Below are 57,671 nucleotides of genomic sequence, written 5' to 3' on the forward strand. Positions count from 1 at the left end.
AAGCAAGGGTACTGATCGAGGCGTGGCGCCGTCACTACAACACCGTCCGGCCGCACAGCAGCCTGGGCTACCGGCCGCCCGCACCACAAGCGGCGACACCGCCATTGCCGGCCTCCGGTTCCGCTTCGCTCCACCTACGACCGGCAATGGCGGCGGAGACGACAATGCACTAACTAATAACCCGGACCACCCGATGGGGGCTGCTCACTTCGGCGGCCTCACCGCCGAATGGGCCGAGGAAACAACCTATACCGACTAGAGCGGTTTCCGATCAGGTTGAACCACCGTCATCACCCTGCGGGCGACCGCTTCGCGGCGGGGCGCTTTCGATCCGGGGCGGCGTTGCTTGTCGGTCACGATGCTTCGGCTTCGCTCCCTTCGCGCGCGTTGCCCCGAACCGAAATCACCGCCGTGCCGATGATCCAACCTGATCGGAAACCGCTCTAATCCAACGTGTTCGCCGAGCCTAGGAAGACCAGTTCAGGATCGTACGGCTTCGACAATCCTCCGCCCAGTTTCTCCGGTGTCGCTTCGACGGCGTATTTCGACCTTATTGACATGGCCCGACACAGGATAGTGCCGATCGAGCCAGGCCGATAGCAAGGGAGTACGATCCGCAATCGACTTGCCATCCATCGCATCGCTCCAGCTACCGTCATGACCTATGATCAGAAGCGGACGAGTGCGTTCCAAGTCGGCGATGATCCGTGCTTCTTCGTCGCCTCTGGCGACATAGATCGGGTACATCGACGAAGTGCATGGCGGCAGGCCCGCCGCTTCATAATAGACCCCGGTGTTGTTCATTACATAGGTACAATGCTGCCCGGTCGAACGCAGCATGGCGCCGATGAGGCGAGCCGTGTTCCCCTCCAGCGCCTCATCGTTCGGCATGGGCCGAGTTGCCAGGGCAAGGTTGCTGCCAGAGCCATGTGCGACAAGGCTATTGGGCCGGCGCACTGCGTGAATGGCCAAGACCAGCAATATCATGGCACCGACGGCAGCCAGTGCAGCCGAGTACCATCGCGTGGACAGTTGCAGCGGCCAAGCAAGGGTAGCGACGAATGCGACCACCAGCAGATAAGCGAATTCCACGGCCCACATCTGGTGGCTGAGGTCCGATCGGTTGATCGACTGGTAGTAAATGGCCGCCACCGGGATCATCAGAAGCAGCAAGGTCGCCGCCTCGCCACGGCGTGCGGCAAGATGAAGTTGGAATGATCGCAGCACCCCGACGGCAATCAAGCCGACATAGACGACGCCGAACATCATATCGTGTACAGGGAAGGGACGAGTCCAGATTTCGCGATGCTGCCCCCAATATCGAATATTGGCAATATGCTGACCGAACATTGCCGGATCGTGCAGGTACATTCCCGCCAGGGTTGCCAAAAATGCGATCGGCGCGACAAGGATCGTCTTCGGCGATCGACCTGCATACCAGGCAAGCACCAGCCCGCTCGCCAAAATGACGATCCCAACCAATCCGCGGCTATAGGCCCAGAACAAGCCAATGGCCGCCGCGATGCCGGCAACAGCGAACAACAATCCCAACAGATAAGGCCGTCTACATTTTAGCACGCCCAGCAGCGCGGCGAGTTCACAAAGCAACAGGAGGTCGCGCACCGATGGCGCGCCCTGATGCAGGCCGACGGAATCTATCCGTGTACCGTTAAACAGCAACAGCAGCATTCCGGCAGTCAATCCAGCGAGCCAGGCCGTCTGACGGGACCGCATCAATCCTGCGGCCGACAGCGCCCATATTGCCGAAGCAGTGGCGGCCAGCCACATATTGGCGGCCCGGGTACAGATCACGACATGATCCGATCCACAAAGGGCGACAGCCCATCGTGCGGGCGCATAGTTCAACATGCCGTGAATCAGCAACGGCAATCCGTTGGAACTACCGAGAAAGTACAGTTGCGGCGAAAGATATTCGCCTTCATGGAAGGGATCGACCAGCGGTGTCGCCAGCGGCACGGACAATGCGCTGAAGAGGGAAAAAGCGATCAGCAGCATCGCCAAGCCGGCACCGATCGGCCTGCGTCCGGCAGGTGTCACGTTCATCCGTCCTGTCCCGTCGATGGATTGAATGTCCCACGCGCCGCACGAAACGTCTGCTTGAGCATCTGCAGCTTGGCGCTGGTGCCGGTTACCTTGGTCGGGATCGGCTCACCGACCGGATAGCTGCGACGGACTGGAACTTCGCCGACCTTGAGCCCCAGCTGACTGGCTCGAACCGTCAAGTAGAACAGCAACTCGTAGCGGGCGAACACATCCCGGAAGGGCTGAACACGAGGGTCGAGCAGATAGCGTACCGAATAGGCGCGAAAGCCATTGGTCGTGTCGGTGAACCAGTGCCGCGCGGCGATGCTAAGCATTGGAGCATGGATCATGCGGTTACCGATCGTCCGCTCGAGCGGTGTGTTTTCAGCCGCGCCGCCCTTCAGATAGCGAGATCCCTGAACATAGTCGTAGCCCGCATTCAATTGGTCCACGAACAGCGAGACGGCTTCGACATTGTCCTTGCCATTGCCGTCAATGGTGACGATGCCGTCATAGCCCGCGTCTAGACACCAGGCATAGGCCATGCGCAACTGCGCACTCAATTTCCCCGGCCCTGTCTTCGTCAACAGAGCGCGCACCCCGGTGGCACGCAGGAAATCGGCGTCGAGCGATCCATCGGTCGATCCTCCATCGGCGACGATCACGTCGACCGGCAGATGGGCTGCCGCAATCCGCTCGAGTTGGGCGCGTATCCGTTGCCCTTCATTGATGACGGGAATCACCAGGGCATGGGCATGACGCTTGGCGTCGAAACAATCCTCGCGACCGGCCGGCACCTGCCATTGAGATCGCAACGCGTTATTCATGCTAGGAAACTTTCTGAAGATGAGCGTATTCGTGACAGAATGTTCAACGCTCGCCCCTGATGAAGACAAACCGCTTGCTCAGGCTATAATTTACGAGGAACGATACGGCTACGGCCAGTAGCAATGGCAGCGCGCGTTGTTGCGGGGCTGGGAAAACGGCAGCTTCCAGAATGGCGACCACGACGACCCGGATACCCAGCGTCACGATCAGGACCGCAAGATAAATGCCGCCACGGGCGGCCGAAAGGCGCGCCTCGGTTTGGAACGTCCAGCGTTCGTGAATGACATAGTTCACGATCGCGGCGACGACGAACCCGGCCGCAGCGGCACCCGGCAAGGGTAGCCCCCCGGATGCCAACAACCATGCCGTGCCGAGATCGACTGCAAGCCCCAGTAACGCGACGATCCCGAAACGCACGATCGGATGGGCGAACAGCTTCGTCACGCAGATCCCATGATGGTACGTGGATAGACCAAGCGATCAGTACCGCCTGCCCATTCCGGTTCGCTCAACCGCATGATTTCGAAAAGATCATAAATATTGTCGATCTTTCCTCCCATAACAGACACTATTCTCGAATCCTGCGGACGTCTTTGGAAAAGGATCGGGCGGCCATCATCATTTTCGTTCTTGATGAGCACCGTCTTGACATCATACAGGGATCGTTCCCAGCGTGCCTGGGCCAAAGCGGGCACGTAGCGTTGGCTGTCGAGCAACATGTGGCGATGACGCGATTCCGGAGTCATCGCATCGAATACGGCATAGGCCGATCGCCCGGCGGATTGATCGGTCCAACTGGCTTGTGGCGTGTAACGAACGTGCGTCAGCGAATGCAGTCCGGCTGCCGGATAAGGCATGCACGACAGGAAAGGTCCGTCCATGATGGTGATACCATAGCCGTTCAGTTCATCGGGAACCTGAACCAGAGCAATTTCCGCAAGTTCGTGTTTCACCGCCGCGTTGGGCAGCCCCGCCATGTCCAACACATTGTTGATCTGTGCATAGGTGACGTTGAAAACATAGCGCGCTTCGACTTCCTGCCCAGAGGATAGGGCGCACACGACGCCACCTGGCCGCTGGATCAGTCCCGTGACCGCCGTTTCAAGACGAACGTCGACATCCAATACCGCCAAGCGTTTAGCCATGAAACGCTGCAGGATGGAATAGTCAAAGGCGTATTCGGTACAAGAAAAGACCTGTTCAATGCGATCGGCGTCGAACAAGGCCGACTGTGATGCCGTTGCGGGCATGATCGGCGCGCGCATGTCTTCGAACATGCGGTGAAATCGCTTGGCCGAAACCTTGGAACCGCGACGCGCGATCGCGTACAGCATCTGGAAATTGTCGACTACCGCTTCGGGAAAATCCTCTGCGAAGCGACGGTGCAGTACCATCGACTTTACCGCGGTCAGCGCACTGCGCGGATAATGAAATCCGGTATGCACCCGAGCCTGATTGACGCGCGATGCGCGGCCCAGCAATTCCCCGCCAGCCTCGACCAGCATGACCCGGGGGGACAAGGACCGCAGGAAAAGGGCAAGGGCGCAGCCATAGAACCCTCCGCCGATCACCAGATAATCGACTTGCATCGTGCATCTGGTCACGGATGCGCTGGCCCCGGCCCGGCCAGATTCATGTTACGGCTGAACTCGACTTCGACATTCAGCTCTTCGATCACCTTGCCGAACAAATCGATCGAACTGGCCTCGCCCACCACATCGTCGTCGGTGGCGATCGACACCGCTTCCAACAGCTTCTGCAGCCCGATCGAGAGGCCCAGAAAGGCGATGCCCAGGAACAATGCCGTCATGCTCAGCGCAAGCGAGGTAGTGAGCCAGCCCGGTTCGACTTTGTCGAACGTCGCCCAGACGATGATGACGTAAATCGTGAAGATGCAGGCGACCCCCGCAGCCAGCAACCCACCCAGTGCCACGACCGTCAACACGGCGGGTGCCGAGCTGATTAGAAGACGATGCAATAGCTTAAGACGGTGCAGACGTCCTTCCCGCGGGCGTGGGATCAAGCTTTCCGGGGGGTGCTCACGGACGGGAATACTCGCATCGATCGGAGCGAAGCGCAGGGCCAGCCGGTGATCGGGATGGGCCAGAAGTCGGTTCAATAAAGTGCGGGGATAGGCAGCGGTTCGCATGTCGCGCGTACTGACCCGGAAGCCGGCCCCCCTGCCTAGCGCGGACAGGGCAGGATCGAGCATCCTCGCCTGCCCGCGACGACCGACGATGATCGACGACGACGCTATGGCATCGTCGATCATGTGGAGAATGTCGAACAGCGCGAGTTCCGTAGGCGTCGTCAGCACCACGATATCGCCGATCGCCTCCATCGCCACCGCAGCGCGACGGCGATAGAAGGAGATACCGGTGCGCAGCGTCAATATGCGCAAATTGGCCCCGAGGCCGCGCAGCATCGCCGCATCACCCTGTTCCGCATCGATCGCGACCAGCACTTCGAAGTAACGGAAACGTTGCCCCAGCCCGATCATCAACGCCTCAAGCCGGCCCAGCGCATCGACATCGGCCGGAGCTTCGGTCAGGCAGACCGATACCAGTATGTCTTCGCGTGGCCTAGGCGACGACATTGGTCGCCTCCTGTACGGCTTGTTCCAAAATGTCGAGCGAGCGGCGTAGCGCGTCCAGCGAGTCCGGCATGGCGGCCTTCATCTCGATACTATACCAACCCTGATAGCCGGCATCCCGCAAAATGCGCAACGCATGCGCCGCCTGGCTGACGTCGGCCGGTGCGGGAGCCAATTGCGGTTCGCTGATATGGACATGGCCGATGCGATCGATCGTATCCGCCGCAATCCGTTCGATCCGCGCGAAATCTCCCTCCATGTGCAGGGCCCCGATATCGAAGTTCAACACGATGGCAGGATGGTCGACACGGCGGACAAAGGCATCTGCTTCCTCCATCCGGTTCAGGAAGTTGGTGCCATAGGCCGCCGGGTTGGGTTCCATGGCGATCCGGGTGCCGCAGGAGGCCGCCCGATCGCCCAGCGTTCGGAACAGGTCGATCGCGATCGCGGCGGCCTGCTCCTCATCCAGTGTGGCGGGAATCCGTCGTTGACGCGGCGAGCCGAATACCAGTGTCGGAATGGCCAGACGCCCGGCAAGGTCGATCGCTCTGTGCATGGCGGCGACCAGCGTTTCGCGGGCATCCGCTCCCTCGAACAAGGCCGCATCGGCGACGCCGAACAGCAGGGACTGCATCGATACCAGTTCCAGACCTGCGTCCCTGACCGCATCGATCGCGGCACCAAGTTCATCCGACGACGGGCGGAACGGATCGGCGGCATGGGCGAGGAACAAGCCCGGTGCGATCTCCAATCCGGCAACCCCATGATCGCGGAGCATTGCATAGGCCTCTGTCAGGCGATCGACGGGCCATGCGATGTTGGACACGGCGAATTTCACGCGACAGCCCGCTGCGCGGCGATGAAATTGGCCAGTTCGTTCAACAACGTGTCGGGGGTCGCCATATAGGCGCCCTCCTGATCCCATAAGGCGGCATAAGCCGTTCGCATGTCCTCTGCATGCAGGCGGGCATTATGACGCGGCATCGGTGTGCCGTTCACCGCAGCATAGACCGATGCGGCCTTCAACGGAGGAGGAGCGATATGCAAGACTGAAAGATTCCCTGCCAGTCCTCGCTCGATATCACCCCATAGACGTGCCATGTTGTAGAATTGAAACACGCTGTCGGGATTGGTGAATCCGCTTGCCGCGAAGCCCGCCGCCTCGACCGCAGCATCAAGCGCCGAACGTCGCCCCGACGCCTGCAACCCCGCGCGGTCCAGCACCATCATGTCCAACGACGCGCTGTACTGATATAAATGCCCGACCAGCTCGGCATCCTCCGTTCCCAGTGTCGCGGTCAGGGCCGCCAGTCGCGTCGATGGCAGCATCGATGGCATGGGATTAAGAACATCGAACAAGAAATTCTTCTTCAGCCCGGGCCCGAAAAGGGCAGGTAGGCGAACAATCAGCGTTTCCGAAAAATGATCGGCCATCGCGACTTCGAGCGCGCGCCGATTTCGACCGTAGGCAAGCTCGGTTTCGTATCGTGCTTCCTGCTCACTGTTCGCGCTGAATTTTTCCAAAACGGCGATGGTCGAGATCAATACGAAACGCTTGGCGCTGATCCGGCTCAGTTGACCGGCTAGAGACCGGATATGCAGTTCGTCACGTTCGGGATCACGATTGGCCTCGAACATCGATCCCGGCGCGGCGGCACAGACCACGGTGTCGAATGACGCGCCTGCCAGCGCATCAATATTGCTACGGTTTACATATTGATCGAAACTACGTTGTTCGCGCAGGCAGCCGCCAACAAAACCAGTATAACCGATCAATGCGTCCACGATTGTCCCTCTTGCCAACGATCGCGGCCGCACAATCATCGCGACCGTTCTACCCTCAACGTCCCATGACGACGGGGCGGATAGCAGCCTATGCGGGCGATGTCATCCGACCTGACCTCCACACAGCATGGATTTGAAGGGTCGCCGGAACCCGACTCCGTTCCCCTGCAACTTCTACCGTCCCCGTGGCCGTCCTACCGCCTTAAAACGCGTTACGATGGGTCAGCACCCGGAAGGTCTGCAGGACAAGCATGATATCGCGCCAGATCGACCAATTCTCCAAATAGGCCAGATCCGCCTGCACACGGTTCAGCAGATCGTCGCTCGTCTCTGTATTGCCGCGAAAACCTTGCACCTGTGCAAGTCCGGTCAAACCGGGCTTGACCGCATGTCGGCTCCAATAGTGCGAGGTCACCTCCCAATAGAGAACCTTACCCGCCAGGGCGCCGGTCGCATGAGGTCGGGGACCCACGATACTCATGTCGCCCCGGAGCACGTTCAGCATCTGCGGCAGTTCGTCCAGGCTGGTTTTGCGAATGAACCGACCGACCTGAGTGACGCGGGCATCGTTGCGGGTGGTGAGCTTGCTGGCCGTATGATCAAGCAGATCGTTGCGCATGCTGCGGAATTTGAACATCCGGAACATGCGATTACCTTTGCCGATGCGATCCTGCACGAACAGCACCGGCCCCGGCGAATCCAGCTTGATGAGGATCGCCAGCCCCAGAAACAAAGGAGACAGCAGAATCAGCGTCGACAAGGCCACCGTCAGGTCAAACAACCGTTTGATCACCCGATCGACGGCATTGAGCGGGCCCGTGGCGATCAGTGTCGTCGCGATATCGTGATAACGAGTCGTACTGATCGCTCCGATCGCGTCCAGTTCGGGGGTCAGAACCTCGACATTGACGCCAACCCCCTTGAGCGCGGCGGCCCATACGCCGCGACGTCCGGGCCGGCAGGCAAGGATCACCCTATCGGTATCGTGGAGCAACCGGCCGATCCGGTCGAGCATGGCCGGATCGTTGATATTGGGCACGATATTCAACGTCTTGAGATCGATTTTGTAAGACGTGCAGCCGATCGGCGGATCGAAATCCTCGATCAGTACGACTTCGCTTTCCGGGCTGCCATCCAGCACGGCATAGGCGAGCCTCGCAAAATAATATCGTCCTATGATCAACAGCACGCAACTGCCAAGCGTACCACCCAGCGCGAGACCGCGAGACAGCGAGTCCGACGATTTCAGCACGAAGGTGATGCTGATGACGATCAGCATTGCGGTCAGCAGCGAGAGGCAGGCCCGCCGCATACTGGGGGACGGATGGATGACGATCGCAAGACGATAGGCCTGTTGCCGGATCGCGGTGAGATAATAGACCGGCAGGAGGAGCGGGAGCAACATCAGCAAGCGCTCGTGACCGATACTGCCCAGATACGACCAGGACGCCGCCATCATGCCGGTGCATAGCGTCACGAGATCGAGCAATACGAGATAGGTGAGCAGGCGAGCCCTCAGGCTTCGTTTGGAAGTCACGCCATCGTGATTGCCCGTTTCCGACAGGGGGAGCGTCTGCGGACCGGTTTCGATCGTGGGTGCCAAGGCACCGTTCGGCATCCTAATCACAGCAAGCAACTCGTGTTTTAACGTCGCCCGAAGGCTTCGCTCAATGCCAAATTATGGCCAAACCGCTAGGTATGGTCAGGCTGACGACCCCTGATACAGCACGCATTGGCGAGTTCAAGTGGTCATGGTCATAGGCAACGGCATCGCCAACAGCACGTTCCGCGACGGTCATGACCGCGCATCCGGCAGGCAGACTATGGGTCTGAGCTATATACTGCGGGATATGCGGGCGACGAGGGATCTAAAGCTTCACAGTATGACCGGTCACATGACGACGAGCGTCCCTGATACCACGCAATATCATACCAGCGGAACGCAAACGGTGTTTTTCAAACAGCATCGCCTTTACCGTTTCCGCAATCGTCGCGCGCAACAGGCTACGATACAGACCGGGAAACATCCTGCTCATTTTCAGAATATAGATAGAATTGCGGGCAATATAGTATCGCCTCTTTGGCGTATAGTGCGACACCGTACAAATCGTTCGGCCTAGGACGACGACCTTCTTCCGCTTCGCCGGAGCATGATACAAGGTTACATTACTGCATTGCAGCAATGCGTAACCAAGCTGTCGCGCCCGCGTGCTATAGTCGTAATCGGTACAATCGATGAAATACCCCTCATCGAACAAGCCGATCTCTTCAACCGCCGCCAAGCTCAACGTCATCCCCGACGTCATCACCGCCTCTACCGGCCCATCGCCAATCCGAAGCAACGGAATTTCCTCCTGCGTCGAACGATCGATGTAGCGTGGTACGATCAGCGCCCGTTCGGCCTCACCGGCGAAGGTCGTGATCGCGTCGATGAAACCCGGCGCGATCCGGCTGTCCTGATCGAACAGACATACCCACTGACTCCCGCGTTCACGCACTTCGCGCAAGCCGGCATTCAGCGCCGCACCGAGGCCGGCATTGCGCCCGAGCTTGATGAGCGTCAATTCACCGGCGTTTGCCAGTGCCTCGATCCCCGCAAGTTCGGCGGGAGACGATCCATTGTCGGCGACGACCACGTGGCCGCCCTCCGCTACGAGTGCGCGAAGATTACGGTCGACGTCGTCGTCGGGATGAAATGTCACGACGATCGCACTGGTAACTCCGGTCATTCGCTACGCTCCGTGGGCGTTATTCGTCGGCGGAATCGCCGGATACCCGCCAGCGCCATGGAATGACCCGCCTGGCGCTCCGACGCCGTCAGATTGAAATAGACGACAAAGGACAGCGCTGCGCCGAGCACGACGATACCGATGCCCGCCGTGGCAGTGATCGACAGCGGATCATTCCAAAACAGGGTCGTCACTGCGATCATCGGCAGGATTGCCAGAAACGGACGACCGAGCGCCGCGGCGGTATAGGCCAGAGGCCGTGAGATGATCGCTGTCGTTCGAGGCATGCTGATAAGGCACTGGCCCGCCACCCCGATCAGCGAGGCGAACAGGATCGCCATCGCTACGCCCGTGCCGCCCCACCAGCGCACCAGCACCAGGGACAGGATGATGCTGGTCACGCCCTCGATCAGGATGGCGGGGATCGTCTTCATGACCTGGCCAACCCCCAATACGGCAATTCGGTACGGATGCGTACTCAAGCCGACGAACTGAGCCAGCATTAGCAGCAATGCAGGTAGCCGAACCTGCTCGGCAAGTACCGGACCGATCCACAAACGCAAGAAAAACGGGGTTATAATCATCAGCCCCGCCGTGAACAGCGCAAGGGAAATACTTGAGAACCGTGCGAAGCGAAGGAGCATATCCCCCATCGCCACCGGATTATTGTCGACGCTGCGCCCCGATAACATTGGCAATGCCGCAGCCAGGATTGCGGCCTGCGGGATCACCAACATGTTCGCATAAGCAAACGCTAATGAAAAAGCCGGCACAGCGGCAAAATCATAGATGCCGACGATCGGCAATGCGAGGCCGGACATGAGGATGCTCGACATCGTAACGAGGCCTACCGCACCGGAATAGCCGGCGAATTCACGCACGACCGTCGCCCGCACGGCCACCAGTCTCAATTTGACCGCGCCATGGAACCGGGACCAGAAACGAAGGTAGATCAGCGGCGCCATCAGCGTCGTCAGAGCGAAACACACAGCAAGACTGATCAGCGCGCCGCCAAACATAACCGCTAGGATCATCGCCACGCCATTGGCCAGTTTTGACAGCACAATGGCGACCGTGACGACATGGTTACGTTGATAGCCCAAAAACGCGCCCACGATCGTAACGCACGGAAGCGAAACGGCTAGTGCGCCGACAATGATCACGGCACTGAGTTGCGCGGTCGGCAGCAAAGCATGCGGGATGGATGGAAATACCACCCCAAGCATCGCCGCTGCCACCAGACCCAGCAGAAGGATGCTGAACGCCAGAATGATCAGGAATGCGAGAATACTCGACAGCGTGATACTCAGATCATCGCGATCCTCCCGCGCGACCGATCGCGCGGTGAAACGCGCCACCGTCGTCTGCATGTTGGTATCGACCATGGAATAATATGTGGCGATCTGCAGAAGCAGCATCCAGGTCGCATAGGCGTCGTTCGCCATATGATGAATCAGGAATGGCGGAACGACGAGCAATACCATCCAGTTGATGACATAGCGCGCCAGATTCCATGCCGCATTGGATGCGACCAGGCCTGCGGTGGCATGCACTTTCGGAGTCACGACAGTGTTTGCGTCCGGTGATGAGAGACGACGTGGAATGTCGTCATTCGGCGAGCCCGATATTACCGACGAACCGGGTGCCCGATGTGTTGCCCAGCTTCAACACGCGGAGCGGCGCCCCGCGGACGATGTTGCCGCTGACGATGCCGCTGCCGCCATCGACCAGGCTCAGGCCGAAGCCGCGAACGTCCTTCAAATGGTTGCCATCGATCAGATATTCGGAATTGCCCGCGCTTTCGATTCCTCCTTCGCACGAGCCGATGCTGTTCTGCCCCATTCGGACCGACGCCCCCTGAACCGAAATGGCGAACCCCTTGGCACCGGAGATTCGACACATCGCCACTTCGGCATCCGGACAGTCCTGGATACGGACTCCGTGCTGCCAGGGACCATCGATCCTATTGCCGACTAGCTGGACGTCACGGGCATCGGTAACCAGCAGGCCGCAGGGGGCGGCTTTTCCTACCGAACGGGTGATCGTGCAGACATTGTCGGAAATCACGACGCCCGACACATGGCCGCCCGCGCTTCGCACCTGGATGCCGTTAAAGTCACCCGAGGCCATGTCGATCATGTTGCCCGACACTAGCACATCGCGCAACGTGACCCCACCTGTGGCATAAACCAGGATGGCGGCCCGGTCCGGTTGCCATTCGGCACCGGCACGACTGTGACCGATCAGATCTTGCCGGAACGTGTTGCCGGAGACGATCGAATGGTCGCTCGAACCCACCAGCCACAGTCCGTCCCACGTCCAGCCACGGCCATAGTTGCCGATGACCCGGCAATAGGGAATGCCTTCTACCGAATAACAGCGCCTGAATCGACCGGTGCCGTCCGGTGACGGTATCACCATATTGCCGATGATCTCCGATGCGGAATTGTTGTCCACGCCCGTGGCATCCAGTTCATAGCCCGGCAGTCGTTCGACATCGATGCCGATCCGGCAGTCGTTCGGCACGCCGTTACGACCACTGGCCGCTTCGATCATGTTGGCGATGATCCGGGTACGTGCGCCGAAATCGGCAATGCCGTCGCCGCGATCCTCGCCCTTTCCTTCGCCGTACCGGCCCGCGCCGAGAACACGACAATGATTGAAGGCGAAGACATTGTCGTAGAATTCACCGGTCGGCGAAACCCCGACACACATCTGGAAATCGAGTATGGTGCAATTCAGCACGCGATTTCGATGGCCGAAGAGTTCGATGCCGAAACTCTGCAACCCATCCGCCGCGGCGATACGATCGGGGTTTTCCAGGTAAATCCCGTCGAGGATGCAATCATCCGCCTCGACCGCCAGCAGCGTCTTGTTCACCAGCGCACCCGGGCGGGCGACAAGGCTTCCGCGCCCACTGATACGGGTGTTCGCCTGACGGACCGAGATGGTATCGGACACGGCAAATCGGCTGCCCGCTGGCAGGACCAACTCGCCTCCCTGTGCGAGCCAGCGCTGCAAGGCCTCGGTCGCGTCCCGCCGACCGGTGGGGTCTGCGCCGTGATCGACGGGTGACGCCCCTTTGGTCGCACCACCGGTACCGCTTGCCGCCGCAGGTTGAACCGATGCCCCCAACGCGCCGATCGTCGTCAGCATCGCGACCTTCTGCAGCATCGACCGCCGGGCCAAGGGATCGATCATGCGCCACACTCCGATTGAACCATCTCAGCCATGTAACACCTCGCTGTAGAGCCGGTCGAACGCATCAACCTGTCGATTGACCGAAAAGCGGGCCTCGAACGCTTGCCGCGCCCCCTGCCCCAGCGTGCGCAACCGCTCACGATCGAGCGTCGACAACAGCTTCGCGAACGCGTCTGGATCATTTGCATCGATGAGGATGCCGGTATCGGGCGTCACGATGTCGCGCATCAACTCGATATCGTTGGCAATGATCGGAAGGCCCGCGCGCATCGCCTCCAATGCGATCATCGGCATTCCTTCCCAGCGCGACGGCATCACCAGTGCATCGGCGGCCATCAGATAGGCGGTCAGGTCGCTGCGTGTCGCCCAGCCCAACAGCCGGACGTTCGGCGGAACGCCATTGGCGGTCGGATCATAGTCGTCATCCGCCTCTCCCACGACATGGATGACGACCGCGGGATCGTCGCATCGCCGCGCCGCCTCAAGCAGCAGGTCCAGCCCCTTCTGGCGTGCGAAGCGACCGACAAACAGAAGATGCAGCCCGTTTTCCTCACCCGGCGCGGCAAGTCCACGCGGAACGAACGCACCGGGTTCGGGGGCCATGCCGTTGGCGATTACACGCAGCTTTTCCGGTGACAGACCAAAGGCCAGTGCGAGATCGCGCTCCTCGTTCGTCTCGTTCACCACCACATCGGTCACGCTCAGCAACATACGCTCTACCAGCGCATAGGCTCGACGCTTCCATGGCGCGACGTCCATCGCGAACGACCATGCGTGGGGGCAGTAGATCGTCGGGGTCCGACTAAATCCGATCCGGAAGGGCGCACGGGTCGCCACTCCTCCGAAGGTACTGTGCGCATGGATAATGTCCGGCGAAAAATCGCGGACGGCATGCCTGACGGCGCCAGCCAGCCTCAGAGTCTTCCCTAGGCGTCCGACTTGTGCATCCTCGAAGGTTCGGCACACCGAGTTCGTCGTCGCGCTCAGATAGTTCATCTGGCTCGCAGGGGCGATGAGCCGGACATTGTCGCGGCCGTAGCGCGCGATTTGGGCCGGGATGACTTCGTCGAGATGCGAAGCCAGCCCGCCCTTGACGATTTCCGTCACATGAAGAATTTTCATGCAGCCCTCAAGATAGGTTGGTTGTGCCGCTTGGTCAGTTGGACGCCGCGGTCGCCGGGGCAGCATCGATAAGGCCGATCGCGACGGCATAATCTCGAATGCCTTGCGCCAGCGGTCGGGATCGATGCAATCCCATGCCGCGCAGTCGATCGACGGCCAGCACCAGTCGCGGTACGTCGACGGCGCGTGGGGGACGGAAAGACAGCGGTATCTCGCACCCGGTCACCTGCTCCACGATCCGGACCACGTCGAGGAGCGAATGCCCCTCCCCGCTACCGGCATTCACCGCTCCTTCGCAGCCACGCTCGATCAGAGCACGGGTAGTGGCGGTGAGATCATCGATATGAATATAATCACGGACACTGGAACCGTCGCCCCAGACCTCCAATCCACGCTGTTCGGCAACGCGTCCGAACAGCACCGACACCAGTCCCTGCGCGCCGTTCAGCGCCTGATGCGGTCCATAGGGGTTGGACGGCCGGATAATCAGGCTCCGCAACCCGCGTGTGCGTTGCAGAAAACGCAGATGTGTTTCCATCTCCAACTTGGACTGACCATAAAAGCTGATCGGTCCACACGGATCCGCCTCTGCGGCATTGTCGCCGGAGGGTATGCCGTAAACCGTGCCGCCAGAGGAGAAATACACCAGCCGGGTGCCTAGCCCCGCCAGCGCGTCCGCCAGACGCAATGCCGGGGTCAACACCGTTTCGCGCTCGACCAGATAGTCGGCGAGCGTACTGGACGGCTTCATGCCCGACACGAGGTGGACCACTGCATCGATCCGTTCCTTCGTGATCAGAGCAACAAGATCATCCACATCGCCCAGCCCGATCGCGATCGGCCGCGTACCGGCAGGCACCCGATCGGGGCCAATCCTGCGACCAGCGATCAGAACGTCATGCCCCGCCGCCGTTAGCGCGTGCGAAAGGTTGACTCCGATAAATCCCGTTCCGCCCAAAAGCAGCAGTCGTTGCGGCTCATTGTTCAGGGATGTGGCAGGCGTCTTTTCAATCAGTGTCATACGCCGCCAATGCTGCAACAGAAACGCAAGGGGCGCTACCGGCCCCGGTCTTACAATGTGGCATGCACCGTCGCAATCTTGCCTGCACGTGCGGAGTGTTCCGATCGTGATGGGGTCGGCGTGCCGCCACCGCCCGATCCAGACAGCAGCGACGCCTGCCACAACCTGTCCCACATCGCCAGGCTGGGCGCGAGGAACAACAGCGCCGTACTGAGGTGTCGTAGATAGCTGCCCAGATCCGGTTCGAAAATGTTCAACACCAACATATGGGCGCAGAACAACGCTGCTGGCCAGCTGACACGCGAGTTCCCACTGCGAAGACCACTGATCATGAGCAATGTATAGATGCACAGCATCACGAACAGATAAGCTTCCTTGAGTCCACCACCAACGAAGATAGGGAAATTAAGACGCCATGCTGCGTACAGATAGTTTATGGGAAACGTCCTAAGCCCGTCCGGCTGAACCAGGTTCATGAACGCGGTACGATTCCCTTGCCCACCAAGTCGCGAATAATTCACGATGTCACGCTGCATTTGTAATGTTTCATACAAATTGTCGGGCAGGAGCATCGCAAGCAGCGGCACGACAGCCAATATGATGATGCGCCAGTACCACTTGACTCTCAGCAGCACGAGAAGGCCAAGCCAAACCGCAAGGATTATGATGAAATACTGCCGGAATATGACAGCATATAACAGATATAATGCGCTGGTCAGCCCGATACGGAGGCTGAGATTTCGCTGAAAGCCGGTCAGAACCAGCGTGCTGCCGATGATCACCGGGGTGACGAACGTGTCCTTGGTAAATAGCGGCAGGTAGAGCAGCCATGCGGGCACCAGACAGGCCAGCGCCAGTGTCAGCGTTCGCGGCAGACGCAGCCACCACAACAACAAGCCGATCGTTGCGACACCCAGAACGATCAGCATCGCCATACGTATCGCTTCATTGGTATGGGCGTAGATAAGCGATACAGCGGCATAGCCATCGAACGTCTCGGCCGAGGCGGTCATCGATGACATTTTGGCGACGGTTTCGGCGTCGTTCCCCTGACTGGGCAGGATCGCCGCCAGCACCGTCTGCGCCAGGAACACGAACACGACGAACGCCACGCAGGTCACGATGATGGTAAGGTTGCGTAGCCCCGTAGAAGGACGCTTAAGCATCCGCCACCGCACGGCGGCGCGCTTGATCGCCGTCCTTCATCATTTCGCTGAAATGCACGATACGCATGCGACCTTCCAAACACCTTCACTGCAGACCGAATAGCCTCGGAGTCTCACGCGGCACGGGCAGATAGCCATTCCGTACGGATTTCGCAATCGACCGCCGGGTGGGACCAGGGCAGCTACTATCGTTGCCTAGCCCAAACTGCTAAGGCCAGCGTCGTTCGAATTCAGTCCATAGGTGAATGATGAAGGTACTCGTCCTGGCCCCTCTGGTCCGGATTGCGATGCGGCTGTATCTTCAAAGTCTGCTCGACGACGCCAAAGCGGCCGGGGCTGAGGTGACGGTGATCGCACCCAGCCATGTCGATGTGGAAACAGACTATCCCATCGTCCGGATCGGCGGCGGCGGCAAGCTTTCCACCGCCTGGGCGCAAGTGAACCCGCTGACCTTCCTGCGTATCACCTGGACGATGTTGCGCGGGCGGTTCGACATGTTGCATGTCATCAATGGCGAGAACCGCCCGTTGGCGGTCTGGGCGATGCTGTGGGCGCGATTGCTCGGGATGCGCGGTGTCGTGACCATTCACGATCCCCTGCCCCATCCCTGTGCCAAGTTGGAGGTCGCCACCTATAAGATCGGGTTGCTGTCACGTCGGCTCGCGAGCGAACTGAACATACACGACAAGGCCCATGTCGATATCGTGGCGGATGGTTCCGGCCGGCCGATCCACGTCTTCCCCCTGCCCAATCTGCCGAAATCCTTCGGTCGTGCCAAGACGCTGCGAAAGGCGCAGGAGGTGCTCTTCTTCGGTCGGATGGAGCCCTATAAGGGCATCGACAATTTCGTCGAACTGGGATTACGCATGCGGGGCGAGGCTCGGTTCACCCTAGCGGGCAAGGGCAAAGTTCCCGACACGCTGCTCAAAACCATGGCCGAGCACCCGGACATCTTCACCGTCGAGCATCGCCATGTGACCGACGAGGAGATGATCGCGATGATGGACCGGGCGAAAGTTGCGCTGTTGCCCTATCATTCCGCCACTCAGTCCGGCGTGCCGCCCGTCGCGGCGGCTCGCGGCACGCTGCCGGTGGGATTCGCTGTTGGTGGACTCGTGAACCAGTTGCCGGCGCTGGGCGGCATCGCCGTCCCGCCGGGCGATCTCGACGCGCTCGAGGCGGCCGTCCGTGTCGGGCTGGCGATGGACGAGACAGCGCTACAAAGGCTGACCGAACATCCCGACCCTTTCAAGACGGCGATCGCCCGCCTCTATGCACGGCCTGTGTCCGGCGTCGCGCCGATCGCGCCTGTCGTCATCGCTTGATCCGATGCCGAAGAGCTTGCTCCGCCGCAAACTCGGCCTGATCGCCGGGTCACTCGAAACCTCTCTGTACCACGTCGTTCAGGTGATCCCCGTCAATATCGTGCGGATTCTATGCCTGCGCATGATGGGCGCCCGGATCGGTGCCGGCGTGGCGATCAATCACGGGCTTCAGATCCGCGTGGCCCGGCGCATCGCCATGGATGACGATATCTTCGTTGCCGAGGATGTCATCCTGGACGCGCGCGGCGGGATCACGATCGGAGCGCACACCAGCATCAACAGCCGCGTTCAGATCTGGACCGCTCAACATGACTGGCAATCCCCGGATTTCGCCTATGTACAGGCGCCCATCCGGATCGGTTCACATTGCTGGATCAGCGCCGGTGTGATCATTTTGCCGGGCGTCAGCATCGGCGAGGGTACGGTCGTCGCGGCGGGTTCGGTCGTGACGAAGGATCTCGAGCCTTGGATTCTGGCTGGCGGCGTGCCTGCGCGAAAGCTGCGCGATCGTCCGGTCGTGCGGGACTATCGGCTGGACGCGGCGGCAAACAAGAATTGGTTCTGGTAGGTAGGATCATGAAAGATCAACAGGCCATCCTGTTTCTCTGCGACGATCCCGACGTTCTGGGCGGGCTTCAGCGCGTGATGGGCACGCTGATCGACGCATTCCGTGCACGGGGTTACCGCGTCGTTGTCACCGCGCTGCACTTGAACGGCGGCAAAGGATTCGTGGATCCCGCGGTCGAACGACATCGTCTGTTCGGCGAAGGCCCGCTGTCCCGCCTGATACAGAGAATCAAATTCGGACCATTGCATCTTCAGGGTCGCCGTCTGTTACGCCTGCGTTGGCTGGCACAACGTCGCGCGCGGCGGTTCTTGCGCGAACAGGTCGAAACATTACGGCCAGCCGCCGTCATCGCGTTCGACTCCCTGACGGCAAAACTCGCCTCGGAAAGCCAATTGCGAGACACCAAGCTACTGATTCAATATCATAATTCCTTCGATTCCCTGACAGGAACCTCGGACCTCAGTCGGTTGCGTACCGTAAGCTCGGGCGCTTCCCGCTTTCTGGCCCTTACGGCCGCTGACGCCGAGCGGTTTGCGATGGATGGGTTTTCGCGCGTTTCCTATGTTTCGAACCCGGTTTCCTTCTTCCCCGCCCATCTTCCCGCCCGTCGTGCGCAGCAGGTGGTGGCGCTTGGACGCTATCATCATCAAAAGGCATTCGACCACCTCGTGACGGCATGGGCCAAGGTGACATCGCGTGAGGGATGGCATCTTCACATCTATGGCGACGGACCTGAGCGCGAGTTGATCGACGCCACGGTCACGCATCTGAATGTCGAAGACAGCGTCACGGTCCACGGACCGACCCAGGATGCGGAACAGGCCCTCAGCCATGCGTCCATCTATGCCTTATCTTCACGCTTCGAAGGATTGTGCATGGTCGCGCTCGAAGCGATCGCCTGTGGCGTGCCCATCGTCACCACCGCATCCGGTCCAGGTACCCTGGAGATTGCCGAGGGCTGCGGTCTGATCTGCGATGTTGGCGATACGGCCGCCTTCGCGGCGCATCTTCAAACACTCATCAACGATAGGACATTGCGCGAAGACCTCGGCGCAGCGGGGCGTCAGAAGGCGCAGAATTACCGGGTCGACGCGATCGTCGACCGCTGGGAACAGGTCATCACCGAAAGTCCTGCCGTACCGATTAGCGTCTGATGAGGGACACCCGCGAGATCATATAGTCGCTGGGCGGTCCGTCCAGGCCGCCACGCACATCCAACGAAAGCAAGGCCGTATCGCAACCGGAAGCCGGAACCACGATGTCGGTCGCGATCCGACCGTTCTTTTCCGGTTGCGAGACGAACGCCGCGCCCCCGGCGCAGGTCAACCTTGCGGTCAGGACACTGCCGTTTGCCGCATCGTTGGCTACCGAGACGCCAAGCCGATAGGCGCCCGGATCGAGTAGCACGGTCTGTCGTGCCACCCACTCATCCGCGCTTGCGGGAACACTGACGCGCAGCTGAGAGCCGCCGTTTTCCGCAGGCTCTCGCGATGCGATCAGCTCGTCATGGGCGTTGAACGACCAATCAAAAGGTGGTGGCCCGGGGTCGCGAGCGAAGTCGAAATTATTGACCCGTTCTCGTCCTTTGGCGGTAGGGGCGATCTGACGATAGAAGCGCAGCGCCATTGCGGGTTGCCTCAGAGCGACCATTTTTGAGATGGCCACGCCCAGATACGGGCGATCCACCCCGGAACGGGGATCGAGTAGGAACGCCGGAAGCAATATCCCCAATGTGACGGGATTCTCGGCCTTGGGGAGATATGCGGCGATGAAGTCATATCGCCACGACGGATTGCGCGCGAGGAACGCGGCAAGCGGCCGTGCGATGGCTGGATCGTCCGCGGCTGACGTCAGAACCGGGATCAGTTGTTCCCGTAAATTGGGTTCGGCTCGCAATGCACGATCATAATGCACGAGCGCCCCGATGATATCGCCGCGCTGCACATGGGATTCGATAAGCCAGAGCTGTGTCGGCCCGTCGTGCCGCGACAAGGTCTCACTATATTTAAGCAACCGGTCGGCCTGCGCGCTTCGCTGCCCCCGTAGCGACCAACTGAGCGCAAGCGAACGCGCGGCAATCGGGTTGACGGGCTGGCGGTCCAAGGCGGCGGCCGCCAGTTGGCTGGCTTCCGCCAATCCCCTTGCATCGGAGTTGCTCAGAACAAGCTGTGAGCTTTTGGCGGCGGCGGCATCAGCCGACCAAGGCCACCAGGCGAGGACGACATCGGGGTTGCGACGGGCATAGATCCCGGACAGCGTTACCGCGATCGACAGCCAAAGAAGTGGCAGACCGAAGGCCACCGCGATCAGGATGCGACGCAAGTCGATCCGTACGGACGTCCCCTTTATCGTCTCCTGCTGCGCCATGATCGATCAGGCTGCCTTTTCCCCATAGCTATAGTCGTAGCCATAGCCATAGGTCCCGGTCTTATTGTCATATTTGGTCAGAACCACGCCCAGCACATGCGTTTGCGATGCGAGCAGGCGGCCGATCGCCACGCGAGCGGTATTGCGGCCCGTGGACTTTATGTCGAACACGAACATCGTGCCTTCCACCGCACTGCCGATCAGCAATGCGTCGGCCAGCCCCATCACCGGCGGGGCATCGATCACAATATGATCGAAATCCGCCCCAGCGCGCTCCAGGAGTTGACCGAAGCGCTCGCCGGTCAGAAGTTCGGGCGCACTCGGCGGCTGCGGGCCGGCGGTCATGATCACCAGCCCCTCGGTGCCGTCGCGATGGCACAGCCCCGCCAGATTGTCATCGCCCGATAGATAGTTGCTCAACCCGTGCGTGTTCGGCAGTTCGAGCAAATGATGGATCGATGGCGAGCGCATATCTCCATCGATCAGCAGAACGCGCTTGCCGCTCCGTGCCAGAACGCGTGCCAGGACGTGGCTGGTCGTGGACTTGCCCTCCGCTGGTTGCGAACTGGTGATAGCCAAGCTCGCTGGGACACCATGATCCGATGAAAAGGCCAACCGCGCGCGCAACGAGATATACGCTTCGGATAGCGCAGACTTCGTGTCCATCACGGCATTGCCGACCTCGCCATTGCGCACCTTGGGGATGGTACCCAGCAAAGGCACATGGAGTATCGGCTCGACATCGGCAGGGTCCCGGACCCGATCGTCGATCTGTTCGGCAACAATGGCCATCACGCCGCCCAGGATCGTACCTGCGAGGATCGCGATGGCAAGATTGATCAACGGTCGCGGGCTTGAAGGACGGGCCGGCAGTTCGGACATGTCAACGACGGAGATGTTGTTCACCCCCACACCACCAGCGACACCGATCTCTTTGTAACGCTGCAGCAACGCATCGTAGAGCTGGCGGTTGGTATCCACGTCGCGCTGATAAATATTGTACTGAATGCTGCGACGGCGGAAGTTCAGCACCTGCTTTTCCAAGGTGCTGACACGCTGCTTGAGTTGTTCTTCACGATCAAGTGCGGATTGATATGTTTTGCGCAGCGATCCCCCGACACGACCTTCCTCACCCGAGAGAATCTTGTCGATCTGAGCGATCTGCTGACGCAATGCCACGGCAGAGGGGTAGTTCGGTTCGAACTGCACCATCATGCGTGCGTAATCCGCCATCAGGCCGGCACGCTGGGTGCGAAGTTGCGAAATCGTCGGATTGGTCAGTGCTTCGCTGCTCTGACCCCCGCGAGCATTGTCGAGACGACTGGCCGCTTCGATGCGGTCGGCCGTGGCCTGTGCCAGAACACGGTTCAATGTCGACAGATTGTCCACCACGAGCGGACGTTCGCCACCGCTGGTGCCCGATTCGCCCGGCAGATTTACGATCGCCTCACGCGAGGCATAATCGACCAGCTGACGTTCCGACTGGTCGATCCGTACACGCAACTGCGCAAGACGTTGCTCCAGGAAGCGCCGGGCATAGGCTGTCGTATCGAACCGGCGGGCAAGCGTCTGTTGGATGAACTGAGTGGCCCATGCGTCCACAACCTTCTTGGCGAAGGCTGGTTCGGGAGCGCTGAAGCTGAGACGCACCAGACGCGACATACGCTCAGGATCGATCGACAAATGCTTTAGAAGTGCATCGCCAGCGGCAATGGTACGCTCTTCGCGGTTGGACGCCCCAGCCACGACGCGTCCGTTTGCGAACCAGCGATCCGCATGGCCTTTGTCAAATGCCTGAAAGAAATTGGCATCTTCGGATAGTCGCAGCTGGTTTGCAACGCGTTGCGCCAGCGACTTGGATTCCAACAGCCCATATTGGGTCTGATAGAATTCCATGTCAGCACCGCCGCTGTCGCTGTTTTCCGCGCCCTTCACCATGGTGAAATTGCGCGTCTCCCGCTGAATCTCGATGGTCGCACTTGCCGTATAACGCGGCGTCGCGAGCAGGGTGGCCAGAATACCACCCACCACCGCGATCGCGACACACATGATGATCAACCACTTGCGGCGACGGAAGATGCTCAACGCCTCCGCCATCAGCGTCATGCGCTCGGACCGCCCTCCCTCAGCGTTAGCCTGTTTCTGCGGGAGCCATCGCGATACGGTCCCATCATCGGTTCCAGCCGACATTCCAGATACGTTCATGCGAATTTCGGAGCCTCGGCTTACTGCAAGATTCTGAGGAGAGGTACGGACAGTAGCGGCGACGCGGTAATCACGTCACGAAAAATCCGGCGACCACGCGACTCGCTTACTTCGATGACGTCGTTCGCGTAAATTTCCGGATCAGCATAGGCTCCGGCACGGATCGCACGCACATCGTACAACGCAGCCATGTCCTTGTTATTGACGCGCCTATACACGACAACTTCATTCTCTTTGCCGAATTCATTGATCCCCTCCGCACGTGCCAATGCCCGCAAGAGTGTCATTCGACCAATGACGGGATAAATACCGGGGGAACCCACCGCACCACCGACCGACATATTTTGCGACACGGTGTCGGTGAGATTGACCGTAACCTGCGGGTCGCGGACATAACGCCCCTTCAACCCATCGGCGTAGATTTGACCAACCTGAGCCGGGGTCTTGCCCGCGACCTGGATCGACCCAACCAGGGGAAGGGAAATCTGGCCCGAACTGTCCACCTGTACCGATCGGCTAAGTTCGGGCAGACCGTATACTTCGACCGACACTTGATCCAGCGGGCCGATCACAAAGGCACGCTGCGGCAGGATAAGATCGGTCGTATCCGGTGGAGGCAGGTCGTGCGACTGCACGACCGTCAGATCAGAACGAGGCGCAACCGAATGGCTCGCGCACGCGCTCAGCACCAAGCTTAACAAGCCGGAAAGAAAAATTCTTATTTTCAAGGATTAAGCTCTTCGTAAGACTTGACGCTACTTGGCGTGCCTATCCCCGCTTCGCTTTTTTGTAAAGCAGAGGCTCTATCGGCAGCCCGATACAGCGCCTGTGCGACCCAGGCCGCGGCCACCGCGAAGATGAACCCCATCAAGGGCGGGCGCAGCGGATAGTCGACCGTACTCGCCAGCATCAAGATCAGCATGACGCTCCATCCGGCACGCCCCATCAGCCCGCTGGTCCCCACGCGGCCGCGGCTTCGGAACAGCCGCCATCCGGCCAGCAGCCACCATGCCAGTCCTGCGGCCATCAGGGCGATGCCTGCCACACCACCGGTCATGGCCACTTCGAAAAAGTCGTTATGTGCGTGATTATAGGTCGTTGGGCGCAGCAGGATGTCGGGTTCCAGGATACGGAACACCGGATCGAACGAACCGAGACCGCTGCCGAACGGAAAGAAGTCCCAAGTCATCTTCAGGACCTGGGGTGTGTTGCGTAGCCGCAGATCGTCCAGCGCATTGAGCTCGAACAGTCGATTAAGCGCCAGCGCACGACCAAAGAAGAACACCAAGGCAGCGATCGCCACGCCACCGATCAGAAGCCCCCAAGACAGGAGCTTCCCCCGGCGCCCACTCGCCAATGGGGCCATCATGGCGGCCATGACGATCCCGACCACCATCAGCCCCATTCCCGCACGCGATGCGGTGAGCATGATCAACGGGATGAGCGCCAGCGCGCATAACCCCGACGCAATCTGGCGGCGAAGGGCGACTTGCGGCGTGGTCGCGGGAAGCAGCGTCACAATACGAAGCAATGGGAGCATCGCGGCCAGCAGAGCCGCCTGATGGTTGCGGTTGGCGAGAAAGCCCACCGCATTGCCCTCGTAAGTCCGCTGGTACAAATACAGCGGACTGCCGACACCCTGTACAGCCTGCAACCCACCGAGCAGCGCGCTCACCATCGCCACGCCTAACAAGACGAACAGGACGCGACGCCGACCGTCCGACGGCACGGCGGCCCATCCGACCAACGCACATGCTGGCGCGAGAAACCAGAGCAACGCCTGAACCGTCAGATCCGGGGTCAGCGAGATCGGGCGCCAGGGCTGAGCCACACCCTGCGCCTGTGCCGCCTCAACCATCAGCTCGCGTCCGGGAAGCGCCGTCCAAATCACGGGCGGCAGCGGGATGAGCTGGATCAGCGCCAGTGCGACACCGCATAGAAGAAACAGCAGCGGCACGCGCAACGGTTTCAACTCCGCGCTAGGCACCAACAAAATCACGCCGACCAACACCAGCACCAGCGCCGGTCGGACATAGAGCAGCGAAAGAACATCGGTCCGGTTCGATCCACCACCCAGCGCCAGCACGACGAACGCCGCACAGAACAGCGCCAGCGGCAGCCAGCCCCCCTGCGATGCCGACAAAGGTAGCCGCCCCCGCCGACGTCGGCGGGAATGCCGGGATTGGACGTTCATCATCATGGCCCCCTCATTCCTGGAACCGGCTCGCTAAGCAAGCATCCATTCTATCGTATCCGACGATGGGATCGATGCCCAATCGGGTAGCATCCTTCGCCATCAAACATTGCTTCCCGTCAGCCGCTGCACGTCATTGGCACGGACGAAGGCTGGGTTCACGACAGTTTCCGGATGATGCCAGGTCGGTTCTCCGGCCATGGCCAGCGTCACCAACCGAATGGGCCATCGCGGTATAGCGGTTGCGACATTGACGGGGCCGTCGCTATCCGCCGCATCGAGCAGATCGAACGACCCGACCTGCCTGACCCTGCGCGGTAGCCTGATGAGCATGCCGCCAGCACGACCATGCGATAACGTGCCGGGGTTCGATGCGGTGCGGCGCCAGCTCGATGACGATGCGGCGGATGTCGCGGATGAAGCAGCGGATCGGGTCCGTGCTCTCGTTCAGGCTATTGGAAGGACGTAGCATTGGCGCGGGTGCGGATGGTCGCCAGCATCGCGAATGCGGGCACGACAAGCGAGACGTGGCGGGGCCAGCCATGTCACGAGCGGGTCTCGTTATGGTCCAGGCCGAGCTCGCTCTCGGCCATCGCGAAGCCGTCCTTGATCGCCCAGCGATGTCCTTCCACTCCGACACGGGTTCGATGGTCAAGCCGGCCGGGCACCAGGAACGAGTTTGCGCGCGATCTGTGCAGCCGCATCTGAGACCACGTGCGTATCGCTCCATGAGCCGAAGCGATGATCGCCTTTGGGCCCAATCCCATAGCCCTTGCCGGCACGACGCAACGCCTGCTCGATGTCGCCGCCGCTGTAAACCGCGTCCGCCGCACCCCGGGCGAAGGGCATGTCAGCCGCTATCGCACGTTCGGTCATCTGCACCGCCAGCGCCGGCTTTGTCGCATCCTAGGGAACGCCCCAGCACCTGATCTTGAGGACCCTCTCCACTCGCAGCCTGCCGGTGGGCGCGGATAACGGTGCCGTCGATCGTCCGATACGGGTTGCTTCGGTCGGCGATGAGCGCCTTGGACATCCGCTCCCAGACGCTGGCATGGCCCCAATGGCCGACACGCGGGTGCACCGTCTTCCACCGGCCATGGCGATCCGTCAGGCCGCCAGCGCACACCCGACCATAGCACCGCCTCAACACGGATGCCGGTGGATCAGCCTTCAACCTGTTTGGAATTCCGAAAGTCGATACAGCCTTAACGAAGGCCCAGTTCTCCTTCTGCGAGCAGGATCCCGTTTTGATATTCGCCCAGTGCACCGGAAAAGGCCGTTGGCGACACACAACGCGGATCGACGCCCTCCTGATCGGAAAATGCGCCCTTTTCTGATGCCTGGCTCATACCCAGGCGGCTTTCGCTGACCGACGCCTGACCGTTCCAAAACGAACCAAATCGCGCCTGATATGCCGCTTGGACCCGGCCAAAGCGGGTGTCGAGCGCCTGGACCCGCACCAAACGAGATTGTTCGCCGCACAGGCGCTCCACCGCACCTCGGCGTCCCTGCCATGCTCGCCGGAGCGCCGCGTCGGCGCGAATCCCTGCTTCCGGCGAAAGACGGATCGCACCGGCCTGTGGCATCGAAGCCGCCAACAGCAATAACCCGAAAATCACGATCCATTCACTCCGCACATGCGCGGCGCACAACTGCCCCGATCCGCAGCTATTTTCAACCAGCCATCGCAAAGTCGGGCCAGACGAGGGTTGCATGGCGGTAACTTCGTTAAATGCAGGAATGCGGTGCTTTCCGGCTAAACGGAAGCCGGCACCTTATGAACTCCGGTCTTTTTCAACCAATCCCCCCAAAGCGTCACGCCGATGCTCGCGGTTGGTTTCAACAAGGCTTATTGTGGGAGCGCCTTTCGACGCGTTGGATCGTCTGCACCTTCGTGTCCGACAATCAATGGCTGTCGACAACGTCTTTAACCCTGCGGAGCCTGCCTTTTCAGCCGCCGCTGCGCGCAGGACAAGCTGATCCGCCGCATCCGAAGAAGCATCTTCGGCATGGCGGCCGATCTACGGAAAGGCTCGAACAGCTATGCCGCGTAGCAAGACGGTGGCATCCGCTGGGACGACCCGACTTTCACCTTGCTTGATGGTCAGGTCGGCGGTGTCGGTTGCTCCCTACCCGCCGGCACGGTTCCCGAACTGAGCGACAAGGATAAGGTGCAGCCCGGGGTCACGGATTTCGACAGCCGCTTCGCCGATGATGGCCACCTACCACCCCCTTCTATTTGGTCGCCAAGCCCCCGCGTGAGCGCCCATTGCGGCAGCCGCCACCCCCTTTTTGCTGTGGTCGCATCAGTATGAACTTTCGTGATCGCGCCGTCGAACAGGACGCACTTCAAGTCCGGCCTTTCCACCCTGGCATGGAATAGCCGTTCCCGGACAGCCGTTGAAAAGCGCTGGTGTCGTTGGTCACCCCGGTGCCATGCGCTGAACATTTCCGGCGTCGCACTGGCCTGGGCGATCGTCACATCGTCGGCCCGGCCAGCAATTTTGTCCTCGACGACGGTCCAGAACGAGCCGTCATACAGGCTCAACAGGTCGCTGGCAGGCGCGGCCGGGCCGGTGCGGGTGGTGGGCTGGCCCTCCGCGTCGAACACCAGCGCGGCGGCGGCGTGCGGCCGGCGGCGGATGCGCAGCCGCGCGCCATTGGTGGCGGCCATGCGGGTGAACGTGCCGCCGGCGTCGGTCTGCCCGCCGGTGACGAAGAAGTCCGCGTCCAGCGCCAGCTACTCGACCCGGCCGCCGGAAAGCAACCGCTCCAACAACAGATCGCCGGCGCTGCGAAAGCCGTAAGGTACGGAAAAGCGCGTGGTGACGCTGTCTTCCAGATGGATCACGGTCGCGGGCAGCGCAGCAACTGCCATTCTTCGTCCCCAAAGCGGATGTAGATCCGAGGGCGGTTTGCGGTACCGTCATCATCGGACTCGACTTGGGCGGTTCAGCATGTACCAGCGCGGTGATCACGCTGCAATGTATGCATTCGCCTATCGCACGGTGTATATGATTCGCCATCTAGGCTCAAGACTCGTTGATCACAGCCAGAAGATTATCGTGGCGGCGAGAGCGACGGCGGAGAGGAAGACGGTAGGGCACCGGTCGTAGCGGGTGTCGAGGCGTCGCCAGTCCTTGAGGCGGCCGAACATGATCTCGATGCGGCTGCGGCGTCTGTATCGGCGCTTGTCGTACCTGACAGGCTCGTTGCGGGACCGCCGACCTGGAATGCAGGGCTGGATGCCTTTGGCCTGCAAAGCGTCCCGGAACCAGTTGGCATCATAGCCGCGGTCGCCGAGCAGCCACTGCGCCTTTGGCATCTCGTCCAGCAGGGCGGCCGCGCCGGTATAATCGCTGACCTGGCCCGCGGTCATGAAGAAGCTGAGCGGGCGGCCGTCGGCATCGCTGACGGCGTGCAATTTGGTGTTCATCCCGCCTTTGGTGCGGCCAATCAGGCGGCCGAGACCCCCTTTTTAACCCGCAGGCTCGATGCCGTGCGGTGCGCCTTGAGGTAGGTCGCGTCGATCATGACGGTTTTCGGATCGGGGCTTGCAGCAGCCAACCCTTCCATCATCTGGAGGAAGATGCCCTTCTCCCCCCAGCGCTTCCGCCGATTGTACAGCGTCTTGTGCGGGCCGTAGTCCTTCGGCGCATCGCACCAGCGCAGCCCGTTACGGTTGACGAAAACGATGCCGCTCAACACCCGCCGATCATCAACCCGCGGCTTGCCGTGGCTCTTGGGAAAGTACGGCTGAAGCCGCGCCATCTCCTCGTCCGTCAGCCAATACAGGTCGCTCATCCGGGGTCTACTCGCGGAGCCTGAATCAGATCGCGGCACTCACATCAATGGGTCTTGACCCTAAAGGAGGAGAAACGTGGCATAGCGTTGTTTTTCCAAGCAACAATCGAAATACCTGATTACTTGAGCGTTCTCCGTAAAGCCGTGCGTCGCCGATCACCCATCGGTCTGACGCTGCTCGCCTGATGAATCATTCCCACAAAGGGTACTACCGAACGGAGAGCGTTCAAGGAGACAACAGGCTTCCAAGCTCGCACGAAAATGGGACGGCGCGGCTTGCACCGACCGTCTCACCGGCGTATGTGCCGGCTCGCTTCGTTGGAATTCCAACGGAACGCCGTTGGAATGACGGCCTCGAAAATTGCTGAAACCATATGGTTTCAACGGTTTGCGGGTATAGCACAATGGTAGTGCAGCAGCCTTCCAAGCTGAATACACGGGTTCGATTCCCGTTACCCGCTCCACCGGCCTGTCCCGTCACCCGATCGGTTAACCGGGCTTCAACCCTTCCCGCCTAGCAGGAGGCATGATCGCCGCCTCGCTTCGCGTGCCACTGCTCTGGGTCATGACGCTGGCCCTGGCGGCCTGTTCGCGACAGCCGGCATCCCAACATGCCGGCCCGCCGATGCTTGCGGCGAAGGACACGTCGCTGCTGCGGGCGCTCGCTCTGTCTCCGGCCATCGCCGACGGTCGGGACGCCACCGCACCGCTGCGTCCGGCCCCGCCCCTGCTGCGCCCCGCGCCCGCCTTCCTCGCGCAGCCGCGCAGCCGGGACGATGCGACGCGAGCCGCCGCCTGCCTGACCGCCGCCGTCTATTACGAGGCGCGCTCGGAGCCGCTCGACGGACAGCGCGCGGTGGCGCAGGTGGTGCTCAACCGGGTGCGCGACCGCGCCTTTCCGGCCAGCGTGTGCGGTGTCGTCTATCAGGGCGGGGCGCGACGCGATGGCCGGGGCATCGGCTGCCAGTTCAGCTTCGCCTGCGACGGCTCGACCAGCCGGCCGGTGGACGGCGCGGCGTGGCAGCGGGCGCGCGGGGTGGCGGAGGCCGCGCTGGCGGGAGCGGTCTATGCACCGATCGGCGCGGCGACCTATTATCACAGCAACGCCGTCTATCCCTGGTGGGCGCCCAGCCTGGCGCGGATCGGGCAGATCGGCGCCCATATCTTCTATGGCTGGCGCAGCGCCCTGGCGTCCGCCCTGTCCTTCCGCCGCGACTATGCGGGCGTGGAGCCGGTTTCCACGCCGCTGCTGGCGGCGACATCGTCGCCCGCGCCGGTGGTGATGGCGGCCGAGCCGGCCGGCGTGACCGTGCATCGCGGCACCGGACTGCCCGGCCCGGCATCGACCGTGCCGCCGGGGGACGCGGCGGCCGATGAACCGGCGACCGTCGCGGTGACGATGGGCGTGCGCGTCCATCGCAACCATGGCGCATCCTCCAGCCCGATGATCGTCGCCATCGGTCCCGAGGAGGGACCGGGCGACGATCGGAGCTAGTTCAGCGCTTCGGCGCGGCGGCCGCCTTGCGCGCGGCGACCTTGGCGCGGTGATGGCCGACGGCGCAGCCCGCCGCCGCACCCAGCACCGCATGGCCCTTGCCGACGAAATGGCCGCCGACGCCGCCGACCGCCGCGCCCTTCAGGCATCCGGCCGCACTGGCGGGCCCGGCGAGCGCCACGCCCGCGGCGAGCATCAGCGCGGTGGCGGCGGAACGGATGGCAGTGCTGGTCATGATCCTACTCCTCTTTGCGAGGATGCCCGGATAGGCCAACCCAGGTGGCGGCGATGTGTGCGACCCGTGACACTCCGGTCATCCTGCGGATCGGACACGAAAAAAGCCGCCGGTCACAAGGACCGGCGGCTGACGGGTCATCCCTGGCGGGGGATATCAGGCGGTGACGACGCCGCCCCGGCCACGGCGATAGCGCGCGGTCGCGCCGATCATGCCGAAGCCCAGGAACATGAGCGCCCAGGTCGACGGCTCGGGCACCGAGAAGACGACATTGTCGACTTCGAGCGAATTGCCGCCGCTGCCCAAGACGATGGCGCCGAAGGCCTCACCGGCCGAGGCGGTGAAGGTGATGCGACGGTTGCTGACCGCCGAACCCTGGCCGCCATTGGCGTTGGCCGAGAGGTCCGCACCGGTGTAGCTGGCAAGCACCGCACCCGTGGTGCTGAGCAGGCTGACCGTGTTGTAGCTGTCGATCGAGCCGATGAAGATGCTGATCGCCTGATAAGCCGCATCCGCCGCCAGCGTCGCCGTGCCGGTGCCATAGACGGCCAGGTAACGGCTGCCGTCGCTGAACGCCGGCTGCGCCGAGCTGGACGACGACCCCGTCGCATAGCCGAAGTTGCTGCCGGTCAGCGTCACGCCGGCGGGCAGGCTGCCGTTGAAGTCGACCACGGTGCCGGCGGGCGCGGCGAAGCTGGTGGTGCTGCCGGGCGTGGAGGTGAAGGTGACCGCAGCGGCGGGCGACGCCGCCAGCGTCAGACCAGCGGCCGCGAAAGCCATGGTGTACAGATTGCGCATGATAACCCCTATCGTCAATCGCCGTCGATCGGCGGTGGAGCCCCGCTGCAATTCGCGACCGGGACGGACCGTTAACTATTTGAAAAGGATTAGGAGTCGGAATGCATTTTGTGCACCGCAACATGCATATGACGCAATCGACCCGGTTTGGCGCGTAATTTTCAATGGAACTTTTTGACTATCGGCGGTGCGCCGGAGGCAAGCGGGCCTCGCGCCTCCCACCAGCGGCCTGAACTAAACTGAATTTCTTATCAGCGCGTTAAACGCGATTGATGCAAAACCGGGTCAGAACGCCGGTATAACATCCGGTAACACTGTTACCTAGAGCGAATCGGTCCGGGCATTAGAATTGGCATGGCGCGCGCGACCTGATCGACGTCCGACGATATCGGGTCGCGTAGGGACGGCCAGCGCGTCATCCGCGTTCCATATCAATCGGTGCTTTGGGGAGGACGACCGGCAATCGCCTGGTCATGAAATGGTGGAAGGGACTGGATTCGAACCAGTGTACACTTGCGTGGGCAGATTTACAGTCTGCTGCCTTTAACCACTCGGCCACCCTTCCACGGGAGGCGCTCGGAAGCGAGGCGGCCTCTTGGCGAAGCGCGGCGCGGCTGTCAACGCCTTTGCGCGCTTTCGTGGCGGAAAGCTTGCGCCCGCGCGGCATGCCGCATAGCGGAGGCGCCATCCCGAACGCGCGCCCGCGTTCACCCGACGACGAACCGAAGATGAGGAATTTCGCTGATGGCACGTAAAGGCCACCGCCCCAGCACTGGCGTGGGCAACCGGCCGCGCTTCTGGGGCCGCCACGCGGTCACCGCCGCGCTCGCCAATCCGGAGCGCATCGTGCGCAAGCTGTGGCTGACGCGCGAGGCCGCCGCCCTGCTCGACGTGCCGCCGGTGATCCCGGTCGTCTACGCCGATGTCGCCGATCTTGGCCGGCTGGTCCCCGCCGACGCCCCGCACCAGGGCGTGGTGGCGGAGGTCGACCCACTGGAGGACATGTGGCTGGGCGACCTGCTCCAGCAGGCGCAGAACGATCCGCCCGAGCGCCAGCGGCCGCTGGTCGTGCTGGACCAGGTGACCGATCCGCACAATGTCGGCGCGATCCTGCGCTCGGCCGCCGCCTTCGACGCGCTGGGCATCGTGACCCAGGATCGCCACGCCCCGCCGGAATCGGGCACGGTGGCGCGCGCCGCCTCGGGCGCGCTGGAGACGGTGCCCTGGGTGCGCGTCGTCAACCTCGCCCGCGCGCTGGACGAGATCGCCGAGGCGGGCTTCTGGCGGATCGGCCTGACCGGCCATGCCAAGGGGACGCTGGCCGAAGTGATGGGGCCGCAGCGCATCTGCATCGTGCTGGGCGCGGAAGGCGAAGGCATGCGCCAGAATACCGAGGCGCATTGCGACGAGCTGGCGCGCCTGCCCATCTCGAGCCTGGTCGAGAGCCTGAACGTCTCGAACGCGGCGGCGGTCGCGCTCTACGCCGTGGCGGCGCGGCCCAAGGGGTAATTCCCCAACGCACCACCCCGGCGCAGGCCGGGGTGGCGGCTGGCCATGGCGATCTACCCGCCCCCCTTCTTGTTGCCGGTCCGTTCCGCTACATGGGCGATGTGATCCCCTATCCCGCCCTCCACGCCAGCCATGGCGGCATCTGGATCGCCGATGGCGAAGGCACGCGCCCGGTCGGGCGGGGCGAGGCGATCCGGGTGGCGGCGGACACGCCGGTCATCCTGCTCAACGCGCCGTTGATCGGGCAAAGGCTGGGCTATGCCGAGCTGTCGGGGCTCGACCTGCTCGAACTCTACGCCTTTCTCCATCCGGCGCGGTTCGCGGTGCCGACCCCGGCCGGGCTGGCCCGCGCGGTCGACCTGTCCGCGCCCGAGCGGGACGAGGATGTCGCCGCCTTCCTGCGCGAGGCGACCGCCGCGCTGCTCGCCGTGCCGGAGGGCGAGTGGGCGGAGCGCGAAGGCGCCTGGTCCGGCGTCCAGTCGCTGACCCGGCTGCGCTGGCCCTGGGCGCCGGTGATCGGCCCACGCCTCGCCAAGCCCCGCACCGACGAGCGCTGGCTCTTCTCGCGCCTGCCCGAATGGGAGGAGGATGCCCCCCGCCCCGCCCCGCGCACCATATCGCTGGAACCGGGCGAGGCCGAAGAGCGGCTGGCGAAGCTGACCGGCGGCGGCGCGGAGGAGCGGCCGGGCCAGCGCGCCTATGCCGCCGCCGCCACCGCCGCGTTCGAGCCGCGCGTGATGCGCGACGCGCCCAATCTGGTGCTGGCGGAGGCCGGCACCGGCATCGGCAAGACCTTGGGCTATCTCGCCCCCGCCTCGCTCTGGTCCGAACGGGCGGGCGGCGCGGTATGGATCTCCACCTTCACCAAGGCGCTGCAACGCCAGCTCGCGCAGGAGACGACGCGTCTCTATCCCGATCCGGTGCTGCGCCGCGAGCGGGTGGTGACTCGCAAGGGTCGCGAGAATTACCTCTGCCTGCTCAACCTGGAGGATGCGTTGCAGGGCGGCTTCGCCGGCCGCGCGGCGGTGCTGGCGCATCTGGTCGCGCGCTGGGCCGCCTATAGCGCCGACGGCGACATGGTCGGCGGCGACCTGCCGGGCTGGTTGCCGACGCTGTTCCGGCGCAACGGCCCGGCGGCGCTGACCGACCGGCGCGGCGAATGCGTCTATGCCGGCTGCCCGCATTACCGGAAATGCTTCATCGAGCGCGCCGCGCGGGCGAGCGCGCAGGCCGACATCGTCATCGCCAACCATGCTCTGGTGATGGTCAATGCCGCGCGCGGCCGCGAAGTGGCGACGCGGCCGACCCGCTATGTCTTCGACGAGGGGCATCACCTGTTCGACGCCGCCGATTCGATGTTCGGCGTCGCGCTGACCGGGTCGGAGACGATCGAGTTGCGCCGCTGGATCCTGGGGCCGGAGGCGGGCGGGCGCGGCCGGCGGCGCGGACTTCAGGCGCGGCTGTCCGACGTCGCCAGCTATGACGATGCCGGTGCGCAGGCGATCGCGGACGCGGTCCACGCCGCGCAGGGGCTGGCGGCCGATGGCTGGCTGGGGCGGCTGGCGGAGGGACAGCCCTTTGGCCCGGTCGAGCATCTGCTCGCCGCCGTGCGCGGGCTGACCTATGCGCGCGCCGAACAGCCGGGCGATGCCGGCTATGGGCTGGAGACCGAGCTGGCCGAGCCGACGCCCGCGCTGATCGAGGCCGCCGCCCCCGCCGCGGTCGCGCTCGACTCGCTGGTCCGGCCGCTGACCGCGCTCGGCCGGCGGCTGGAGGCGGTGCTGGCGGAGGCGCCCGACTGGCTCGACACGGCGGCGCGCGCGCGGGTCGAGGGGGCGATCGCCTCGATCGGCTGGCGGGCGGAGACGGTGGCGGCGTGGCTGGCGCTGTTGGCGCGGATCGGCGGGCCGGCGAACCCCGATTATATCGACTGGATGGCAGTCGACCGGGCCGAGGGGCGCGAATATGACATCGGCCTGCACCGCCGCTGGCTCGACCCGACCCGGCCGTTCGCGGAGATCGTGCTGAAGCCGGCGCATGGCGCGCTCGTCACCTCGGCGACGCTGACCGGCGGCGGCGATTGGTCGGTGGCGGAGGCGCGCACCGGCGCGCCGCATCTCGCCCGCGCGCCCGCCCGGTTCCAGGCGGTCAGCCCGTTCGACTATCCCAACCGGGCCGAGGTGCTGATCGTCACCGACGTGAAGCGCGGCGATGCCGGGGCGCTGGCCAATGCCTATGCGCGGCTGATCGTCGCGGCGGGCGGCGGCACGCTGGGCCTGTTCACCGCGATCCGGCGGCTACGCGCGGTGCATGGCCGCATCGCCGACCGGCTGGCGCGCGAGGGGCTGGCGCTCCACGCCCAGCATGTCGACCCGATCGACACCGGCACGCTGGTCGACATCTTCCGCGACGATCCCGCCGCCTCGCTGCTCGGCACCGATGCCCTGCGCGACGGCGTCGACGTGCCGGGCGACTCGCTGCGCATGGTGGTGATGGAGGGGGTGCCCTGGCCCAAGCCGACCGTGCTCCATGCCGCGCGCAAGCTGGCGGGCGGCGGCACCGCCTATGACGACCGGATCGTCCGCGCCCGCCTGGCCCAGGCGTTCGGCCGGCTGATCCGCCGCGCCGACGATCGCGGCGCGTTCGTGATGTTGTCGGCGGCGATGCCGTCGCGGCTGCTCACCGCCTTCCCGCCGGGCGTCGCGATCGTCCGCGTGACGCTGGACGAAGCGGTGGCGCGGGTCGCGGAGCGGCTTTCCAGACAGGCCCGGATCGGGCATGAGGCTCCAGCCCCCCTGGAGACGCCATGAAGACGCTGACGGTGCTGCGCCACGCCAAATCGGGATGGGACGATCATGTCGCACGCGATTTCGACCGGCCGCTCAACCCCAAGGGGCATCGCGCCGCGCAGGTGATGGGCCGTCACCTGCGCGACCGCCAGTATCGCTTCGACCGGATCGTCGCCTCGCCCGCGCAACGCGTGGTGGAGACGCTGGCCGGGGTGGCCGACGGCTATGGCGAAGCGCTGACGATCGACTGGGACCGGCGGCTCTACCTCGCCTCGGCGGCGACCCTGCTGGACTGCATCCACGAACTCTCCGACGTCCATGATCAGGTGCTGATGGTCGGCCATAATCCGGGGTTGGAGGATCTGGTGCTGTCGCTGGTGCCCGACGACGGCAGCGTGACGCGCGACGCGGTGGAGGCGAAATATCCGACCGCGACGATCGCGCGGATGAGCTGGGACGGCGACTGGACGACGATCCGCACCGGCGGCGCGACGCTGGAGTCCTTCGTCCGGCCCCGCGACCTGGACCCCAGCCTGGGACCGGACGAATTCTAACGGCACCGCCGGCGACATTGCGCCGGGTGTCATAGTCGGATAGAACAGCCTGGTGTCCTGGAATCCTCCGTTGCGTCCCGACCATCACGACCCCGATCGTCCGCGATTCTGGCCCCATGCGCCTGCCGACCGTACCAGCCCCTTCGATCCCGCGCGCGACCGCGACGAGCCGGAATGGGCCCCCTATCACCGCGATCCCGACCCCGAACCGCGCCGCCGCACCATCCGCTGGGGCCGCTGGATCGTGCGCGGGATCGCGGCGGGGATCGTGTTGCTGGTCATCGCCATCGCCTGGCTGGCGCTGACCGCCCCGCTCAACAAGTCGCTCAAGCCGCCGACGCCGCCCTCGATCACGCTGACCGCGGAGGACGGCACCCCGATCGCCCGGCGCGGCGCGATCATCGGCGCGCCCGTCGACGCCGCCAAGCTGCCGCCGCACGTGACCCAGGCCTTTCTGGCGATCGAGGACCGGCGCTTCTATTCGCATTGGGGCATCGACCCGCGCGGCATCCTGCGCGCGGCCTGGGCCAATGTCGGCTCGGGCGGCGTGCGCCAGGGCGGCAGCACGATCACCCAGCAGCTCGCCAAGAACGCCTTTCTCGATTCGGACCGCACCGCCGCGCGCAAGATCCGTGAAGTGCTGATCGCCTTTTGGTTGGAGGCGTGGCTGTCGAAGGACGAGATCCTGTCGCGCTATTTGTCCAACGTCTATTTCGGCGACAACACCTATGGCCTGACGGCGGCGGCGAAACATTATTTCGGGCGTTCGCCGGATCGGTTGAACGTCGGCCAGGCGGCGATGCTGGCGGGGCTGGTCAAGGCGCCGTCGCGCCTCGCCCCCACTTCCAACCTGAAGGGCGCCCGCGCGCGCGAGATGGTGGTGGTGCGCGCGATGGAGGATGCCGGCTTCCTCACCCCGCGCGAGGCGGACCGGGTGCAGCCGCAGCGCGTGCTGGCCAGCGCGCCGGGCCAAATCCCGACCGGCACCTATTTCGCCGACTGGGTCTTGCCCGCCGCACGCGACAAGGCGGGCGAGATCGCGACCGAGACGACGGTCAAGACCACGCTCGACCCCCGCCTGCAACGCTATGCCGAACGCGCGATCCGCTCGGCGGGCCTGCGCCAGGCGCAGGCGGCGCTGGTCGCGATGCGGCCGGACGGGCGCGTGGTGGCGATGGTCGGCGGCCGCGATTACGGCAAGAGCCCGTTCAACCGCGCGGTCCAGGCGCGGCGCCAGCCGGGTTCGACCTTCAAGCTGTTCGTCTATCTGGCGGCGATGCGCGCCGGCATGACGCCCGATTCGATGGTCGACGACAGCCCGGTCGAGATCGCCGGGTGGAAGCCGAAGAACGACGACGGCCGCTATCTGGGCCAGATCAGCCTGATCCGCGCCTTCGCCCGCTCCTCCAACGTCGCCGCCGCGCGGCTGACGCAGGAAGTGGGCGTCCGGTCGGTGATCCAGGCGGCGCGCGACCTGGGCATCACCACCCCCATTCCCAACGAGGCGACGATCGGCCTGGGCACCGCCGAGGTCTCGCTGCTGGAGCTGACCGCCGCCTATGCCGCGATCGCCAATGGCCGCTATCCGGTGACGCCGCGCGGCGTCGAGAAGGTCGACGACAAGCCCTGGTATCAGCAGATCACCGGCGGCACCCGCGCCATCCCGGAAAAGGTGCGGCAGGAGATGATGCGCCTGCTCAACTCCTCGCTGCGCGGCACGGGGCGCGAGGCGGTGCTGTCGGTCGACGCCTATGGCAAGACGGGCACGTCGCAGGACAGCCGCGACGCCTGGTTCATCGGCTTCGCGGGCGACCTGGTGGTGGGCGTCTGGGTCGGCAACGACGACAACAGCCCCAATCCCGGCCTGCATGGCGGCGGCGTGCCGGCGCGCATCTGGCGCGATTTCCTGCAATCCGCGCTCGACATCGCCCCCGTCGCGCGCGCCGTCCCGGTCGAGGCGGTAGTCTCCGAGGAGGATGGGGTCGAGGGCTATATCGACAATACGATTGGCCAGTACCTGCCCGATACCGAGATCTTGCAGGACCAGGCGGAACGGATGGGGCTGGACATGCGCCGGGGTGAGGACGGCTCGATCACCGTCGGCCCCCGCCGCCCGCGCCCGCCGCGCGAGGAGGATCGTCGCGACCCGGACGAGCGCTACGGACCGCCGCCGGGGGACGAGGAAGAGTAGGGGGCGGCATCGTGCCAGCCCTCGGTAGCGCGCTTCCACAAAACCATGGGGGTCGTGCCTGAGGTTGCAGCAGATGCGCTCGGCGGCGGTATGGACGCGGGTCATCAGGATGGGACCCAGGCGCCGGGCATGGCCAAGGCTCTGTTGAGGGCCTCGACCGCGGAAATCGCGAGACGGTGCGAAGCGCCTCGCAGCGCTTCACCGCAAAGCGGATGACGTCTGTCCGCGCACTCCTGCCCCAGAAGGGCGCATGGTGCCCTCGGCCCGGTTGATTTCGTAGACGCGCGGCGGCTGCGCGAGGTACGCGTTCAGACGCGGAGATACCAACCGCGCTTGTCCATATAGGCGATCGGATACCAGACCAGCAGGACGAATATCGCCACCGGCGCCAGGGCCGCGACCTGCGTGCCGACGACAGGGGCGAGCAGCTTGAACGGCGCTTGGATAGCGTCGCCGGTCAGGATGATCGAGGCGACCTCGTGCAGCACATAGGCGGCGATGGCGTTGCGCCCGAAACTGCCCAGCAGGTCGCCCTTCGTCGCCGGCCGGTCGTCGCGGTCGAACCACCAGTGGAAGGCGCCGAGCAGCGCCACGGTCAGCCCGGCCGACAGCAGCACGAAGCTGCTGGTCCACAGATTCTTGGCGATCGGCAGGACGAGCTCCCATGCCAGTCCCGCCGCGATGCTCGCCAGCGCCGCGATCAGCAACCGCGTCGCCGCCATGGCCACGGGCAGGCCCCGACGGATATAATCGCCGGCGAGCGTCCCCAGCAGACCCTGGGCGATCGCCGGCAGGGTGCTCAACAGCCCTTCGGGATCATAGCCGTCGGGGCCCTTCACGTAACGCCATTCGCCGAACACGCCGCGGTCGACCCATGACACGAAATTATGCCCCTGCACCCACAGGTCGGTCGCGCCGCCACCCGGAATGGGCAGGACGCACAGGCCCCAATAGCCGAGCAGCAGCACGCCCGCCAGGATCGCCCGCGCCCGTCCGCTCATCCGTGGATAGAGCAGGGCGCAGATCGCGAAGACGATACCGATCCGCTGCAACACCCCCGGCAGACGCGGAACGGCACGATGGAAGTCGGCCAGGAAGACCATATGGCCGAGCAAGAGGCCGATGAGGATCAGCCGCGCCGCGCGCGCCAGCACGCGCCGCGTCGCCGGGCCGCTCACGGCATCGGCCCTTGCCGAGATCGCGATCGAAACGCCGACCATCGTCAGGAAGGCGGGAAAGACACTGTCCGCCAGGGTGAATCCCACCCAGTCGGCGTGGAGCAGCAGTGGGAACACCGGCTTGTCGAGGCCTTGCACCCCTGCCGTCGCGTTGACCGTGATCATCCCGGCGACGGTCAGGCCGCGAAGCAGGTCGAGCGAGCGCAGCCGACGACCGGCACGGTCATGCGGATCGCGCGGGCCGGTCGCCTGCGGGGCCGACGGGGCAGTGGTCTTGCGCATGGGCGAACCTCCGTGATGCAGACTCTAGAAGGTCAGCCGGATACCAGCATAGACCGTGCGCCCATTGTCGTAATAGGCACGCGGAACCGCCGGATCGCCGACGAAATAATAGAGCTTGGCATTGGTGATGTTCTGCGCATCGACGCTGAGCGCCAGGCTCTTGGTGACATGGACCAGCAGGGAGCCGTCGAGCTGGCCGAAATCGTCCTGCCACATCGGCGTCGCGCGATCGATGCCGGAGCGGAACTTGGAGCGGTAGCTATAGGCCAGACGGGCGCTGAGCAGGCGGTTCTCGAAATAGCCGGTCAGGTTCCAGGTGTGCTTGGAATTGCCGTCGATCTCGCGGCTGAAATTGTCTGCGGCGGTGACCGCGTCCCTGTTCTTCTTCGCGTCGGAATAGGTGTAGTTGGCAATGAAGCCGAAGCCCCAGCCGACCGGCTGCTGCCAGTTGACCTCGACCCCCGTGTTGGTCCCCCCGCCGCCATTGACGGGCGCCTCGACCAGGAAGTTGGCGCCCTTGGGATGCAGGACGGTGCGATAGAACCGGGTCGTCGTCGTCGTGGTGATGTAGTTCTGGATGGCGAGCCCGAAGACACCGATCGAGAACAGCGCCTGCGGGCCGTAATAATATTCGGCCGCGAGATTGAACTGCCACGCGCGGAACGGATCGAGGTCGGGATTGCCTCCGGCGCTGCCGGACAGGCTCAGGTCATCGAGGTCGAACGCGCCGGCAAGCTGGGCATAGCCGGGCCGCGACATCACCTTCGCCGCGGCGGCGCGCAGCAGCAGCGTGTCGGTCGCATTATAGGTCAGATTGGCGCTGGGCAGCACGTCCCAATAGCCCCGCCCCGCGCGCACCTCGCCGAAATCGCCGAACGCGTTGCGGATGGTCGGCGGCACGTTGGGGGAATATTGCAGCGTGTCGATGTCGGTGCGGATCGTGCGAAGGCCGATATTGCCGCGCCAGTTCCGGTCGTTGCCGAGCTTGGCCATCGCATAGAAGGCGGTATCGTCCTCCGTCACGGAGAAGCTCGACGGGGGATAGAAGGCCTCGGTCGATCCACCACGGGTTTGCAGGATGGCGTCGATCTTCGCGCGGTTCGCGAGCGAGTAGCGTCCGGCGACGCCGATACGGCGGCCGAAGCCGGGTGGCGTCGTCTGGCCATCGTACACGTCGAACAGGCCGATCTGGTCAGTGCCCGACGCGCCATGTTGCGGGTCCGCCAACGGCGTTTCGTTGCCGGCCCAGATGACGCCCGTCGAGTTCACCGCCCGCGTGTGATGCGTATAGCGCGCGCCGGCCTTGAGCGCGCGCAGCCAGGACGAATCTTCGAAGGTCTGCTCGAGGTCGAGCTGGGTGTAGAATTCCATGTCGGGCGAGATCGTCGCGCCGCCCCAGCTGCCGCTGAATTAATTGTCGAGATAGGCCGCCGAGGTCGGATCGTTCGGCAGCCCCGGATAGGTCACCTCCGCATGTTTGCCCCGAAAGGCGTAGCTCATGCCGGTCGACCAGTAGCTTTCCCAGGCACTGGACGACGTGGTTTCGCCGCGCCCCTTGGTGTAGCCGACGGTGCCATGCGCGGTGAGGCCGTCCGCCGGGCGCCATGTGGCATCGAGCGTGCCGTTGAAGGTGGAGGAGAAGGCGGTTCGGAAGATGTCGTCCTGCACGCGACCGAATGCGGGCAGGCCGCCCGCGCCACTCGCGCTCCAGGCGGCGGAGGTGAGATAGGTGATCCCCTGATATTCGGCGGTCGTATAGTCACCGAGCGCATAGCCGGGGGTGCCGGGCGTGGAATTGTCCTGCACCAGCTTGCTGGTCCAGGCCATGCTGTTCGCGTTGGCGTTGTTCGCGCTCATCCGGGTGTAGAGGCCGGTCGCCACCACCTCCAGCGTGTCGCTCGGCTTGCCCTGCAGCGTGACGGTGCCGCCCTTGCGGATCCGCTCCTGCGTGAAATAGGCGGCGCCGATCAGCGCGGGATAGGCGACCGTCTTGCCGGTGCCGTTGAAATCCTCCTGCGTCGCATAGCCCAGCAACTCCTGGCCATCGCGGCGGAAGGACCGCGCTTCATAGAAGCCGGCGGCCAGAAGACCGAGCGTGCCCGACGCGTTCTTCCAGCTGGCGATCGCCGAAACCTGCGGCTTCCACGTGTCGGATAGGTCGTTATAGGCTTGCTGCGCGGTGACGTTGACTGTGCCCGATGGCAGGTCGAGCGGCATCCGGCTGTGGACGTTGATCGTACCGCCGATACCGCCCTCCGGAATGTCGGCCTGCGCGCTCTTGTAGACTTCGAGGCTGCCGACAATTTCGGACGGGAACATGCTGAAGTTGAAGCTGCGCCCGCCATTCGCCTGATCGAGCACGAACCAGTCGCCGGTCGCAAGGCTGTGACCGTCGAGCAGGGTCAGGTTCAACTCGGGATCGGTGCCGCGGATCGACACGGACTGGTTCTCGCCGAACCCGCCGGCCGCCGCCGATCCGGTAACCACGTTGACCCCGGTCAGGCGGCCGAGCGAGTCGGCGACGTTCTTGTCCGGAAACTTGCCGATATCCTGCGCGGTGATGACCTCGGATACCATGTCTGACTTGCGCTTCTGGCGCAGCGATGCCTCGATCGAGGCGCGGATGCCGATCACCACCACGTCATCGGCCTGCGGCTCCGCCGGCTGATCGGGTGCCGCCGACGTGCCCGCCTGGGCGAGCACTGGCGTCGGCAGGCTCAATGCCAACAGGCTGACGGACGGGAGAATGGCCTTGGCAATCATGTACAAGCCCCTTCCAAGTTGCACTATATTGGCATTGGATCGGTCGGCTTTGCACCATTTCGGATCGAACCGCCGCCAGTCTGGAAACACAGCTAAACATCAAATTTAACCTACAGCAAGACCGTATCTTGCAAATTTCCAGCCTCCGCTGAAAATGAGTATTATTTTGGTATTGTCATCTTCGTGCCTGAGCAGCATGATCGGGTTCAGGGCGATGGATCTCTGCGGCGGCGACCGGTTCCGTCGGCGTCGCCATGGGAGCATGAGGGATGCCAATGCTCGTCGCTTTGCTGTTCTCGGGGGTGCTGCCCGGTGCCTCGGGGGCGGCCGCGCCGCCCGCGGATGTGGCGCGCTTCGCCGCCGGTCTGGGCTATCGCGTTACGATCGTCGACAATCATCCGGTCGGCTGCCCGTCCGATCCGGCCGCGCCGCCGCGTCTGCCGGGCGCACCGCCCCGGCGCTGCATGATCGAGGATATCGACCTCGACACCCCCGCCGACGTGACGCCCCCTGCCGGGCTGGAGATCGCCACCAGCATCATCGGATCGGTGCTGGCGATCGACAGCGCCGAGTTCGACAGCCGGCTCGTCAATGGCGACGTCACCTTGTTCACGCTCAAGCCCGGCCGCTCGCTTGCGCCTGGCCGCCATTACAGGCTGCACCTCACCCTCAGCGTGCCGTATTTCTCGCGTGCCTTCGTCCTGCCCAATGCCTGGGTGCGGGCGCCTGGGGCCGCGCCCGCCGTGATCGCCGCGACGCGTCCCGGTACCGACGCGGACACCGGGCTCGAGACCCTGCCCTATGTGGACGCGATGACCGACGAGGCGCGGCTCGCGACCGCCGACGGCATCGACGCCAATCGCTGGCTGACGGCGTCGCGCGCCTTCGATCGCTATGCCGCGCGCGGCGCCGGACCGCGCCCCGATATCGTCATCCTGCCGATGCCCGCGCATGTGGAGCGCCCGGCGGGGGCGGCGCTCGGCCTGAGGCGCGGCGTGCGGCTTGCTCTGACCGGCGCATCGCGGACGGCACTCGCGCCGGCGCTGACCGCCCTGGCGAGGGAGGGGATCGGCATCGGCCCGGTTCCGCTGACGATCAGGGTCGGCGCAATGGACGTCGCGGCGGAGGGCTATCGCCTCGCGGTCGATGGCCGGGGTGTCCGCATCGCCGCTCGCGACACCGCCGGTGCAGCCTATGCCTTGCGCTCGCTCGCGCAGCAGGCCGCCCATGAGCGCGGGCAGATCCGACCGCTCTTGATCGTCGACCGGCCGCGCTACGGCTATCGCGGGCTGCATATCGACATCGCGCGCAACTTCCACGGCCGTGACGAACTGCTGCGCGTGATCGAGCAGATGGCCGCGGTGAAGTTGAACATGCTGCATCTCCACCTGGCCGACGACGAAGGCTGGCGCATGGAGGTTCCGGCGCTGCCCGAACTGACCGCGATCGGTGGCTGGCGCTGCCTCTCGCTCGACGATGCCACCTGCCTCCAGCCGCAACTGGGGGCCGACCCTGTGCGCGACGCCGACACCAACGGCTATCTGACGACGGACGACTATCTGGCGATACTGGCCGCCGCGAAGGCCCGCCAGATCACGGTCATCCCCTCGTTCGACATGCCGGGTCACTCGCGCGCGGCGATCAAGGCGATGGAGGTGCGCTATCGTCGTCTCGCCGCCCGGGGCAGGATGGCGGAGGCGGAGCGATACCGACTGGTCGAACCCGACGACACGACCCGCTATCGCAGCATCCAGACCTATAACGACAATACGCTCAACGTCTGCATCCCGCAGACTTTCCGCTTCATCGACACCGTCGTGGCCCGAATGGCGGCGCTACACGCCCGGGCAGGCGTGCCGCTTCGCCGCTTCCATATCGGGGCGGACGAGACCGCCGGCGCCTGGACCGGCTCCCCCGCCTGTCGCGCGGAGGCGGCGCGGATCGGATCACCCGTGATCCAGATGGGCATGCGCTTCGTCGAGCGGGTGGCGACGATGCTCGACCGGCGCGGGATCGCGCCCGCGGCGTGGAGCGACGGCGTCGCCCATGCCAATCCCGCCGCCCTGCCGTCTGACCTGCAATCGAACCTGTGGAGCGGGTTGTTCGGCGGCGCGGTCGAGGAGGCGCACAGGCAGGCCAATCGCGGCTGGACGGTGGTGTTGTCGCTACCCGATTTTACCTATCTCGACATGCCGCAGGCGGTCGATCCGGCCGAGCCCGGCGCGACCTGGGCGACGCGCGAGCTCGACCTGTTCCGGCTCTATGCGTTCATGCCCGGGAACCTGGCTGCCAATGCCGCGATCACGACCGACATCCGGAATCGCGCCGGCACCGTCTCGGATCCCGTCCCGCTCGCCGCCGGGCACGGCGTCGCGGGGATCCAGGGTCAGCTGTGGAGCGAGATGGTGCGGCGCGACACGCAAGTCGAATATATGCTGTTCGCGCTGGCCGAGCGTGGCTGGTCGCATTCCGCCTGGGAGCCTGCTTATGCCCCCGGCGCACGCTATGCCTATGGCGACGCACGGGTCGACACTGCAGCGCTGTTGGCGGGATGGCGTGACTTTGCCGCTCGCGTGGCGGTGCGGCTGGACGGACTCGATCGCGCTGGCATCGTCTACCGCCTCGCCCCACCGGGCGCGCGAATCGCCGGTCAGCGGCTGGAGGTGGCTACAGAACTGCCGGGCACGACGGTCGAATACCGCATCCCGGGCGGCGCCTGGACTCGATACGCCACGCCCGTGCCGGTAAGCGGGCCGGTCGCGGTTCGCAGCCGGACCGCCGATGGCCGCCGTGCAAGCCGTACCGTCATGGTCGTGCCAAGCCGGGCCGCGTGGCAATGAGGGGCCTCGCCGCCCTGGCGCTGGCGATCGCCGCCGCGCCGCTCCTGGCGAAGGATCGTGACCAGCCGTGGCGCAACGCGGCGTTGTCGCCCGATCGTCGCGCCGCTCTGGTGCTGGCGGCGATGACACAGGACGAGAAGCTGGCGATGGTGATCGGTGCCTTCGCTTCGGAACCGGCCGGAAAGCCGGACCTGCGTCCACCGGCCGAGGCGCGCGAGGGGTCGGCCGGCTATGTTCCAGGCGTCGCCCGGCTCGGTATCCCGCCCTTGTGGCAGGCGGATGCCGCTATGGGCGTCGCCACCCAGCCGACCGCCCGCACTGTGCGTCCGGCCGTCGCGCTGCCCTCGACGCTGGCGACGATCGCGAGCTGGGACGAAGGCGTCGCCCGGCGCGGTGGCGCGATGATCGGGGGCGAGGCGCGCCGCTACGGCTTCAATATGCTGCTGGCAGGCGGTATCAACCTGACGCGTGAGCCGCGGAACGGCCGCAACTTCGAATATGGCGGCGAGGATCCGCTGCTCGCTGGCAGGATGGTCGGGGCGCAGATCGCCGGCATTCAGTCGAACGGAATCATCTCGACGATCAAGCATTACGCGCTCAATGCGCAGCAGACCGGCCAATTCACGCTCGACGCCCGCATCGATCGGGCGGCGTTGCGACAATCCGACCTTCTCGCCTTCCAGATCGCGATCGAGCGCGGACGGCCCGGCGCGGTGATGTGCGCCTATAACCGCGTCAATGGCGACTATGCCTGCGAGAATGACTGGCTGTTGAACCAGGTGCTGAAGCGGCGCTGGCGCTATCCGGGATGGGTGCTGTCGGATTGGGGCGCGGTCCATTCCACCGTCGCCGCGGCGAAGGCGGGGCTCGATCAGGAATCGGCTGCGACCTTCGACGCCATGCCCTATTTCGGCGCGCCGCTGGCGCAGGCCGTCGCGCATGGCCTGGTCAGCCCGAACCGGCTGGACGACATGGTCCGCCGCATCCTGCGCTCGATGTTCGCGCACGCGCTCATCGACCGCCCGGTCGCGATCGCGCCGATCGACATCGCCGCCGACACCACCGTCGCGCAACAGGTCGCGGAACGGGGCGCTGTGCTGCTGCGCAACCGGCGCGCCGCCTTGCCGCTTCGCGCCACGGCATTGCGGCGCATGGTCGTGATCGGCGGCCATGCCGATGTCGGCGTGCTGTCCGGGGGTGGCTCGTCGCAGGTCCATCCAGCCGGTGGCAACGCGGTTCCCGGCCTGCATCCCACGGCCTGGCCCGGGCCGGTGATCTACCTGCCGTCGTCGCCGCTGGTCGCGCTGCGTCGGCTGCTCCCCGACGTGCGGATCGATTATCTCGACGGCAGCGATCGCCAGGCCGCGGCCCGCGCCGCTGCGGCCAGCGACGCCGCGATCGTGTTCGCGACGCAATGGACCGCGGAATCGCAGGACACGTCGCTGACGCTGCCCGACCAGCAGGATGCATTGATCGCGGCCGTGGCAAGTTCGGCACGACGCAGCATCGTCGTGCTGGAGACCGGTGGCGCGGTCCTCATGCCATGGGCGGATCGGGTCGATGCGATCCTCCAGGGCTGGTATCCGGGCGCCGGCGGCGGGGAGACCCTTGCCCGGCTGCTGACCGGCGTCGTCGCTCCGTCGGGCCGTCTGCCGATCACGATCCCGCGGGATGATAGGGCGGGGCGTTGCGCGCCCTTGCAGGATGCACCGACGCCCGATGTCGCCTTTGTGGTCACCTATTGCGAAGGGGCGGCGGTGGGATACAAAGGCTTCGATCGTGCCGGTCGCGCGCCGCTGTTCGCCTTTGGCCATGGCCTGTCCTACACCCGCTTCGCCTTCGGTCCGCCGAGCGTGGTCCGCCACGGTCGCGGCGTCCGGGTGTCGGTCGCGGTTCGCAACATCGGCACGCGCATGGGCGCGGCGGTCCCGCAACTCTATGTCGAGCGGGTCGCCGGCGGCTTCGAGGCACCGCGACGCCTGGCGGGATGGGCGAAGCTTGAGCTGCCAGCCGGCGAGACACGACGCGCGACGATCGCCGTCGACCCGCGCCTCCTCGCCACCTATGATGCGGCGGCCGAACGGTGGATCATCGCGCGCGGCCGCTACCGCTTCCGCATCGGCGCGTCGTCGCGGGACCTGGGACCGGCGGTCGCGCTATCCCTCCCTTGCATGGGCTTCTCCGATTGAACGATGACTTGCGGCGCGGGAGAACGGATTGCAGTCGGGACGTTGATCCGACCCGGTCGGAGGCCGCTTCACACGAGCCTGAACGGGGGGTCCGGGAACGCGGCGTCGCCATCGCCAAAGTCCCAGCAGTTTCATCCTATGCTGGCTGTGGGCACGAACCATGGTTCAGCCGTCTTGCCGGGAACCAACGATCCGTTCCTCGACCGCTACGCATCGGCCAATTCGTAGCGCTTAGAGCAAGATGACGTCGGGTTGACCCAAGCCGTCATTGCGAGCGCAGCGAAGCGATTCAGGGGGTCACGCGCACCGCTGTGGATTGCTTCGCTACGCTCGCAATGACGATCCCAGGTCGAGGCCATGTCATCATGCTATAGTCCCCGTCCCCCGCTTCGCGCCTCGCCATGGACGTCCATGGCGCAACCTTCATCCCGTCGAGCGCCGCCTGATAGAGCCGTCTGCCATGTTCCTGAAAATGTCAGCTGCCGACAGGCTGCATAGCATATAGTCACCAGCGGGCATCTTCACTGCGATCGAATTCAGCCCTGCGATCCGCTCCAGCCGAGCGTGGCGGCCATGACCCGCCGGCCATACCGCTTCTGTAAACCCGCGCTGATCCATCGATGCCGTTCTGTCACACCGGCATCGAACCATATCATTCCCACAATGTCAGCCATTTCGCAGAGGTCTCGTCTTCGCCACGGTGCCGAAGCGGTCGTCACAGCGTGAGTCTCCGCCGCTGGACAGCACCACCCCCCTTCCCTATCTGACCCGCCGTCGCGTGCGCCTCTTTCGGGTTTCCGGCCGCCGCGCTTCCTTTCCGAGCCCGTGACGAACAGGAGTGCCGCATGGCGTGGCTCATCCTCGGCATTGCCGTGGTGACGGAAATCATCTGGGCGCTGAGCCTGAAATGGGCGGCGACGCAAGGAAGCTGGGCCGCCTCGGCGGTGCCGATCACCTTGAGTTTCCTCAATATGGGGCTGCTGGCCCTGGCGATGCGCGGGCTGCCGGCGGGCACCGCCTATGCGGTGTGGACGGGCCTGGGCGCGGTGGGCGTGACGCTGTTCGGGGTCATCCTGTTCGGCGAGAAGATCAATCCGGTGCAGGTCGGCTTCATCGCGCTCATCATCGTCGGGGTCATGGGCACCAAGATCTTCGCCAGCGCCTGACCGGATGTCACGTCAAGGCGCGAAGAGGGACGGGCGCGACCGCGCCGTCCGCCACCCCCCGGCGGCGGGATGGACGGCCGAACATCTCGCTGCGCCTCCGCGCCTTCGCGTGAACCGATAGTCAAGCCGCCCGCAGGCGCGGCGCCGCCTCGTCGCGGCGGAGGGTCAGCACTTCGACGCCGCCGCGCACCACCGCCACCGTATGCTCGAACTGGGCGGAGAGTTTGCCGTCCTGGGTCACCACCGTCCAGCCGTCCTCCTCGGTGACGACTCGGCGCGTGCCCTGGTTGATCATCGGCTCGACCGTGAAGACCATCCCCTCGACCAGGCGCGGGCCGCTGCCCGGCCGGCCGAAGTTCAGCACCTGCGGCGCTTCGTGCATCTCGCGGCCGATGCCGTGGCCGCAATATTCGCGCACCACCGAATAGCCATGTGCCTTGGCGTGGCGCTCGATCGCCGCGCCGATATCGCCCAGATGCGCGCCGGGCCGGACCGCGCCGATCCCCTTCCACATCGCCTCCTGCGCCACGCGGACCAGCCGGCGCGTCGCCGGGGGCACGGCGCCGACCATATAGGTCTTGCTGGAATCGGCGATGAAGCCGTTCTTCTCCAACGTGATGTCGAGGTTGATGATGTCGCCGTCGGCGATGATCGCCCCCGCATCGGGCACGCCGTGGCAGACGACCTGGTTGATCGAGCAGTTCAGCACATAGGCAAAGCCATATTGCCCCTTGCTCGCCGGCCGCGCGGCCAGGTCGTGCGTGATGAAGCGATCGACCATGTCGTTGACCTGCAGGGTCGACAGGCCGGCGAGCGACCGGTCGTCCAGCATCTCGAACACCGAGGCGAGCAGCCGGCCGGACTGCCGCATCAGGTCCAGTTCGTCGGGGGTCTTCACCATGTCAGGCCGCCACCGCCACCGGATGGACGTTCGCGGCGGCATATTCGGCCTGGACGATCTCGTTGAACGAGCGGGTCGGGTTCGCCTCCGCCAGCATCCCGATCTTCATCCAGAATTCGGCCTGCGCGTTGATCGAGCGGCACATCACGGTGCTCGCACGCCGCGCCTCCTCGTGCAGCGCATCGTCGATCTTCACGATTCCCATGTCGGACGGTCCTTGCATAGCACATGATTCGTATATGCTTCATATGCCTTGGCGTCAAAGTCCTGGGGGCACGACAGAATCGTTGACGGAAACCCCGTGCCTGACCCAGAGCACCGGCCATGCGCTTCTTCTCCGACAACGCCGCCCCCGTTCACCCCGCCGTGATGGCCGCGATGGCGGCGGCGAACACGCTCGATACCGCCTATGACGGCGATCGCTGGTCGCAGGCGCTGGATGCGCGCCTGTCGGACCTGTTCGAGACGCCGGTGCGCGTGCTGTGGGTGCCCACCGGCACCGCCGCCAATTGCCTGGCGCTGGCGGCGCTGTGCCCGCCCTATGCCGGCGTGATCTGTCACCGCGACGCGCATATCCAGAATGACGAGGGCGGCGCGCCCGAATTCTACACGCACGGCGCCAAGCTGATGCTGGCCGAGGGCGACGGCGCGAAGCTGACGCCGCAGACGATCGCGACGCTGGCCGACAGCATCGCCAACGACGTCCACCGCGTCCAGCCCCAGGCGGTGTCGATCACCAACGCCACCGAATATGGCCTGGTCTACCAGCCGGACGAAGTCGCGGCGATCGGCGCGCTGTGCCGCGCGCGCGGCTGGCGCCTGCATATGGACGGGGCGCGCTTCGCCAACGCCGTGGCCAGCGCCGGATGCACCCCGGCCGAGGTGACGTGGCGCGCGGGCGTCGAGGCGCTCTCCTTCGGCTTCGTCAAGAACGGCGCGATGTCGGCGGAGGCGCTGGTCTTCTTCGACCCGACGCTGGCGGATGCGACGCTGCGCCGCCGCAAGCGCGCCGGGCTGCTCATGTCCAAGGGGCGCTATCTCGCCGCGCAGATCCACGCGATGCTGGACGATGACCTGTGGATCGCCAATGGCCGCGCCGCCAATGCGCGGGCCGCGACGATCGGCGCGGCGGCGGGCGACCGACTGGTCCATCCGGTCGAGGCGAACGAGGTGTTCCTGCGCGCCACCCCCGCCGAGGCCGCGATGCTGCGCGCTCAGAGTTTCGACTTCTACGACTGGGCGGCCGGCGAGATCCGGCTGGTCACCGCCTGGGACAGCGATGCGGGCCATGTCGCGCAGCTCGCCGAGGCGATCCGCGCCCTATGATCGCGCGGCCGCAATCGACGCGCGCGCGCATCCTGATCCCCTTCGCGATCGTCACGCTGATCTGGGGATCGACCTGGCTGGTGATCCGCGACCAGATCAGCGTGGTGCCGGCAAGCTGGTCGGTGACCTATCGCTTCCTGCTCGCCGGGCTCGCCATGCTCGCCTTCGCGCGCGCCAAGGGGGAGCGGGTGCGGCTGGACGCGGCGGGCTGGCTGTTCGCCGTGGCGGTCGGCACGCTGCAATTCGTCCTCAACTTCAACTTCGTCTACCGGGCGGAGGCGTTCATCACCTCCGGCCTGGTGGCGGTGGTGTTCGCGCTGCTGCTCGTGCCCAACGCCCTGCTCGCCCGCCTCTTCCTGGGCCAGAGGCTGGGGCGGCAATTGCTGGTCGGGTCGGGGATCGCGATGGCGGGCGTGGCCCTGCTGTTCGTGCACGAGGTGCGCAGCGATCCGCATGGCCCCGCCACCGCGCTGACCGGCATCGGCTGGACGCTGCTCGCCATCCTGTCCGCTTCCTGCGCCAATGTCCTCCAGGCGACGCGGACCGCGAAACGCTATCCGATGCTGCCGACGCTGGCGGTGGCGATGCTGATCGGCGCGGGGCTGGACGCGGTGTTCGCGTTCCTCACGGTCGGGCCGCCGGTGGTGGAGATGCGGATCGGCTATCTGCTCGGCATCCTCTATCTCGCGCTCTTCGCCTCGGCGCTTGCCTTCCCGCTCTATTATGGCGTGCTGCGCGTGATCGGTCCGGCCAAGGCGGCCTATAGCAGCGTCATCGTGCCGGTGATCGCGATGCTGTTGTCGACCCTGTTCGAGAATTACCGCTGGTCGCCGCTCGCCGCCGGCGGCGCAGCGCTGGCGGGGGCCGGGCTGGTCGTGGCGCTGACCGCGCGCAGGCCGGCGCGGTAATCGGGATAGGCGGGCGTCCAGCCGAGCACGCGCTTGGCCTTGCCGTTCGCCACCAGCCGCCGCTCCGCATAGAAGCCGCGCGCCATGCGCGGCAGCGCCTCGACCGGGCGCACCGGCGGCACCGGCATCCCCAGCAGGGCGGCGGCATATTCGGTGACGGCATTGGGCGAGACGGGGTGGTCGTCGGTCAGGTTATAGGCCCCCGGCGGCGCGTCGAAGCCCGCGATCACGCCCGACACGATGTCGTCGACATGGATGCGGCTGAACAGATTGTCGGCGTCGGTCCGATGCGCCGTGCCCGCCCGCACCCGGTCGAGCGGCGAGCGGCCGGGGCCGTAGATGCCGGGCAGGCGGAACACATGCGCGCCCCGCTCCAGCCACGCCGCGTCCGCCGCCGCGCGCGCCGAGCGCCGCCCGGTGCCGGTCGGCGCGGTTTCGTCCACCCAGCCGCCCTCCGCATCGCCATAGACGCCGGTCGAGGACAGATAGCCCAGCCACTTGCCGGCCAGCCCGTCGCCATATTGCGCCAGCACCGGATCGCCCGCCGCCTCGTCCGGCGGGATCGAGGCGAGCACATGGCTCGCCGCCGCCAGCGCGGGCCGCACCGCGGCCGCATCGTCGAAGCGCAGGCTTCCGTCGCGGCCATCGCGGGTGGTGCCCGCCACCACCCAGCCCTCCGCGTCCAGCCGCGCCGCCAGTCGCCCGGCGCTATAGCCCAGGCCGAAGACCAGCAGCCGCCGGCCGCTCATCCGGCCAGGCTCTTCGACGCCTGTTCGAACAGGTCCCTGGACAGGCCGGGCTGCGCGACGATCCGCTCCAGCTCGGCGCGCATGAGGGCGGCGCGCGACGCATCGAAGCGCCGCCAGCGGCCGAGCGGCGGCAGCAGCTTGGCGGCGGTCTGCGGATTGAGCCGGTCGAGCTGGAGCAGCTGATCGGCCAGGAAGCGATAGCCCGCCCCGTCCGCCCGGTTGAACGCGCGCTGGTTGACTCCGAATGCGCCGACCAGCGCGCGGGCGCGATTGGGGTTGGCGAGGGTGAAATCGGGATGCCGGGCCAGCGCCACCACCGCGTCGGCGGCATCGTCGCGGGTCGACAGCGCCTGGGTCTGAAACCATTTGTCGATGACCAGGCTGTTGCCGGCATAGCGGCGGTAAAAGGCCTCCAGCGCCGCCAGCCGCTCGGCGAAGTCGCCATTGGCCAGCGTGTTGAGCGCCGCCTGCCGGTCGGTCATATTGTCCGCCGCCTCGAACTGCCGCCACGCCAAGGCGCCGATGTCCGCCGCGCCCGACGCCGCCAGATAGCCGAGCGCGACGTTGCGCAGCCGCCGCCTGCCCTTGGCCTCGGGCGAATAGACATAGCCGCCCTGTTCGTTCGCCGTGTGGAGATGCGCCCAGCGATCGTGCAGCGCCTCGCCCAGGGTCCGGCGCAGCGCCTCGCGCGCCTGATGGATCGCCTCCGGGTCGACCTCGGCCAACTGGTCGCCGACGAACGCCTCGGACGGCAGCAGCACCGCCTCCGCCACGAAGGCGCGATCGAGCTCGGGATCGTCCAGCGTATTGGCGACCGCGTCGACCACCGCCTTGAACCGCTCCTCGCCAGACACGGTGGCCGCGACCAGCGTGTCGAGCATCAGCTGCTGCATCGCCTCGTAGCGGGCGAAGGGATCGTCGTCCTTGGCCGACAGGAAGGCGAGATCGGCGGCGCTGCGGTCGCTCTCCACCACCACGGGGGCGGAGAAGCCGCGATTGATCGACAGTATCGGCCGCTCGGTCACCGCCTCGAACACCAATGTCTCGTCCGTCGCGTCGAGCAGGACCAGCCGCTCCTCGGTCAGCGGGCGCCCGGTCTCCGCGCCGAACAGGCGGAGCTTGAGCGGCAGGACCATCGGCTCCTTGATCGGCTGGCCCGGGGTGGCGGGGACATGCTGCGCCAGTCGCAGCGTCGCGCGGCCGCCGCCGGCGCTGTGCGACAGGCTGGCGGAGATGCGCGGCGTGCCGGCCTGGCTGTACCACAGGCGGAAGCGCGACAGGTCGCGCCCGCTCGCCCGCTCCATGCACCGCACGAAATCCTCGCAGGTCGCGGCGGTGCCGTCATACTCGCGGAAATACAGGTCGGTGGCGGCGCGGAAGTCGGTCGGCCCCAATATGGTCGCCATCATCCGGATCAGCTCGGCGCCCTTGTTGTAGATGGTCGCCGTGTAGAAGTTGCTGATCTCCTGATAGGCGTCGGGCCGCACCGGATGCGCGAGCGGCCCGGCATCCTCGGGGAACTGGCTGGCGCGCAGGCCGCGCACATCCTCGATCCGCTTGACCGCCGCCGAACCCTGGTCGGCGGAGAAGTTCTGGTCGCGATAGACGGTGAAGCCCTCCTTCAGGGAGAGCTGGAACCAGTCGCGGCAGGTGATGCGGTTGCCCGTCCAGTTGTGGAAATATTCATGCGCCACCACCGCCGCGATCGCGTCATAGTCGTAATCGGTGGCGGTGTCGGGATCGGCGAGGATGTAGCGGCTGTTGAAGATGTTCAGCCCCTTATTCTCCATCGCGCCGAAGTTGAAATCGTCGACCGCGACGATGTTGAACACGTCGAGATCATATTCGCGGCCATAGACCCGCTCGTCCCAGGCCATCGACAGCTTCAAGGCGTGGAGCGCATGGTCGGTGCGCGGCAGGTCGGCGGCGCGCACCCAGATGCCGAGTTCCACCTCGCGGCCCGACTGGGTGGTGAACGACCCGCGATTGACCGCCAGATCGCCCGCGACCAGCGCGAACAGATAGCTGGGCTTGGGAAAGGGATCGTTCCATTCGGCCCAGTGGCGGCCATCGTCCAGATCGCCCTTCGCCACCGGATCGCCGTTGGACAACAGCACCGGATAGCGCGCCTTGTCCGCCGTCATCCGCACCGTATAGCGGCTGAGCACGTCGGGCCGGTCGGGGAAATAGGTGATCCGGCGGAACCCCTCCGCCTCGCATTGCGTGCAGAGGATGCCGCCGCTGGCATAAAGGCCCATCAACTGCGTGTTGCGGTCGGGCGCGATCTCCACCTCGGTCTCGACGACATGCGCATCGCCCGTCAGCGGCACGACCAGTGTCTCGCCCTCCAGCGTCCAGTCCTCGACCGCCACGCCATCGACACGCACCGCCAGCACGCGATGCCCCGCGCCGTCGAGCCGCAGCGCGCCGGCATCCGCAGCGTTCCGCGTCACGGTCAGCGTGGCATGGACGCGCGTCGCGGCGGGATCGAGGTCGAAGTCGAGCCGAGTCTCGGGCACCATCCAGGCCGGCGGGCGATAGTCGCCACGGTGGATCGTCTGGGGTGCGGCGAGGCTGTTGGGCATGTCCATGTCGCTAGTTATAGTCGGCGCGCGCAATGGTTCCATCGCCTTGCGTCGCGCTTGCGACGCCGGATCGCTGTGATAGTCACGCATGAGACCAGTAAGGATTGAGGATGCACGCTTTTCCGGCCGCGCTCGTGGCCATGGCCCTTTCCACCAGCGCCATGGCGCAGACCGTGCCGCCCAGCGCGACCCGGGCCGCGCCCGCGCCGGCCGCCGCCGGCACCCAGCAACAAGGGGGCACGCCCGCCCCGGCCAAGCCCGATCCGGCCGCGCTCAACGCCCACCTCGCCGCGCCGCTGCCCGCCGACCAGGCGGCGATGAAGGCGCATGTCCTGTTCCTGGCCTCCGACGCGATGAAGGGGCGCGAGGCAGGCAGCCCGGAATTCGACATCGCCGCGCAATATGTCGCCGCGCAATTCTATGCGGCCGGCCTGCGCCCCGGCGGCGACCAGGGCGGCTATCTGCAACGCGTGCCGCTGGTCCGCTACAAGGCGGATGGCCAGGGACGCTTCGTGCTGACCCCCGCCAGGGGCGCACCACAGCCGCTGGTGTTCGGCCAGGACTACATCCCCGCCCCCGACGCCACGCACCGGGAAGCCAGCCTGTCCGCGCCGGTCGTGTTCGTCGGCCATGGCATCGATGCGCCGCAATATGGCCATGACGATTTCAAGGGCGTCGACGTGCGCGGCAAGATCGTGCTGTTCTTCGCCGGCGCGCCCGCGCGCTTCGACGGCGAGGAACGCGCCTTTTTCGGCTCGCCCCAGACCAAGCTGCGCACCGCCGCCGCGCATGGCGCGGTCGGTGCGATCCAGCTCGCCAGCGCGACGCTGACCCCGGAGGCGATGGCGAAGCTGGCGGAGAATTACGACCGCCCGCGCATGACCTGGGCCCGGCCCGACGGCACCGGCAATGGCGAGTCGATCGCGATGCTCGGCACGCTGAGCCCGGCCGGCGCGGCCAAGCTGTTCGCCGGCGCGCGCACCCCCTGGAGCAAGATCGTCGCCCAGGCCGCGAAGACGCCCCCCCGTTACCGGTCGGTCGCGTTGCCCGGCACGCTGGCGGTGGCGACGAAGACCGGCATCACGCCCGTCGACAGCAGCAATGTCGTCGGCCTGATCCCCGGCAGCGATCCGGCGCTGAAGGACCAGGTGGTGGTGCTGTCCGCGCATCTCGACCATATCGGCGTCGGCACGCCGGTGAACGGCGACGCGATCAACAATGGCGCGCTCGACAATGCGATCGGCATCGCCAGCCTGATCGAGGAGGCCCGCCGCTTCAAGACCGACGGCACCGCGCCCAAGCGCACGCTGATGTTCCTGGCGGTGACCGGCGAGGAGAAGGGTCTGGTCGGCTCCGATTATTTCACCAACCACCCGACCGTGCCGCTCGACCACATCGTCGCCGACGTCAATCTCGACATGCCGATCCTGCTCTATCCGTTCGAGGACATGATCGTGTACGGCGCCGACCGGTCGACGCTGGGGCCGATCGTGCGCCGCGCGGTGAACAGCGCGGGCGTCGACCTGTCGCCCGATCCGATGCCGGAACAGGGCATCTTCGTCCGCTCCGACCATTTCCGCTTCGTGCAGAAGGGCATCCCCTCGGTCTTCCTGTGGCCGGGGCAGAAGGGACCGGGCAAGGCGGCGGTCGAGCATTTCATGTCGACCAACTACCACAAGCCGTCCGACGACCTGACCCAGCCGACCCTGTGGGACCAGGGCGTCCGCTTCGTCGACGTCAACTATCGCATCGCGCGCGAGATCGCCGACGGCGCGGAGCGGCCGCTGTGGAATCGCGGCGACTATTTCGGGCGGCTGTACAAGGGTCCGACCGCGGCGAAGTAAGCCCCTCCTGTTCCCCGGCGAAGGTCGGGGAACGGGAAGGATGGGATCAACCGTCGCGAAACCGCGCCGCGCGCTTCTCCATGTTCGCCATCACCTGCTCGCGCTGGTTGGCGGAGCCGAGTAGCCGCACCTGTTCGTCGCTTTCCGCCCGGAGGATCGTCGCCGCGTCACCGTCCGCCGCGACCGCGAACAACCGCTTGGCGGCGCGGATCGCGTCCGGGTTGCGGCCGGCGATGGCCCGGCACAGCGCCTGCGCCTCCGCCAGCGGATCGGTGGCGATGCGGGTGGCGAAGCCCATCGCCACCGCCTCCGCCCCGTCGAACTCGCGCGCGGTGAAGATGCATTCGCGCAGCACGTCGTCGCGCACCGTGCCCCGCCACAGCGCGAAGCCGGCCATGTCCGGCACGATGCCCCAATG

At 64.9% G+C, this 57,671-nt stretch carries 47 protein-coding genes, 2 tRNA genes and 1 pseudogene (1 of these 50 running past the window's edge); 16 read left to right on the top strand and 34 right to left on the bottom strand.

Annotated features, from left to right (window positions below; all coding sequences use genetic code 11):
- A partial coding sequence (locus tag BRX43_RS14390; protein ID WP_206433231.1) for an integrase core domain-containing protein occupies positions 1–173 on the top strand: 173 nt, incomplete at its 5' end.
- A 307-nt stretch (positions 174–480) separates the two neighbouring features.
- On the opposite strand, the gene BRX43_RS14395 is transcribed toward BRX43_RS14390, so the two are convergent.
- From BRX43_RS14395 to BRX43_RS14460, 14 genes are all read right to left on the bottom strand, one after another.
- Complete coding sequence (locus tag BRX43_RS14395; RefSeq protein WP_125995790.1) at positions 481–2,022, bottom strand: hypothetical protein; 1,542 nt, start codon at positions 2,020–2,022, stop codon at positions 481–483.
- A gap of 38 nt (positions 2,023–2,060) precedes the next feature.
- Complete coding sequence (locus tag BRX43_RS14400; protein ID WP_125995791.1) at positions 2,061–2,870, bottom strand: glycosyltransferase family 2 protein; 810 nt, start codon at positions 2,868–2,870, stop codon at positions 2,061–2,063.
- Between the two features lie 43 nt (positions 2,871–2,913).
- On the bottom strand, positions 2,914–3,315 hold the full coding sequence (locus BRX43_RS14405; RefSeq protein ID WP_241214966.1) for a GtrA family protein: 402 nt from the start codon (positions 3,313–3,315) through the stop codon (positions 2,914–2,916).
- A complete protein-coding gene (locus BRX43_RS14410) occupies positions 3,312–4,460 on the bottom strand; it encodes an FAD-binding oxidoreductase (RefSeq protein WP_125995792.1) in 1,149 nt (382 codons plus the stop codon). The genes BRX43_RS14405 and BRX43_RS14410 overlap by 4 nt, the downstream gene beginning before the upstream one ends.
- 11 nt (positions 4,461–4,471) lie before the next feature.
- The gene (locus tag BRX43_RS14415) at positions 4,472–5,467 is read right to left on the bottom strand and encodes a hypothetical protein (protein ID WP_125995793.1); all 996 of its coding nucleotides are present in this window, start codon (positions 5,465–5,467) and stop codon (positions 4,472–4,474) included.
- On the bottom strand, positions 5,454–6,389 hold the full coding sequence (locus BRX43_RS14420) for a sugar phosphate isomerase/epimerase family protein (RefSeq protein ID WP_241214967.1): 936 nt from the start codon (positions 6,387–6,389) through the stop codon (positions 5,454–5,456). The genes BRX43_RS14415 and BRX43_RS14420 overlap by 14 nt, the downstream gene beginning before the upstream one ends.
- Positions 6,299–7,249 (bottom strand): hypothetical protein, encoded by a 951-nt coding sequence (locus BRX43_RS14425; protein ID WP_125995794.1) that lies wholly within the window; start codon positions 7,247–7,249, stop codon positions 6,299–6,301. Before BRX43_RS14425 ends, BRX43_RS14420 begins: the two co-directional genes overlap by 91 nt.
- A gap of 202 nt (positions 7,250–7,451) precedes the next feature.
- Positions 7,452–8,852, bottom strand: a complete 1,401-nt coding sequence (locus BRX43_RS20930) for a sugar transferase (RefSeq protein ID WP_241214968.1) — start codon at positions 8,850–8,852, stop codon at positions 7,452–7,454.
- Between the two features lie 265 nt (positions 8,853–9,117).
- Complete coding sequence (locus tag BRX43_RS14435) at positions 9,118–9,978, bottom strand: glycosyltransferase family 2 protein (protein WP_125995796.1); 861 nt, start codon at positions 9,976–9,978, stop codon at positions 9,118–9,120.
- Complete coding sequence (locus BRX43_RS14440; RefSeq protein WP_125995797.1) at positions 9,975–11,531, bottom strand: hypothetical protein; 1,557 nt, start codon at positions 11,529–11,531, stop codon at positions 9,975–9,977. Before BRX43_RS14440 ends, BRX43_RS14435 begins: the two co-directional genes overlap by 4 nt.
- Positions 11,532–11,586: 55 nt before the next feature.
- On the bottom strand, positions 11,587–13,179 hold the full coding sequence (locus BRX43_RS14445; RefSeq protein ID WP_125995798.1) for a right-handed parallel beta-helix repeat-containing protein: 1,593 nt from the start codon (positions 13,177–13,179) through the stop codon (positions 11,587–11,589).
- A gap of 24 nt (positions 13,180–13,203) precedes the next feature.
- Positions 13,204–14,301: a glycosyltransferase gene (locus BRX43_RS14450; RefSeq protein WP_164523619.1), complete on the bottom strand. Its 1,098-nt coding sequence runs from the start codon at positions 14,299–14,301 to the stop codon at positions 13,204–13,206.
- A 34-nt stretch (positions 14,302–14,335) separates the two neighbouring features.
- Entirely contained in the window at positions 14,336–15,322 is a 987-nt protein-coding gene (locus tag BRX43_RS14455) for an NAD-dependent epimerase/dehydratase family protein (protein WP_125995800.1), read from the bottom strand.
- A 50-nt stretch (positions 15,323–15,372) separates the two neighbouring features.
- Positions 15,373–16,488 carry a hypothetical protein gene (locus tag BRX43_RS14460; RefSeq protein ID WP_206433227.1) on the bottom strand — a complete coding sequence of 372 codons (1,116 nt, stop codon included), beginning with the start codon at positions 16,486–16,488 and terminating at the stop codon, positions 15,373–15,375.
- A gap of 248 nt (positions 16,489–16,736) precedes the next feature.
- Between BRX43_RS14460 and BRX43_RS14465 the strand changes: the two genes are divergently transcribed.
- Genes BRX43_RS14465 through BRX43_RS14475 form a run of 3 tightly spaced genes read left to right on the top strand, consistent with a single transcriptional unit; the run spans position 16,737 to position 19,535 of the window.
- Positions 16,737–17,813: a glycosyltransferase gene (locus BRX43_RS14465; RefSeq protein WP_125995802.1), complete on the top strand. Its 1,077-nt coding sequence runs from the start codon at positions 16,737–16,739 to the stop codon at positions 17,811–17,813.
- A 4-nt stretch (positions 17,814–17,817) separates the two neighbouring features.
- A complete protein-coding gene (locus BRX43_RS14470; protein ID WP_164523620.1) occupies positions 17,818–18,381 on the top strand; it encodes a DapH/DapD/GlmU-related protein in 564 nt (187 codons plus the stop codon).
- 8 nt (positions 18,382–18,389) lie between these two features.
- Positions 18,390–19,535, top strand: a complete 1,146-nt coding sequence (locus BRX43_RS14475) for a glycosyltransferase (RefSeq protein WP_125995804.1) — start codon at positions 18,390–18,392, stop codon at positions 19,533–19,535.
- Here the strand turns inward: BRX43_RS14475 and BRX43_RS14480 are convergent.
- The 9 genes and pseudogenes from BRX43_RS14480 to BRX43_RS14520 all read right to left on the bottom strand — a co-directional run bounded on the left by BRX43_RS14480 (position 19,525) and on the right by BRX43_RS14520 (position 28,951).
- Complete coding sequence (locus BRX43_RS14480; RefSeq protein ID WP_125995805.1) at positions 19,525–20,748, bottom strand: hypothetical protein; 1,224 nt, start codon at positions 20,746–20,748, stop codon at positions 19,525–19,527. The two genes, BRX43_RS14475 and BRX43_RS14480, sit on opposite strands and share 11 nt — an antisense overlap.
- 6 nt (positions 20,749–20,754) lie before the next feature.
- Entirely contained in the window at positions 20,755–22,854 is a 2,100-nt protein-coding gene (locus BRX43_RS14485) for a polysaccharide biosynthesis tyrosine autokinase (protein WP_241214969.1), read from the bottom strand.
- 119 nt (positions 22,855–22,973) lie between these two features.
- Positions 22,974–23,681 carry a polysaccharide biosynthesis/export family protein gene (locus BRX43_RS14490; RefSeq protein WP_241214970.1) on the bottom strand — a complete coding sequence of 236 codons (708 nt, stop codon included), beginning with the start codon at positions 23,679–23,681 and terminating at the stop codon, positions 22,974–22,976.
- Positions 23,678–25,153 carry an O-antigen ligase family protein gene (locus BRX43_RS14495; RefSeq protein ID WP_125995807.1) on the bottom strand — a complete coding sequence of 492 codons (1,476 nt, stop codon included), beginning with the start codon at positions 25,151–25,153 and terminating at the stop codon, positions 23,678–23,680. Before BRX43_RS14495 ends, BRX43_RS14490 begins: the two co-directional genes overlap by 4 nt.
- A gap of 446 nt (positions 25,154–25,599) precedes the next feature.
- Positions 25,600–26,095 (bottom strand): annotated as a pseudogene (locus BRX43_RS20935) (hypothetical protein); the annotation flags it as partial.
- A gap of 257 nt (positions 26,096–26,352) precedes the next feature.
- Complete coding sequence (locus tag BRX43_RS14510) at positions 26,353–26,862, bottom strand: hypothetical protein (protein WP_125995809.1); 510 nt, start codon at positions 26,860–26,862, stop codon at positions 26,353–26,355.
- A 389-nt stretch (positions 26,863–27,251) separates the two neighbouring features.
- Entirely contained in the window at positions 27,252–27,821 is a 570-nt protein-coding gene (locus BRX43_RS14515; RefSeq protein WP_125995810.1) for a hypothetical protein, read from the bottom strand.
- A 66-nt stretch (positions 27,822–27,887) separates the two neighbouring features.
- Positions 27,888–28,025 carry a hypothetical protein gene (locus BRX43_RS20360; RefSeq protein WP_164523621.1) on the bottom strand — a complete coding sequence of 46 codons (138 nt, stop codon included), beginning with the start codon at positions 28,023–28,025 and terminating at the stop codon, positions 27,888–27,890.
- 168 nt (positions 28,026–28,193) lie between these two features.
- Positions 28,194–28,951, bottom strand: a protein-coding gene (locus BRX43_RS14520; protein ID WP_125995811.1) for an IS5 family transposase whose coding sequence is annotated in 2 segments (ribosomal slippage) — positions 28,194–28,627 and positions 28,627–28,951 — 759 coding nt in all. Because the reading frame shifts where the segments join, the coding sequence is not laid out codon by codon here.
- A 390-nt stretch (positions 28,952–29,341) separates the two neighbouring features.
- On the opposite strand from BRX43_RS14520, the gene BRX43_RS14525 reads away from it, so the two are divergent.
- Positions 29,342–29,415, top strand: a tRNA-Gly gene (locus tag BRX43_RS14525).
- Between the two features lie 62 nt (positions 29,416–29,477).
- Positions 29,478–30,446, top strand: a complete 969-nt coding sequence (locus BRX43_RS14530; protein ID WP_241214971.1) for a cell wall hydrolase — start codon at positions 29,478–29,480, stop codon at positions 30,444–30,446.
- A gap of 1 nt (position 30,447) precedes the next feature.
- On the opposite strand, the gene BRX43_RS14535 is transcribed toward BRX43_RS14530, so the two are convergent.
- The 3 genes from BRX43_RS14535 to BRX43_RS14545 form a co-directional block, all read right to left on the bottom strand.
- Entirely contained in the window at positions 30,448–30,681 is a 234-nt protein-coding gene (locus tag BRX43_RS14535) for a hypothetical protein (protein WP_164523622.1), read from the bottom strand.
- Between the two features lie 156 nt (positions 30,682–30,837).
- Positions 30,838–31,479, bottom strand: a complete 642-nt coding sequence (locus BRX43_RS14540; RefSeq protein ID WP_125995812.1) for a PEPxxWA-CTERM sorting domain-containing protein — start codon at positions 31,477–31,479, stop codon at positions 30,838–30,840.
- Between the two features lie 479 nt (positions 31,480–31,958).
- A tRNA-Tyr gene (locus BRX43_RS14545) sits at positions 31,959–32,044 on the bottom strand.
- Between the two features lie 179 nt (positions 32,045–32,223).
- Here BRX43_RS14545 and rlmB point away from each other — a divergent pair.
- From rlmB to BRX43_RS14565, 4 genes are all read left to right on the top strand, one after another.
- Positions 32,224–32,988 carry a 23S rRNA (guanosine(2251)-2'-O)-methyltransferase RlmB gene (rlmB, locus tag BRX43_RS14550; RefSeq protein WP_125995813.1) on the top strand — a complete coding sequence of 255 codons (765 nt, stop codon included), beginning with the start codon at positions 32,224–32,226 and terminating at the stop codon, positions 32,986–32,988.
- A gap of 92 nt (positions 32,989–33,080) precedes the next feature.
- Positions 33,081–35,798, top strand: a complete 2,718-nt coding sequence (locus BRX43_RS14555) for an ATP-dependent DNA helicase (protein WP_206433229.1) — start codon at positions 33,081–33,083, stop codon at positions 35,796–35,798.
- Complete coding sequence (locus BRX43_RS14560; RefSeq protein WP_125995815.1) at positions 35,795–36,331, top strand: histidine phosphatase family protein; 537 nt, start codon at positions 35,795–35,797, stop codon at positions 36,329–36,331. The genes BRX43_RS14555 and BRX43_RS14560 overlap by 4 nt, the downstream gene beginning before the upstream one ends.
- Before the next feature lie 52 nt (positions 36,332–36,383).
- Entirely contained in the window at positions 36,384–38,522 is a 2,139-nt protein-coding gene (locus BRX43_RS14565; protein WP_241214972.1) for a PBP1A family penicillin-binding protein, read from the top strand.
- 308 nt (positions 38,523–38,830) lie between these two features.
- Here the strand turns inward: BRX43_RS14565 and BRX43_RS14570 are convergent, their stop codons facing one another.
- The 3 genes from BRX43_RS14570 to BRX43_RS14580 are packed head-to-tail and all read right to left on the bottom strand — an operon-like array spanning position 38,831 to position 42,745.
- The gene (locus BRX43_RS14570) at positions 38,831–39,982 is read right to left on the bottom strand and encodes a heparan-alpha-glucosaminide N-acetyltransferase domain-containing protein (protein ID WP_125995816.1); all 1,152 of its coding nucleotides are present in this window, start codon (positions 39,980–39,982) and stop codon (positions 38,831–38,833) included.
- A 24-nt stretch (positions 39,983–40,006) separates the two neighbouring features.
- The gene (locus tag BRX43_RS14575) at positions 40,007–41,353 is read right to left on the bottom strand and encodes a TonB-dependent receptor (protein WP_125995817.1); all 1,347 of its coding nucleotides are present in this window, start codon (positions 41,351–41,353) and stop codon (positions 40,007–40,009) included.
- A gap of 39 nt (positions 41,354–41,392) precedes the next feature.
- Complete coding sequence (locus tag BRX43_RS14580) at positions 41,393–42,745, bottom strand: TonB-dependent receptor plug domain-containing protein (RefSeq protein ID WP_125995818.1); 1,353 nt, start codon at positions 42,743–42,745, stop codon at positions 41,393–41,395.
- A 269-nt stretch (positions 42,746–43,014) separates the two neighbouring features.
- Between BRX43_RS14580 and BRX43_RS14585 the strand changes: the two genes are divergently transcribed.
- From BRX43_RS14585 to BRX43_RS14595, 3 genes are all read left to right on the top strand, one after another.
- Positions 43,015–45,585 (top strand): family 20 glycosylhydrolase, encoded by a 2,571-nt coding sequence (locus tag BRX43_RS14585; protein WP_241214973.1) that lies wholly within the window; start codon positions 43,015–43,017, stop codon positions 45,583–45,585.
- Positions 45,582–47,774 (top strand): glycoside hydrolase family 3 protein, encoded by a 2,193-nt coding sequence (locus BRX43_RS14590; protein ID WP_125995845.1) that lies wholly within the window; start codon positions 45,582–45,584, stop codon positions 47,772–47,774. Before BRX43_RS14585 ends, BRX43_RS14590 begins: the two co-directional genes overlap by 4 nt.
- A gap of 845 nt (positions 47,775–48,619) precedes the next feature.
- Positions 48,620–48,940, top strand: coding sequence for a multidrug efflux SMR transporter (locus tag BRX43_RS14595; RefSeq protein WP_125995819.1), 321 nt, complete (start codon positions 48,620–48,622; stop codon positions 48,938–48,940).
- A 121-nt stretch (positions 48,941–49,061) separates the two neighbouring features.
- Here BRX43_RS14595 and map read toward each other — a convergent pair whose 3' ends face one another.
- A complete protein-coding gene (gene map, locus BRX43_RS14600; RefSeq protein ID WP_125995820.1) occupies positions 49,062–49,841 on the bottom strand; it encodes a type I methionyl aminopeptidase in 780 nt (259 codons plus the stop codon).
- 1 nt (position 49,842) lies between these two features.
- Entirely contained in the window at positions 49,843–50,046 is a 204-nt protein-coding gene (locus tag BRX43_RS14605) for a ParD-like family protein (RefSeq protein ID WP_125995821.1), read from the bottom strand.
- 119 nt (positions 50,047–50,165) lie between these two features.
- Between BRX43_RS14605 and BRX43_RS14610 the strand changes: the two genes are divergently transcribed.
- Positions 50,166–51,167, top strand: a complete 1,002-nt coding sequence (locus BRX43_RS14610; RefSeq protein WP_125995822.1) for a beta-eliminating lyase-related protein — start codon at positions 50,166–50,168, stop codon at positions 51,165–51,167.
- A complete protein-coding gene (locus tag BRX43_RS14615) occupies positions 51,164–52,075 on the top strand; it encodes an EamA family transporter (protein WP_125995823.1) in 912 nt (303 codons plus the stop codon). Before BRX43_RS14610 ends, BRX43_RS14615 begins: the two co-directional genes overlap by 4 nt.
- Here BRX43_RS14615 and BRX43_RS14620 read toward each other — a convergent pair.
- On the bottom strand, positions 51,985–52,824 hold the full coding sequence (locus BRX43_RS14620; RefSeq protein ID WP_125995824.1) for an NAD(P)-dependent oxidoreductase: 840 nt from the start codon (positions 52,822–52,824) through the stop codon (positions 51,985–51,987). The two genes, BRX43_RS14615 and BRX43_RS14620, sit on opposite strands and share 91 nt — an antisense overlap.
- Positions 52,821–55,415 (bottom strand): aminopeptidase N, encoded by a 2,595-nt coding sequence (pepN, locus tag BRX43_RS14625; RefSeq protein ID WP_125995825.1) that lies wholly within the window; start codon positions 55,413–55,415, stop codon positions 52,821–52,823. The genes BRX43_RS14620 and pepN overlap by 4 nt, the downstream gene beginning before the upstream one ends.
- A gap of 104 nt (positions 55,416–55,519) precedes the next feature.
- Here pepN and BRX43_RS14630 point away from each other — a divergent pair, with 104 nt between their 5' ends.
- On the top strand, positions 55,520–57,253 hold the full coding sequence (locus BRX43_RS14630) for a M28 family metallopeptidase (RefSeq protein ID WP_241214974.1): 1,734 nt from the start codon (positions 55,520–55,522) through the stop codon (positions 57,251–57,253).
- A gap of 46 nt (positions 57,254–57,299) precedes the next feature.
- Here BRX43_RS14630 and BRX43_RS14635 read toward each other — a convergent pair whose 3' ends face one another.
- Positions 57,300–57,671: the final stretch of a crotonase/enoyl-CoA hydratase family protein gene (locus tag BRX43_RS14635; protein ID WP_125995826.1), read on the bottom strand. 435 nt of this gene lie beyond the right edge of the window; the window shows 372 of its 807 coding nt (coding positions 436–807); its start codon lies beyond the right edge, outside the window — the gene reads right to left on this strand; its stop codon occupies positions 57,300–57,302.

Origin of the sequence: Sphingomonas sp. S-NIH.Pt15_0812, assembly GCF_003951315.1 — a bacterium.
GTDB lineage: Bacteria > Pseudomonadota > Alphaproteobacteria > Sphingomonadales > Sphingomonadaceae > Sphingomonas.

Coding starts and splice junctions, on each gene's coding strand:
- BRX43_RS14610 (WP_125995822.1), top strand. CDS start 50,166: ATGCGCTTCTTCTCCGACAACGCCGCCCCCGTTCACCCCGCCGTGATG.
- pepN (WP_125995825.1), bottom strand. CDS start 55,415: ATGGACATGCCCAACAGCCTCGCCGCACCCCAGACGATCCACCGTGGC.
- map (WP_125995820.1), bottom strand. CDS start 49,841: ATGGTGAAGACCCCCGACGAACTGGACCTGATGCGGCAGTCCGGCCGG.
- BRX43_RS20360 (WP_164523621.1), bottom strand. CDS start 28,025: ATGGCAGTTGCTGCGCTGCCCGCGACCGTGATCCATCTGGAAGACAGC.
- BRX43_RS14465 (WP_125995802.1), top strand. CDS start 16,737: ATGAAGGTACTCGTCCTGGCCCCTCTGGTCCGGATTGCGATGCGGCTG.
- BRX43_RS14420 (WP_241214967.1), bottom strand. CDS start 6,389: ATGGGATCAGGAGGGCGCCTATATGGCGACCCCCGACACGTTGTTGAA.
- BRX43_RS14595 (WP_125995819.1), top strand. CDS start 48,620: ATGGCGTGGCTCATCCTCGGCATTGCCGTGGTGACGGAAATCATCTGG.
- BRX43_RS14535 (WP_164523622.1), bottom strand. CDS start 30,681: ATGACCAGCACTGCCATCCGTTCCGCCGCCACCGCGCTGATGCTCGCC.
- BRX43_RS14480 (WP_125995805.1), bottom strand. CDS start 20,748: ATGGCGCAGCAGGAGACGATAAAGGGGACGTCCGTACGGATCGACTTG.
- BRX43_RS14495 (WP_125995807.1), bottom strand. CDS start 25,153: ATGATGATGAACGTCCAATCCCGGCATTCCCGCCGACGTCGGCGGGGG.
- BRX43_RS14615 (WP_125995823.1), top strand. CDS start 51,164: ATGATCGCGCGGCCGCAATCGACGCGCGCGCGCATCCTGATCCCCTTC.
- BRX43_RS14475 (WP_125995804.1), top strand. CDS start 18,390: ATGAAAGATCAACAGGCCATCCTGTTTCTCTGCGACGATCCCGACGTT.
- BRX43_RS14605 (WP_125995821.1), bottom strand. CDS start 50,046: ATGGGAATCGTGAAGATCGACGATGCGCTGCACGAGGAGGCGCGGCGT.
- BRX43_RS14460 (WP_206433227.1), bottom strand. CDS start 16,488: ATGCTTAAGCGTCCTTCTACGGGGCTACGCAACCTTACCATCATCGTG.
- BRX43_RS14455 (WP_125995800.1), bottom strand. CDS start 15,322: ATGACACTGATTGAAAAGACGCCTGCCACATCCCTGAACAATGAGCCG.
- BRX43_RS14470 (WP_164523620.1), top strand. CDS start 17,818: ATGCCGAAGAGCTTGCTCCGCCGCAAACTCGGCCTGATCGCCGGGTCA.
- BRX43_RS14575 (WP_125995817.1), bottom strand. CDS start 41,353: ATGGAATTCTACACCCAGCTCGACCTCGAGCAGACCTTCGAAGATTCG.
- BRX43_RS14415 (WP_125995793.1), bottom strand. CDS start 5,467: ATGTCGTCGCCTAGGCCACGCGAAGACATACTGGTATCGGTCTGCCTG.
- BRX43_RS14630 (WP_241214974.1), top strand. CDS start 55,520: ATGCACGCTTTTCCGGCCGCGCTCGTGGCCATGGCCCTTTCCACCAGC.
- BRX43_RS14560 (WP_125995815.1), top strand. CDS start 35,795: ATGAAGACGCTGACGGTGCTGCGCCACGCCAAATCGGGATGGGACGAT.
- BRX43_RS14510 (WP_125995809.1), bottom strand. CDS start 26,862: ATGCAACCCTCGTCTGGCCCGACTTTGCGATGGCTGGTTGAAAATAGC.
- BRX43_RS14620 (WP_125995824.1), bottom strand. CDS start 52,824: ATGAGCGGCCGGCGGCTGCTGGTCTTCGGCCTGGGCTATAGCGCCGGG.
- BRX43_RS14485 (WP_241214969.1), bottom strand. CDS start 22,854: ATGACGCTGATGGCGGAGGCGTTGAGCATCTTCCGTCGCCGCAAGTGG.
- BRX43_RS14585 (WP_241214973.1), top strand. CDS start 43,015: ATGCCAATGCTCGTCGCTTTGCTGTTCTCGGGGGTGCTGCCCGGTGCC.
- BRX43_RS14555 (WP_206433229.1), top strand. CDS start 33,081: ATGGGCGATGTGATCCCCTATCCCGCCCTCCACGCCAGCCATGGCGGC.
- BRX43_RS14435 (WP_125995796.1), bottom strand. CDS start 9,978: ATGACCGGAGTTACCAGTGCGATCGTCGTGACATTTCATCCCGACGAC.
- BRX43_RS14410 (WP_125995792.1), bottom strand. CDS start 4,460: ATGCAAGTCGATTATCTGGTGATCGGCGGAGGGTTCTATGGCTGCGCC.
- BRX43_RS14590 (WP_125995845.1), top strand. CDS start 45,582: ATGAGGGGCCTCGCCGCCCTGGCGCTGGCGATCGCCGCCGCGCCGCTC.
- BRX43_RS14530 (WP_241214971.1), top strand. CDS start 29,478: ATGATCGCCGCCTCGCTTCGCGTGCCACTGCTCTGGGTCATGACGCTG.
- BRX43_RS14540 (WP_125995812.1), bottom strand. CDS start 31,479: ATGCGCAATCTGTACACCATGGCTTTCGCGGCCGCTGGTCTGACGCTG.
- BRX43_RS14515 (WP_125995810.1), bottom strand. CDS start 27,821: ATGGCCGCCACCAATGGCGCGCGGCTGCGCATCCGCCGCCGGCCGCAC.
- BRX43_RS14580 (WP_125995818.1), bottom strand. CDS start 42,745: ATGATTGCCAAGGCCATTCTCCCGTCCGTCAGCCTGTTGGCATTGAGC.
- BRX43_RS14400 (WP_125995791.1), bottom strand. CDS start 2,870: ATGAATAACGCGTTGCGATCTCAATGGCAGGTGCCGGCCGGTCGCGAG.
- BRX43_RS14445 (WP_125995798.1), bottom strand. CDS start 13,179: ATGATCGATCCCTTGGCCCGGCGGTCGATGCTGCAGAAGGTCGCGATG.
- BRX43_RS14450 (WP_164523619.1), bottom strand. CDS start 14,301: ATGAAAATTCTTCATGTGACGGAAATCGTCAAGGGCGGGCTGGCTTCG.
- BRX43_RS14570 (WP_125995816.1), bottom strand. CDS start 39,982: ATGCGCAAGACCACTGCCCCGTCGGCCCCGCAGGCGACCGGCCCGCGC.
- rlmB (WP_125995813.1), top strand. CDS start 32,224: ATGGCACGTAAAGGCCACCGCCCCAGCACTGGCGTGGGCAACCGGCCG.